This is a genomic window from Brachybacterium sp. B718/18, from assembly GCF_055454375.1.
On record NZ_JBVDDO010000002.1, the window covers coordinates 149288 to 206958 of the forward strand.

Annotated in this window: 46 protein-coding genes and 3 pseudogenes (1 of these 49 cut by a window edge); 30 read left to right on the forward strand and 19 right to left on the reverse strand. The window is 70.2% G+C overall.

All coding sequences use genetic code 11. The annotated features are described in order from the left end of the window. Together ACZCAH_RS04580 and ACZCAH_RS04585 are read right to left on the reverse strand one after the other, a co-directional pair. Nucleotides 1–334 (reverse strand): GNAT family N-acetyltransferase (locus tag ACZCAH_RS04580; RefSeq protein WP_464339943.1); only part of this gene is annotated, 334 nt, incomplete at its 3' end. A 55-nt stretch (nucleotides 335–389) separates the two neighbouring features. Continuing rightward, on the reverse strand, nucleotides 390–1490 hold the full coding sequence (locus ACZCAH_RS04585) for a 3-deoxy-7-phosphoheptulonate synthase (RefSeq protein WP_464339944.1): 1101 nt from the start codon (nucleotides 1488–1490) through the stop codon (nucleotides 390–392). A gap of 600 nt (nucleotides 1491–2090) precedes the next feature. Between ACZCAH_RS04585 and ACZCAH_RS04590 the strand changes: the two genes are divergently transcribed. Further along, complete coding sequence (locus ACZCAH_RS04590; protein WP_464339945.1) at nucleotides 2091–3800, forward strand: GH39 family glycosyl hydrolase; 1710 nt, start codon at nucleotides 2091–2093, stop codon at nucleotides 3798–3800. A 14-nt stretch (nucleotides 3801–3814) separates the two neighbouring features. Next, a complete protein-coding gene (locus tag ACZCAH_RS04595; protein ID WP_464339946.1) occupies nucleotides 3815–4120 on the forward strand; it encodes a hypothetical protein in 306 nt (101 codons plus the stop codon). Nucleotides 4121–4201: 81 nt separating this feature from the next. Here ACZCAH_RS04595 and ACZCAH_RS04600 read toward each other — a convergent pair. Further along, nucleotides 4202–4792: pseudogene (locus ACZCAH_RS04600) on the reverse strand (substrate-binding domain-containing protein); the annotation flags it as partial. 59 nt (nucleotides 4793–4851) lie between these two features. Here ACZCAH_RS04600 and ACZCAH_RS04605 point away from each other — a divergent pair. After that, entirely contained in the window at nucleotides 4852–5124 is a 273-nt protein-coding gene (locus ACZCAH_RS04605) for a hypothetical protein (protein WP_464340259.1), read from the forward strand. Nucleotides 5125–5214: 90 nt separating this feature from the next. On the opposite strand, the gene ACZCAH_RS04610 is transcribed toward ACZCAH_RS04605, so the two are convergent. The 7 genes from ACZCAH_RS04610 to ACZCAH_RS04640 form a co-directional block, all read right to left on the reverse strand. After that, the gene (locus ACZCAH_RS04610) at nucleotides 5215–5838 is read right to left on the reverse strand and encodes a hypothetical protein (RefSeq protein ID WP_464339947.1); all 624 of its coding nucleotides are present in this window, start codon (nucleotides 5836–5838) and stop codon (nucleotides 5215–5217) included. A gap of 17 nt (nucleotides 5839–5855) precedes the next feature. Next, on the reverse strand, nucleotides 5856–6455 hold the full coding sequence (locus ACZCAH_RS04615; protein WP_464339948.1) for a Panacea domain-containing protein: 600 nt from the start codon (nucleotides 6453–6455) through the stop codon (nucleotides 5856–5858). Nucleotides 6456–6719: 264 nt separating this feature from the next. Then, the gene (locus ACZCAH_RS04620; protein WP_464339949.1) at nucleotides 6720–7961 is read right to left on the reverse strand and encodes an alanine racemase; all 1242 of its coding nucleotides are present in this window, start codon (nucleotides 7959–7961) and stop codon (nucleotides 6720–6722) included. Further along, complete coding sequence (locus tag ACZCAH_RS04625) at nucleotides 7958–8602, reverse strand: bifunctional 4-hydroxy-2-oxoglutarate aldolase/2-dehydro-3-deoxy-phosphogluconate aldolase (protein WP_464339950.1); 645 nt, start codon at nucleotides 8600–8602, stop codon at nucleotides 7958–7960. The genes ACZCAH_RS04620 and ACZCAH_RS04625 overlap by 4 nt, the downstream gene beginning before the upstream one ends. Beyond that, nucleotides 8599–9513: a sugar kinase gene (locus ACZCAH_RS04630; protein ID WP_464339951.1), complete on the reverse strand. Its 915-nt coding sequence runs from the start codon at nucleotides 9511–9513 to the stop codon at nucleotides 8599–8601. Before ACZCAH_RS04630 ends, ACZCAH_RS04625 begins: the two co-directional genes overlap by 4 nt. Continuing rightward, nucleotides 9510–9899, reverse strand: coding sequence for a RidA family protein (locus ACZCAH_RS04635; RefSeq protein WP_464339952.1), 390 nt, complete (start codon nucleotides 9897–9899; stop codon nucleotides 9510–9512). The genes ACZCAH_RS04630 and ACZCAH_RS04635 overlap by 4 nt, the downstream gene beginning before the upstream one ends. After that, nucleotides 9896–11500: an N-acyl-D-amino-acid deacylase family protein gene (locus ACZCAH_RS04640; RefSeq protein ID WP_464339953.1), complete on the reverse strand. Its 1605-nt coding sequence runs from the start codon at nucleotides 11498–11500 to the stop codon at nucleotides 9896–9898. Before ACZCAH_RS04640 ends, ACZCAH_RS04635 begins: the two co-directional genes overlap by 4 nt. 177 nt (nucleotides 11501–11677) lie before the next feature. Between ACZCAH_RS04640 and ACZCAH_RS04645 the strand changes: the two genes are divergently transcribed. Next, on the forward strand, nucleotides 11678–14044 hold the full coding sequence (locus tag ACZCAH_RS04645) for a glycoside hydrolase family 3 protein (RefSeq protein WP_464339954.1): 2367 nt from the start codon (nucleotides 11678–11680) through the stop codon (nucleotides 14042–14044). Nucleotides 14045–14373: 329 nt separating this feature from the next. Here the strand turns inward: ACZCAH_RS04645 and ACZCAH_RS04650 are convergent, their stop codons facing one another. Beyond that, nucleotides 14374–15036 carry a CPBP family intramembrane glutamic endopeptidase gene (locus ACZCAH_RS04650; RefSeq protein WP_464339955.1) on the reverse strand — a complete coding sequence of 221 codons (663 nt, stop codon included), beginning with the start codon at nucleotides 15034–15036 and terminating at the stop codon, nucleotides 14374–14376. A gap of 308 nt (nucleotides 15037–15344) precedes the next feature. Between ACZCAH_RS04650 and ACZCAH_RS04655 the strand changes: the two genes are divergently transcribed. Then, entirely contained in the window at nucleotides 15345–15599 is a 255-nt protein-coding gene (locus ACZCAH_RS04655; protein ID WP_464339956.1) for a DUF2255 family protein, read from the forward strand. A 563-nt stretch (nucleotides 15600–16162) separates the two neighbouring features. Then, nucleotides 16163–17965 carry an extracellular solute-binding protein gene (locus ACZCAH_RS04660; protein WP_464339957.1) on the forward strand — a complete coding sequence of 601 codons (1803 nt, stop codon included), beginning with the start codon at nucleotides 16163–16165 and terminating at the stop codon, nucleotides 17963–17965. 39 nt (nucleotides 17966–18004) lie between these two features. On the opposite strand, the gene ACZCAH_RS04665 is transcribed toward ACZCAH_RS04660, so the two are convergent. Next, nucleotides 18005–19555, reverse strand: coding sequence for an alpha-L-fucosidase (locus tag ACZCAH_RS04665; protein WP_464339958.1), 1551 nt, complete (start codon nucleotides 19553–19555; stop codon nucleotides 18005–18007). A 168-nt stretch (nucleotides 19556–19723) separates the two neighbouring features. Between ACZCAH_RS04665 and ACZCAH_RS04670 the strand changes: the two genes are divergently transcribed. Continuing rightward, nucleotides 19724–20710, forward strand: coding sequence for a LacI family DNA-binding transcriptional regulator (locus ACZCAH_RS04670; RefSeq protein ID WP_464339959.1), 987 nt, complete (start codon nucleotides 19724–19726; stop codon nucleotides 20708–20710). A gap of 51 nt (nucleotides 20711–20761) precedes the next feature. Here the strand turns inward: ACZCAH_RS04670 and ACZCAH_RS04675 are convergent, their stop codons facing one another. Beyond that, entirely contained in the window at nucleotides 20762–21034 is a 273-nt protein-coding gene (locus ACZCAH_RS04675) for a hypothetical protein (protein ID WP_464339960.1), read from the reverse strand. A 67-nt stretch (nucleotides 21035–21101) separates the two neighbouring features. Here ACZCAH_RS04675 and ACZCAH_RS04680 point away from each other — a divergent pair, with 67 nt between their 5' ends. The 17 genes and pseudogenes from ACZCAH_RS04680 to ACZCAH_RS04760 all read left to right on the forward strand — a co-directional run bounded on the left by ACZCAH_RS04680 (nucleotide 21102) and on the right by ACZCAH_RS04760 (nucleotide 41131). Then, complete coding sequence (locus tag ACZCAH_RS04680) at nucleotides 21102–22115, forward strand: LacI family DNA-binding transcriptional regulator (protein ID WP_464339961.1); 1014 nt, start codon at nucleotides 21102–21104, stop codon at nucleotides 22113–22115. Beyond that, nucleotides 22115–23128 carry an ABC transporter permease gene (locus tag ACZCAH_RS04685; protein WP_464339962.1) on the forward strand — a complete coding sequence of 338 codons (1014 nt, stop codon included), beginning with the start codon at nucleotides 22115–22117 and terminating at the stop codon, nucleotides 23126–23128. The genes ACZCAH_RS04680 and ACZCAH_RS04685 overlap by 1 nt, the downstream gene beginning before the upstream one ends. Before the next feature lie 5 nt (nucleotides 23129–23133). Beyond that, on the forward strand, nucleotides 23134–24069 hold the full coding sequence (locus ACZCAH_RS04690) for a carbohydrate ABC transporter permease (protein ID WP_464339963.1): 936 nt from the start codon (nucleotides 23134–23136) through the stop codon (nucleotides 24067–24069). Nucleotides 24070–24146: 77 nt separating this feature from the next. After that, on the forward strand, nucleotides 24147–25733 hold the full coding sequence (locus tag ACZCAH_RS04695; protein WP_464339964.1) for an extracellular solute-binding protein: 1587 nt from the start codon (nucleotides 24147–24149) through the stop codon (nucleotides 25731–25733). A gap of 56 nt (nucleotides 25734–25789) precedes the next feature. After that, nucleotides 25790–27199, forward strand: a complete 1410-nt coding sequence (locus tag ACZCAH_RS04700) for a glycoside hydrolase family 32 protein (RefSeq protein ID WP_464339965.1) — start codon at nucleotides 25790–25792, stop codon at nucleotides 27197–27199. Then, complete coding sequence (locus tag ACZCAH_RS04705) at nucleotides 27196–28125, forward strand: carbohydrate kinase family protein (RefSeq protein ID WP_464339966.1); 930 nt, start codon at nucleotides 27196–27198, stop codon at nucleotides 28123–28125. Before ACZCAH_RS04700 ends, ACZCAH_RS04705 begins: the two co-directional genes overlap by 4 nt. Before the next feature lie 135 nt (nucleotides 28126–28260). Beyond that, complete coding sequence (locus tag ACZCAH_RS04710; RefSeq protein ID WP_464339967.1) at nucleotides 28261–28995, forward strand: GntR family transcriptional regulator; 735 nt, start codon at nucleotides 28261–28263, stop codon at nucleotides 28993–28995. A gap of 295 nt (nucleotides 28996–29290) precedes the next feature. Next, nucleotides 29291–31021, forward strand: a complete 1731-nt coding sequence (locus ACZCAH_RS04715; RefSeq protein ID WP_464339968.1) for a GH39 family glycosyl hydrolase — start codon at nucleotides 29291–29293, stop codon at nucleotides 31019–31021. Further along, on the forward strand, nucleotides 31018–31875 hold the full coding sequence (locus tag ACZCAH_RS04720) for an aldo/keto reductase (protein ID WP_464339969.1): 858 nt from the start codon (nucleotides 31018–31020) through the stop codon (nucleotides 31873–31875). The genes ACZCAH_RS04715 and ACZCAH_RS04720 overlap by 4 nt, the downstream gene beginning before the upstream one ends. Nucleotides 31876–31930: 55 nt before the next feature. Next, nucleotides 31931–32917 carry a carbohydrate ABC transporter permease gene (locus tag ACZCAH_RS04725; protein WP_464339970.1) on the forward strand — a complete coding sequence of 329 codons (987 nt, stop codon included), beginning with the start codon at nucleotides 31931–31933 and terminating at the stop codon, nucleotides 32915–32917. Further along, the gene (locus ACZCAH_RS04730) at nucleotides 32914–33813 is read left to right on the forward strand and encodes a carbohydrate ABC transporter permease (RefSeq protein ID WP_464339971.1); all 900 of its coding nucleotides are present in this window, start codon (nucleotides 32914–32916) and stop codon (nucleotides 33811–33813) included. The genes ACZCAH_RS04725 and ACZCAH_RS04730 overlap by 4 nt, the downstream gene beginning before the upstream one ends. 72 nt (nucleotides 33814–33885) lie before the next feature. After that, nucleotides 33886–35328 (forward strand): ABC transporter substrate-binding protein, encoded by a 1443-nt coding sequence (locus tag ACZCAH_RS04735; protein ID WP_464339972.1) that lies wholly within the window; start codon nucleotides 33886–33888, stop codon nucleotides 35326–35328. 81 nt (nucleotides 35329–35409) lie between these two features. After that, nucleotides 35410–35730 carry a nucleotide pyrophosphohydrolase gene (locus ACZCAH_RS04740; protein WP_464339973.1) on the forward strand — a complete coding sequence of 107 codons (321 nt, stop codon included), beginning with the start codon at nucleotides 35410–35412 and terminating at the stop codon, nucleotides 35728–35730. Then, nucleotides 35717–37447, forward strand: a complete 1731-nt coding sequence (locus ACZCAH_RS04745; RefSeq protein ID WP_464339974.1) for a DNA/RNA helicase domain-containing protein — start codon at nucleotides 35717–35719, stop codon at nucleotides 37445–37447. Before ACZCAH_RS04740 ends, ACZCAH_RS04745 begins: the two co-directional genes overlap by 14 nt. A 452-nt stretch (nucleotides 37448–37899) precedes the next feature. Further along, nucleotides 37900–38925, forward strand: a pseudogene (locus ACZCAH_RS04750) (zinc-ribbon domain-containing protein); the annotation flags it as partial. A 27-nt stretch (nucleotides 38926–38952) separates the two neighbouring features. Then, a complete protein-coding gene (locus tag ACZCAH_RS04755) occupies nucleotides 38953–39504 on the forward strand; it encodes an Lsr2 family DNA-binding protein (protein ID WP_464340260.1) in 552 nt (183 codons plus the stop codon). Nucleotides 39505–40081: 577 nt separating this feature from the next. Next, complete coding sequence (locus ACZCAH_RS04760; RefSeq protein ID WP_464339975.1) at nucleotides 40082–41131, forward strand: restriction endonuclease; 1050 nt, start codon at nucleotides 40082–40084, stop codon at nucleotides 41129–41131. Nucleotides 41132–41174: 43 nt separating this feature from the next. Here ACZCAH_RS04760 and ACZCAH_RS04765 read toward each other — a convergent pair. After that, nucleotides 41175–42499: pseudogene (locus ACZCAH_RS04765) on the reverse strand (sulfatase family protein). A 258-nt stretch (nucleotides 42500–42757) separates the two neighbouring features. Between ACZCAH_RS04765 and ACZCAH_RS04770 the strand changes: the two are divergent. Beyond that, on the forward strand, nucleotides 42758–43663 hold the full coding sequence (locus ACZCAH_RS04770) for a MurR/RpiR family transcriptional regulator (protein WP_464339976.1): 906 nt from the start codon (nucleotides 42758–42760) through the stop codon (nucleotides 43661–43663). Between the two features lie 54 nt (nucleotides 43664–43717). Beyond that, a complete protein-coding gene (locus ACZCAH_RS04775) occupies nucleotides 43718–45946 on the forward strand; it encodes an FAD-dependent oxidoreductase (RefSeq protein ID WP_464339977.1) in 2229 nt (742 codons plus the stop codon). Between the two features lie 25 nt (nucleotides 45947–45971). Here ACZCAH_RS04775 and ACZCAH_RS04780 read toward each other — a convergent pair whose 3' ends face one another. The 3 genes from ACZCAH_RS04780 to ACZCAH_RS04790 form a co-directional block, all read right to left on the reverse strand. Beyond that, nucleotides 45972–47900, reverse strand: coding sequence for a heparinase II/III family protein (locus ACZCAH_RS04780; RefSeq protein ID WP_464339978.1), 1929 nt, complete (start codon nucleotides 47898–47900; stop codon nucleotides 45972–45974). 15 nt (nucleotides 47901–47915) lie between these two features. Then, nucleotides 47916–48932: a hydroxyacid dehydrogenase gene (locus ACZCAH_RS04785; RefSeq protein WP_464339979.1), complete on the reverse strand. Its 1017-nt coding sequence runs from the start codon at nucleotides 48930–48932 to the stop codon at nucleotides 47916–47918. Between the two features lie 93 nt (nucleotides 48933–49025). After that, nucleotides 49026–50117, reverse strand: coding sequence for a LacI family DNA-binding transcriptional regulator (locus ACZCAH_RS04790; protein WP_464339980.1), 1092 nt, complete (start codon nucleotides 50115–50117; stop codon nucleotides 49026–49028). Between the two features lie 152 nt (nucleotides 50118–50269). Here ACZCAH_RS04790 and ACZCAH_RS04795 point away from each other — a divergent pair, with 152 nt between their 5' ends. The 4 genes from ACZCAH_RS04795 (at nucleotide 50270) to ACZCAH_RS04810 (ending at nucleotide 55609) form a co-directional block, all read left to right on the forward strand. Then, nucleotides 50270–51277: an ABC transporter permease gene (locus tag ACZCAH_RS04795; protein ID WP_464339981.1), complete on the forward strand. Its 1008-nt coding sequence runs from the start codon at nucleotides 50270–50272 to the stop codon at nucleotides 51275–51277. Beyond that, a complete protein-coding gene (locus tag ACZCAH_RS04800) occupies nucleotides 51274–52158 on the forward strand; it encodes a carbohydrate ABC transporter permease (protein ID WP_464339982.1) in 885 nt (294 codons plus the stop codon). Before ACZCAH_RS04795 ends, ACZCAH_RS04800 begins: the two co-directional genes overlap by 4 nt. Before the next feature lie 92 nt (nucleotides 52159–52250). Further along, nucleotides 52251–53951, forward strand: a complete 1701-nt coding sequence (locus ACZCAH_RS04805) for an extracellular solute-binding protein (protein ID WP_464339983.1) — start codon at nucleotides 52251–52253, stop codon at nucleotides 53949–53951. A 239-nt stretch (nucleotides 53952–54190) separates the two neighbouring features. Then, complete coding sequence (locus ACZCAH_RS04810) at nucleotides 54191–55609, forward strand: hypothetical protein (RefSeq protein WP_464339984.1); 1419 nt, start codon at nucleotides 54191–54193, stop codon at nucleotides 55607–55609. A 117-nt stretch (nucleotides 55610–55726) separates the two neighbouring features. Here ACZCAH_RS04810 and ACZCAH_RS04815 read toward each other — a convergent pair whose 3' ends face one another. Next, on the reverse strand, nucleotides 55727–57136 hold the full coding sequence (locus tag ACZCAH_RS04815; protein ID WP_464339985.1) for a sulfatase family protein: 1410 nt from the start codon (nucleotides 57134–57136) through the stop codon (nucleotides 55727–55729). Next, nucleotides 57133–57671 carry the 3' portion of a helix-turn-helix transcriptional regulator gene (locus tag ACZCAH_RS04820; RefSeq protein WP_464339986.1) on the reverse strand. 355 nt of this gene lie beyond the right edge of the window, so 539 of the gene's 894 nt are visible here — the last part of the coding sequence; its start codon lies off the right edge, out of view — the gene reads right to left on this strand; its stop codon occupies nucleotides 57133–57135. The genes ACZCAH_RS04815 and ACZCAH_RS04820 overlap by 4 nt, the downstream gene beginning before the upstream one ends.

Genomic DNA, 57671 nt, shown 5'->3' on the forward strand with positions numbered 1-57671 from the left:
GGCGGTGCGCCGGGCGGACGCGGTCCACGGACTCGTCCACCTCGTGGTGATCCCGCAGCCAGCGGACGACGTACGGGCACACGGGCACGATCCGGTGTCCCGCCGCGACGCTCGCGGTGAGCGCCTCGCGGGTGAGGACGCCGGCCAGACCCCGCCCGCCGAACGCCTCGTCGACCACCGTGTGATGGAAGATCCGCTGGTCCGCAGGGTTCTCCGGGTCTTCGGCGGACTCGGCGACGTCCGTGTAGAGGGAGAACCCGGCCTGGACGCCGTCGACGAGGAGGTCGAAGCGGTGGTGCTCGGGGTTGTCTCGGACGATCACGTCATCGCTCATGCGGGGTCCTCCTCCAGAGGGGCTGCCTGCACGGTAGGCAGAGCAGGGGCGGGCGTCAATCGATCGGCCGATGGCTGGCGGCCCGGAAGTATTCCCGGCGGCGACGGGCTCCGGCGGCGAGATCGCGCAGCACCCGCTCCGTCCGCTCCCAGCCCATGCAGGCGTCGGTCACCGAGCGGCCGCGGACCAGGCCCGTCGGACCCGCGGTGACGTCGAGGGACTGCGCGCCCGGGAGGAGGTTGCTCTCGAGCATGATCCCGGCGATCGCGGCGCCGTCGTGCGCGACCTGATCGGCGAGCATGGTCGCCACCTCCGCCTGGCGCACGTGGTCCTTGCCGCTGTTGCCGTGGGAGGCGTCGATGATCAAGCGGGCGGGCAGGCCGGCAGCGGCGAGCTGCTCCGCGGCGGCACGCACCGGTCCCGGACCCCAGTTCGCACCACCCCTCCCGCCGCGCAGGATCAGCGAGGTGTCCGGGTTGCCGGAGGTCGCGACGAGGCTCGCCCGCCCGTCGGCACCGATGCCGAGGAAGGTCTGCGGGGCGGACGCGGCGCGGATCGCGTCGAGCGCGACCTGGATGCCGCCGTCGGTGCCGTTCTTGAAACCGATCGGCATCGACAGCCCCGAGGCGAGCTGGCGATGGATCTGGGACTCCGTGGTGCGCGCGCCGATCGCGCCCCAGGAGACGAGATCGGCGATGTACTGCGGGCTGATCGGCTCGAGGAACTCGGTCGCGCAGGGCAGGCCGAGGGCGTCCACCTCCCGCAGGAAGGCGCGGGCCGTGCGCAGGCCGGTCTCGAGCTCGTGGGAGCCGTCGAGATGCGGGTCGTTGATCAGGCCCTTCCAGCCGACGGTGGTGCGCGGCTTCTCGAAGTACGTGCGCATCACCAGCAGCAGGTCGTCCTCGAGGACAGGCCGCAGCGCGGCGAGGCGGCGAGCGTACTCGAGGCCGGCCTCGGGGTCGTGGATCGAGCAGGGGCCGACGATCACGAGCAGCCTGTCGTCGTCGCCGCGGAGCACGTCCCGGATCCGGTCGCGGTGGGCGACCACGCCGGCGGGATCGGCGGGGAGCTCGGCGAGGAGCTGCTCCGGGGCGGGCAGCGGCGTGATCCGCTCGACGTGGCGGTCGACGGCGGCGGGGGTGGCGAGTGCGGTCATGGGTCCTGTCCTCTGAGGGGAGAGGCGGACCCGATGCTCAGAGCCCGCCGGGAAATGGCGACGGGCAGAGCATCTGCTCTGCCCGTGTCGGCTCTGGAGAGGGTTGGCGCTACGCGGCGGCCGGCCCCTCCGGAGCCGACATCGCATAGGTAAACCAACGGTTCTGCATGGAGGGGACTGTAGCGCATGCGGGGCGGGGGTGGGGTGGGTGGTCCGGGGGCGGGGGGTGGTCGGGTGGGGCGGTGACGACTACTGGCGTGTGGCGTGGGAGTACGGATATATCGCCGTAGTGAAACGCTACGCGCCAGTAACTGACCACCGGCCGCCGTCGCGACGCGGCAGACTCTCCTAGACAGCGCGGGCGGCGGGCGGGGGCGGCGAGCGACGGGCCGGGGGCGGTGGTCGGGTGGTCGGGTGGTCGGGTGGGGCGGTGACGACTACTGGCGTGTGGCGTGCGAGTACGGATATATCGCCGTAGTGAAACGCTACGCGCCAGTAACTGACCATGGGCCACCACCGCGACGCGGCAGACTCTCCTGGACAGCGTTTGCTGACCGCTCCTAGGCTCGTCGGACTCGACCCCAGAGAGGCACTGACGCCGTGAATCTGACCAGCGCGCCCGCGTTCCCGCCGCACGCTCCGAGCGATCCCGATGCCCCGCACGTCACCGCCGCGACCGTCGAGATCGATGCGTCCACCGAGGTCGGCCCGCTGACCCGGCTGTGGGAGAGCGTCGGCTACGACGAGATCAACTGGACCTACACCCCCACCGGCCGACACCTGCTGGGGCTGTTCGGGGATCTGACCAGCACGGGATTCCACATCCGCCCGCACTACGCCCTCTGCTCGGGGACCGGGTTCGGGCTGCCGCACTGGGGCAACGGCAACGTGTACCACGAGGACGCCGACGGGAACCCCTCCTACGACTTCACCATCCTGGACCAGACCTACGACGCGATCACCGAGGCGGGCCATCACGTCCTGGTCGAGATCGGCTTCACCCCGCGCGATCTGCTTCCCCCGGAGGCGGAGGAGCTCACCATCCCCTCCAGCCCCACCGCGTACTCCGCGTACGAGGCGGGGCAGTGGGCGTACCCGCCGAAGGACTACGACAAGTGGGGCGACCTCCTCGCAGCCCTCGCCGCCCACTGCCTCGAGCGGTACGGCGCGGCGGAGGTCGACACCTGGCTGTGGGAGCTGTGGAACGAGCCGGACATCTTCTACTGGCGCGGCACGCCGGAGCAGTTCCACGACCTCTACCGCGCGACCGTCGAAGGCATCCGCAGCGTGCTGCCGCACGCGAAGGTCGGCGGACCGGCCGTGACCGGCGGCGGCACCGACTTCCTCCGCGGCTTCCTCGCCTACACGGACGAGCAGGATCTGCCGCTGGACTTCGTCTCCTTCCACACCAAGGGTTCCAGCTTCACCCCTTGGCGCGTCTACGGCGCAACCGGCGCCGACGCGCCCGAGAAGCAGAACCCGTCCGCGCACAAGATGCTCCACGAGGTCCGCTCGATGCTCCGCGTCATGGCCGAGTTCCCCCGTTACCGGCAGCTCCCCGCGATCGTCGACGAGTGCGACGCCGGGGTGCCCGCGCACTTCTCGGTCTACGACAACGCGAACTTCCGGTTCCAGAACACCGAGTACTACCCGGTCTTCCAGGTCAAGCTCATGAAGAAGCTCCTGGACCTCAACGACCTCGAGGACGCGAACCTGCAGCAGGCCATGTCCTGGAGCTTCTACTTCGAAGGGGAACGGTACTTCGAAGGCACCCGTGCGTTCCTCACCGCCGACCGGATCGAGAAGCCGCTGCTGAACGCCTACCGGATGCTGTCCCGGCTGGGGCAAACGCGCGTGGCCGCCCGCAGCGACGCGTCCCACGGCGTCGAGCTGCTCGACGACGCGAACGGCCGGTCCATGCCCGAGGAGGTCGACGTCCTCGCCTCCCGCCACGAGGACGGACGCCTCACCGCCGCGATCTGGCGCCACACCGACGACCAGTACCAGACCGCGGAGACCCCGACGCCCGTCACGATCACGCTGCGCGGTCTCACCCCCGGAACCCATCGCCTCACCCACCACCGCATCGACCAGAACCACTCCAACAGCCACACCATCTGGCAGGACCTCGGCGCACCCCAGGTCCCCTCGGCCGAGCAGCTCAGCCAGATCCACGCCCGCGAAGGACTCGAGGAACTGGAGCCCGCACGCGAGGTGGAGGTCGCCGTCGACGGGACGCTCACCCTCGAGGTCGCGCTCCCCCTGCCGTCGGTCTCCCTCCTCGAGGTGGAGGCCGTCTCCGCGGCCTGACCACCCTGACGGGCGTGGGCGGACCGGGCGTGGTGGTCTACGCGCGGGCCGTCGGCTGGGGACACCGGGGCTTCGCCGCGACGGCGCAGCTGCAGTTCGTGGTGCTCAGCATCGCCTCCCTCGCCGCCAAGGGGAGCCTGCCGACACTGCCCGGGGCCGGCTGGGCAGGCCTCGCCCTCGCGCTCGTCGCCGGGCTGGCGGTCGGCACGCGGCTGTCGGAGCATCTCGACCCCGAACGGGGGATGCGGATCGTGACGGTGCTGGCGCTCGTCGGCGCCCTGCTTGCCCTGGGCCGGGGCATCGTGACGGCCGCCGGCTAGCCGAGCGCCGCCGTCGACTCGCGGATGACCAGCGTCGTCGCGAGCTGCACGTGGTGGGAGACGGGCCGGGCCGATGACGCTCACGTCACCCGGCACCGAGATCCCGTGATGGGTCAGCTCCCGCACCACCAGCAGCGCGCCCGGGTCGGTCACGCAGAAGAAGGCGGTCGGCGGATCGGGCAACGCGAGCATCGCCAGCGCCGCCTCCCCCGACCCTTCGATGCCGGTCTCCGCGACGAGCGCAGAGTCCTCGGGGATCCCGGCCGCCTCGAGCGCCGCCCGGTAGCCGCTGCGCCGCTCGCGGAAGCCGGCGTGGCTGGCGATGCCGCCGACGAAGCCGATCCGCCGATGCCCCAGCGCGATCAGGTGCTCGGTCGGTTGCTTCCCGCCCGACCAGGCGTTGGAGCCTACGCCGGGGACGCTCGCGTCGAGCTCGTTGGTGGGATCGATGGGGACGACGGGGAAGTCCAGCTCGGCGCACACCGCGGCGGAGCGCGGCGCGAAGCGGGTGGTCACGACGAGCATCCCCGTGTAGCCGCGGCGATGCAGTTCCCGGATCCGTTCCTCGGTGATCTCACGGCCGTAGCTGCTGCCCAGCGGGTTGATCAAGCAGATCGGCAACGTCGCCACCCGCCCGGAGCAGCTCGAGATCTCCGACGTGCCCACCAACATGGGCGTTCGGGCGCCCACCCTGCGCCTCCACGACGGCCTCTTCCACGTGATCGTCGGCGATCGAGCCGCGGGACGCCGACGGGATCCTCGTGACCTCGACGGACGCGGAGCGGGCGGTGACCGTGGCCGTCGACGGGTCCGCGGCCGTGCTCGCCGGCATGGCCAGCGCGCGCCCCTCCACGGAGGAGCGCTTCGCCGAGCCGACCTGGCGCACCTTCGACGGGCGCGTGCTCGCGGTGGTGCGGCCGGTCGAGCCGGGGAGCGCGACCGTGACGGTGAGCGCGCAGGGGCTCGAGGACGTCCGGATCGCACTCGAGGTGGTCGGCGCCTGATTCCCCGGCCCCACCCCGGGTTACGGCGCCTAAGGGAGCATGTTCGCCGCAGCATGCTCCCTCAGGCGCCGTGCTGGCCACGGGGGCGGCTCAGCGACGGCGCGGCGGGGGCGGCATGATGCCGCGGCGTGCCGTGCGGAGAGCCTGGAACATCGCCGCCGGCGTGATCACCTGCACCGACCCGCTGAGGCGGCCGGCACGGAAATCCCGGAGAAAACCACGGTCCCGCGTCACGCAGAACACCTCGGCCAAAGGGTTCTGGCCTTCGAGGTGCCGGCATGCCCCGAAGACGGTCCCGTCCTCGTGGTCGAGCGGCGGGTTGTCGACAGCGCCGATAACGGTCGTGAGGTTGCCACCGCGCGTGCGCGCGACGAGGTCGTCGATCAGTGCGTCGACGAAGCCCCAGGCAGCGTCCTCGCTCCACCCCAGGCCTCGATGACCGGTGTCGGGTGCTGGCTCGACGTCCTGTCGAGCCTTGTAGGCGACGGTGTCCCGAATATGTGTGCTGGTCCAGACCTCGAGCGTCCGGCCCGGTCCGAACCGCCCGCCGCGGCAGGCGGCGAGGAAACGGAGTGAGTCGATCTCGGCCCGCGGATGCGGAAACGGTTCCGGAGCGTGCGTGATCGCCGCCTCGTGGAAGGCGTCGGCGGTGAACGGCGACCCGAGCAACCGGGCCACGTCGAGGAAGACGTTGCAGTCGACGACGACGAGCACCCGACTCATCGTGGTCCTCAGGCGCTGTGTCGGTCCGGCAGCACGAAGAGGTTCGCGCCGCCCCAATCGTCCTCGGGCAGGTCGTCGATCGGCGTCGGTTCCGCGACCTGGATCCGACCGTTCGAGGTCGGCGCCTCGCCGTGAGGCAGGCCCAGGACCGCCAGCTCCGAGGCGGAGAACCCGCACAGCTCGTGCTCGGACCGGTAGTGCGCAGCGATGAGCCTGGTCTCGATGGGGGCATTCGACCGCTCCCCCTGAGGTGTCGTGCCCCTGGCGGAGAGCCAGGGCTCCTCCGCATGCGTCATCGCGCTGAGCTCCGAGCTGCTGCGGTGGCCGTACTCGGTGACCACCATGTCGAGGAGCGCGGACGTGAACGGCTCGAGACGAGGAGTGGCGATGAGCGCCCCATCGCGCCGCTCCGAGTCCTGCCGACTCCGCCAGATCGGCGGGAGGACGGGGCCGTTGGCCCACGCCTCGAACGAGATGGGGACGAGCGCCTCACCGGTGATGGCCAGATTCCACGCGTTCGCGTAGTACATGAGCTTCTGGAGCTTGGTCTTGTCGAGCACGCTGTCGAATCGTGCGATGAGGGCGTCTGCCAGGGCCTCCGTGTGCATCGGACGCTCACCGCCCCTCTCCATCGGGTGATCTGCTCGTCGCCCCAGGGTACGCGCGCCGGGGCGGGACGTCAGTGATCCGCCGCACGCGCGCGGCTCCGGAACAGGGCGCTGGTCGGGACGGGCCATGCCGGGAGCCTGCCCGACGTCGGGATGCGGTGCGCTCGACGAGTTCGCGCGGTGGACAAGCGGGCCATGGGGAGGAACGGTTCCCGCGCCGCCATGGCCCGGCCCGGCTCGCCCCGCCCCGGCCCGGCCCGCCGCTCAGAACAGCGTCTCGACCGCCTCGCGCACGATCCCGTCGGCGCCCGCCACGGGGATCAGGCGCCACTTGTCGAAGGCCGTGCAGGGATGCGAGAGGCCGAGCCGCACCACCTCGCCCACGGCGACCGGCGCCTCGCCCTGCCAGCGCAGGAAGGCGTGCTGGTCATTGAGGGCGGTGATCTCGGCGCGGGCCTCTTCCGGCAGGGGCCGCTCCGGGCCGCCCATCTCGTCGGCGACGCCGACGGGCACGGGCAGGCCCTCGTCGAAGGGCACATCCCGCTTGCCCACGTCGAGCAGGGCGAGGCCGGGCTCGGGCTGGGAGATCACCCGGGCGTGCGCCCACATCGCGGGGAGCAGCGCCTGCCCCGCGTCGAGGCCCCGGTCGCGGTCCAGCGGGGAGATGCCGCGGTAGAAGCCGCTGTCGTGGACGATGTACGCGCCGGAGCGGAGGATCGCCCGGGTGCCGGGGATGCCGGCGATCGCAGAGGCCACCAGATCCGGGTAGGCGCTGCCGCCCGCGGTGATCCACGCGGGGCCGTCCACGAGCGGCGCCACCCTCCCCACCAGGGCGGCGAGGCGCTCGCACCAGGTGCGCACGGCCCGCAGCGCCGTCTCGGAGCGATCGTGGCCGAGCGCCCCCTCGTAGCCGGCGACGCCGCGCAGCACGAGGCGGTCGGACGCGGCGACCCGTTCGGCGACGGCCAGGGCGAGGTCCTCCTCGCGGGCACCCGTGCGGCCCCCGTCGGCCCCCAGCTCGACGAGCACCCCGAGCCGCGCGCCCGCGGGGAGCGCCGCCTCCATCAGCTCGACCGCGGCCGGCGAGTCAGCCCAGCACACGACCTCCTGCTCCGGATGCTCGGGGAGGTGCGCGGCGAGGCGGCGCAGCAGCGCGGGGTCGAGGCAGTGGTTCGCGATCTGCACCGTGCCCACCCCGGCGCGGAGCGCCACGTCGGCCTGCCAGCCGGTCGCGACGGTGATGCCGGTGGCGCCCGCGGCGAGCTGCCGCGCCCACAGCGCGGGCGCCATGGTGGTCTTGCCATGGGGCTGCAGCTCAAGGCCGCGCTCCGCGCACCAGGCGGCCATGACCTGCAGGTTGTGCTCGATCGCGGGCTCGTCGAGGACCAGCAGCGGGGTGGAGAAGCCGGCGAGCGGCGCCTGGAGGTCGCGCACGTCGCGACCGATCAGCTCGACCGGGAAGGACTTGTCCTGCGCCGTGACCCGTCGGCCGCCCGCCGTGCTCATCGGGCGATGACTTCCGCGAGCCGGGCGAGCTCCGCGTCGCTCTCGAGCGCGCTGCCGACGGCGACCACCCGCACCCCGGCGTCGAGGAAGTCGGCGGCGTTGCGGGCGTTCATCCCTCCGGTGGCGACGAAGCGGACCTCGGGGAACGGGCCGCGCATCGCCGGGAACCAGCCGGTCCCGAGCAGCGAGGCGGGGAAGGCCTTCAGCCAGCGAAGGCCCGCAGTGTGGGCGCGCTGCACCTCGGTCGCGGTCGCGACACCGGGGAGGGAGGCGAGCCCTGCCTCCTCGCTCGCGCGGACCACCTCGAGGTCGAGGCCGGGGCTGACGGTGAAGCGCGCGCCGACCTCGGCCGCCGCCTCGACGGTCGCCATGTCGAGCACGGTCCCGGCGCCGACGTCCTTGCCGCGCTCGCGGCCCGCGGCGACGACGGCGGCGAGCGCCTCGCGGTCGGTGGGGGTCTGCAGCGGAACCTCGACGAGGTCGATGCCGAGGTCCCAGGCGGTGGTGGCGAGGGTGAGGCTGCGCTCGACCCCCATGCCGCGCAGGATCGCCATCAGCGGGGCGCCCGCGAAGGCCTGATCGAAATATTCGGTGGAGTCGACGAGGTCGGGCTGGAGGTCGGGGTCGGTCGTGTCCGTCATGAGGGGTCTCCTTCGTCGGGGGCGTCGGGGGTGGGGATGTCCTGGGTGCTGGAGAGGGCGCGGGCGGCGCGGGCGTGGCCGCGGGTGAGGCGGCCGAAGGCGTCCTCGCCGCGGAGCAGACCGTCGAACCAGCCGGCGGCGAAGGCGTCGCCGGCGCCGACGGCCTCGACCACCTCGATCTTCGGCGTGGGCACGGCGGTGCGGCCGTCGGCGGTGAACTCGACCGCCTCGACGTCCGCGTCCTTCACCACGAGGTGCGGGACGGCGGGGAACAGCGCGCGGATCTCGTCGGGCGTGGCGGCGCCCCACAGGGTCTCCGCCTCGTCGCGCCCCACGAGCACCACGTCGGCCGCGAGCGCGACCTCGCGGATCGTCGCGGCGGCCTCGTCCACGCTCGCCCAGAGGGCGGGGCGGTGGTTGACGTCGAGGCTGACCAGGGCGCCGGCGGCGCGGGCGGCGGCGATCGCGGCGGGCACCAGGGCGCGGCAGCTCGCCGAGAGCGCCGGGGTGATGCCGGTCAGGTGCACGATCCGCACGTCCTCGAGGTCGAGGGCGGCGAGATCCGCGGGGCCGAGGCGCGAGGCGGCGGATCCCGCCCGGTAGTAGAGGACGCCCTGGCCGGGGTCCTTGAGATACAGCCCCGTCGGCGCCGATGGATCCCGGCGCACGCGCGAGACGTCCACGCCGTGCGCGGCGATCTCGTCCCGCACCCGGTCGCCGAGGGCGTCGGCCCCGAGCGCGCTGAACCAGGCGGCGCGGTGCCCGGTGGCGGCGAGGTGGCAGGCGACGTTCGACTCGGCGCCGCCCATCGACAGCCGGAACTCGCCCGCGGTGCGCAGCGGCTCCGGCCGGGCGGGGACCACGAGCGCCATGGTCTCGCCGATCGCCAGCAGATCGACGCTCCGGGTCACGGCGCGACCCGGGCGACGACGTCGATCTCCACCAGGATCCCTGCGAGCTGCGAGCCGACGGTGGTGCGCACCGGGAAGGGCTCGGTGAAGAACTCGCGGTAGGCGTCGTTGAACTCGGCGAAGTCCGCGAGGTCGGCGAGGTGCACGGTGGTCTTCAGGACCTGGTCGAGGGTGGCGCCGTGCTCGGCGAGGACGGCCTGGATGTTGCGCAGCACCTGCCGGGTCTGCTCGCCGACGGAGTCCGCGATCGCGTTGCCGTTCGCCGGGTCCTGCGGGCCGAAGCCAGCGGTGAACAGCAGGTCGCCGCTGACGATGCCCTGGCTGTAGGGGCCGGCGGGCTGCGGGGCGCGGTCGGTGACGATGGCCTGCTTGGCGGGGGTGGTCATGGGTGCTCCTTCGGTCGGGGTTCTCGGTGGTCAGGGGTGGCGCGGAGTCCGCCGCCGGGGAGGGCCCCGGTGAGGCGGCCGCCGGTGAGGACGGGGGTGCCGCCGACGAGGACGTCGTCGATGCCCTCGGCCAGGGCGAGCGGCGCGTCGTAGGTGGCGGCCTCGCGCACGGCATCCGGGTCGACGAGTGCGAGGTCGGCGATCGCGCCGGGGCGGATCCGGCCGCGGTCGCCGAGGTGGAAGAGGTCCGCGGCGGCCGTGGAGAGATGCTGGACCGCCTCGGGCCAGTCGAGGTCCCCGCGATCGCGGGCGTAGGTGGCGAGATAGGCGGCTAAGGTGCCGCGGGCGCGGGGGTGCGGATGGGCGCCGACGAAGATCCCGTCGGACCCGCCGAGGTGCGCGGGGTGCGCGATGAGCGCGCCGAGGTCGGCGACGGGCCGCTGGTCCTGCACGGCCATGACCACATTGACGTCGAGCCGGGCGGCGAGCAGCAGGTCGAGCGCGGCGTCGACCGCATCGGTGCCGTGGCGGCGAGCGATCTCGGCGAGGGTCAGGCCGGGGGCGTGCGCATGCTCGGGGGCGCTCGTGTGCGCCACGGTGATCAGCTCGGGCCAGCCGGGGCCGAGGCTCGGGTTCCGCGCGACCTGTGGGAACCACTCCTCGCGGAGGGTTTCGCGCCCGGCCGGGAGTCGCAGTATCGCGAGGGTCTCCTCGACATGGGCGGTGTTCAGCGCGGGCGGCAGCATCGTCATCGCCAGCAGTGAGCAGCCCCGCGTGTAGGGGTAGGCGTCGAAGGTGGTCGGCACGCCCTGCTCCTGCGACCAGGCCAGGAGTCGCTCGGCTTCGGCGGCGGGCGTGTGGAAGTGGGAGAGGTGCACGGGCACCCCGGCGGCGCGGCCGATCGCGACCGCCTCCTCCACCCCCACCTGCGCGTTCGCTTCGTAGCCGCCGCGCATGTGGGTCACGTACGGCAGACCGCGGGTCGCGAGCGGGGCGGCGAGCGCCGCGATCTCGTCGGCATCCGCGAAGAGGCCCGGCACGTAGTCGAGCCCGGTCGAGAGGCCGACGGCGCCGTCGGCGAGACCCTCGGCGACGAGGGCGGCCATGGCGGCGCGCTCCTCGGGCGTCGCGGGTCGGTCGGTGCGACCCATGACCTCGTGGCGCACCGTCCCGGCGGGCACGAGGTACGCGACGGACAGCGGGATCCGGCCGTCGTAGCTCGCCAGCAGATCCGCGACGCGGGGGCCGCGGTAGGTGGGATGGCGGCCGTTGATCGGGGCGAAGTACTCGGAGGCGTAGGCGCCGTCGCCGGGAGCGAAGGAGACGCCGTCCTGTCCGCCGATCACGGTGGTCACGCCCTGGCGGAGGAGCGCGAGCTGCACCTCGGGCTCGAACACGGTCGCGTCGGCGTGGGAGTGCGCGTCGACGAAGCCCGGGACGATCAATCGGCCGTCCGCCTCGAGCACGTCGGCGTCCGGCGGGACGGGGAGGTCGGGGCCGACCGCGGTGATCCGGCCCGCGTCGACCTGCACGTCCGCGCGGCAGGGCTCGTGCCCGTCACCGGGCACGACGCGGCCGCCGCGGAGGAGCAGGGTGGGCATCGCGGGGATCTCCTCGGGGCGGACGACGGTGTCTGGGTGGTGGGAGTGCTCCCACCGTAACCGCGGGCCGGGGTGCGGCGCGGGGGTGACCGCCTGGCGGTCGACCTGATGTACTCGGGGCCGCGGCGGCGAATCGACGGCGCTGCTCTCCGGCGCGATGAAGGGCTGACCCCGACGATGATCGACACTCCCCCGCTCTCCCGACTGGCCAAGGTCGGGCAGGTCAACCAGCGGCTCAAGGGCTGGGAGGCGGTGAGATGGGTCGACGGGGCGCCGCGAGTCACCGACGTGCTGCGCGCGGAGGTGGACCGCTTCGGCGGGATCGGGGCGCTGTACGGGGTGCTGCGCGCGGACCCGTGGTCGGCCGTGCGCTGGGGCACCGGCATCCCGCCGGAGCGCAGCGCCGAGGCGTACGCCGCCGTGCAGGACTACGTGATGCGGTACGGCGAGGGCGTGCCGGTGCTCTTCGTCGAGGAGGCGCCCCACGGACTGATGGCGCTCGGCGGGAACACCCTCCCGGTGAACCTCGCGCTCGGTGCCGGATTCGACCCGGACCTCGCCCGCGAGCTCGGAGAGGCCGTCGCGGCGGAGGCCCGCGAGCGCGGTACTCATCTGCTGCTCGTCTCCGGCCTCGACGTGCTGCGGGATCCGCGATGGGGCCGGGCCGAGGAGTGCTTCAGCGAGGACCCGGCGATCGCCGCCCTGCTGGTCGAGGCGACGGTGCAGGGCATGCAGGGCGCCGGCCCCGGGGAGGCGATCGACGCCGAGCACGTGGCGGTCGTCGCCAAGCATCTCGCCGGGCAGGGGGCCGGGACGGGTGGGCGCAACGGCTCCGGCGCACCGATCGGGCCCCGTGAGCTGGGCGAGATCCACCTGCGCCCGGCCTTCGCCGCCGCCCGCGCCGGGGTCGCCGGCTTCATGTCCGCCTACAACGACCTCGACGGGGTGCCGTGCACCGGCAGCCGCGACCTGCTCACCGGCACCCTCCGCGAGGACTGGGGCTGGGAGGGCGTGGTCATGTCCGACGGCGGGGCGATCGACCGCCTCACCGCCTCCACCGCCGGGCGGCTCGAGGACGCCGCCGCCCTCGCGCTCGGCGCGGGCGTGGACCTGAGCCTGTGGGACCAGTCCTTCGCACGCCTCGAGGCAGCGCTCGACGAGGGTCTCGTCGAGGAGTCCGCACTGGACCGCGCGGTGGACCGCGTGCTCGCGCTCAAGCGGCGGATCGGGCTCCTCGACGGAGGCGGGTTGGCCGACGGGCCGGCCACCGACCCCGCATTGGCCGCCTGGCCCTCCGCGCGGTCCCGGGCGACGGTCGCGCTGGCCGAGCGGGCCGCCGCGCAGAGCGTGATCGTCCTCAGCGGCGCGGAGCACCTGCCGCTGCGCGCGGCGACGGTAGCCGTCGTCGGCCCGAACGCCGACGACGAGAACGCGCTGCTGGGCGACTACACGCCGCCCCGTTCTCCCGAGGAGAGCGGCGTCGTCACCGTGCGCGCGGCCCTCGCGGAGCACCTGGGTGCGGACGCGGTGGCGCACGCACGCGGCAGCGATCTGCGCGGTCCGCGCGGCGCCGAGGCGCTCGACGAGGTCGCGCGGGCGGCGGCGGATGCCGAGGCGAGCGTGGTCGTGCTCGGCGGCACCAGTCGGCGCTCCTACGAGGACGAGTTCGCCGACAACGGCGCGGCCGACGGTCCCGCCGCCGACACCACGAACGGCGAGGGCGTGGACCTCGCCCAGGTCGCCCTGCCGGAGGCGCAGCTGGACGTGGTCCGCACGGCGCGCACCGCCGGGCGGCCGGTGATCGCGGTGGTCATCGACGGCCGGCCGCGCGCGCTCACCGAGCTGATGGAGCTCGCCGACGCGGTGCTCTTCGTGCCCTTCCCGGGGCCGTCCGGCGGGCACGCCGTGGCCCGGGCGCTGTTCGGCTCGGGGGTCCGCGGGCTGCTCCCCGCGACGCTGCCGGTGGCGGACGGCGTGCTTCCCGTCGCCCACGACCAGCGGCTCGAGACCGCGCGCGGCTACCTCGACCACCGCCACGTGCGCGGCCCGCTGCTCGGCGCGGGGCTGCCGGAGGGGGTCCAGCCGGTGGTGACCTCGGGGGATGCCTCGATCGCGGCGGAGGCCCTGGCCGGCGGCGGCACGGTGGACGTGGTGGTCCGGGTGGGGAACGACGCCGACGAGAGCGTCTCCGTGCCGGTGATCCTCTACGGCCGACGGCACGAGCAGGGGATCCTGCCGCGGGGCCGGACCGTCCTCGCGGTACGGCGCGTCGAGGTGCCCGCGGGCGGGGGCGAGGTGAGCCTCGCCCTGGGCCTCGATGCCCTCGGCTCCTGGGCGAGCGGTCGACCGCGCGCGCTGCCGGTCCGGGTGCAGGTGTGGGCGGAGCCGGTCCTGGAGCCGCCGGCCGACGCCCCGGCGGTGACGGTCATCGACCGACGTGCTGGTCGTCGCCGAGGCCGGCTCGCAGTCGACCACGGCGAAGAACGCCGCACGGTGGGAGAAGCCCGTGCTGACGGCGGAGGAGTTCTGGAGTGGGTGGGATGAACCGCAGCGACGAGGCGAGGCCTGGCGTGGAGGATTCGGAGGGCGACGACCGTTTTCTGGTCATCCGGGGACGGAGATGGCGACGCACGGACCCGGCGCTGGAGGCCGACGTGGTCCGGGCGCTGAAGAGCCATCTGGGCAGAGCCCGCTCCCAGGTCGGGCGCGCCGGCCGCGACGACGACCCGGCGAGCGTCCGCTCAGCTCGAGACCGCGTCCAGCTCGCGAAGGAAGGCCTCGGAGAGCGGGGCCCCGCATGGTGGGAGCGCCCCGAGGACGAGCGCCGCCGTCAGGCCGCGGATCGACTTGCTCGGCTCGAGCAGCTGGACGCCTCAGCCCACGACGCCGACACGGACGATGACGGCGGGGAACAGTCCCACCATGGTGAGCGTCCAAAGGGCGTGGACGAAGAGCGCCCCGGCGAGTGAGCCAGAGGTCTCGCGGGCCCACATCGCCACCGGTCCGAGCAGGAGGGCCATCACCGCGAGAGCTGGGCTGCCGGTGCACAGCGTGACGAGGGCGTACACCGCGGTGGGGACCACCCAGCGGGCCGGGCCGGTGAGCAGCCGAGGCAGCGCGCCGCGGAAGAACACCTCTTCAGCGGCGCCCGCCACCAGCGCGACCGCGAGCACACCCCACCGCCCGTCGGTCGCTGCGGCGACGGGACGTGCCACCCACGGGGCGGTGGTCGGGATTTCGGCCAGGACCAGACCGCCTGCCAGCGAGGCCGCGGCCAGGCAGACGCCTGCGGCGGCCACCGCGACCTGCGGTGCGCGCCCCGGGGCTCGGCCGGCGAGATCCGTAGGTGCCAGCCGCATGATCAGCAGTCCGCCGACAGTCCAGGTCAGGGCGATTCCCAGTGCCCAGCCCGCGACGGTCCCCGGCCCCTCGCCCTCGGCGCGCAGCGACGCGGCCAGGAGCGGCGCAGCCACCACGACAGCGAGGCCGACCACCCACCACGCGCCGGGACGGGAGGCGGGACGATCGGGGCTCATGCGCGTAGCGTACGAGGCCGCTCGCCGCGACAGGGCGAGTCGGGTCGTGCTCGAGAGGGCGCTCCGGCCGACGGCGCCGCGGAGCGCGCGCCCGGCAGGTCGACGCCCGGGCCCGAGCCCTCGTCCGCGAGCTCGAAGACGAGATCTGGCGGATGTACGGGCGGTGCATGGACATGGAGCGGGAGGTGCGGCGGCGCAGGGTGCCCTGTCGGGGCCTGGTTCCCGGGCGGCCGGATCGAGGTTCTCGCACCTCGCCCTCATCACGCCCGGCGAGGGCGTGCGCAACGAATGGCTCGAGCCGGTGACCGATGAGGAGTACGGCGCGCTGCCGGCCGGCGAGGACGACGCCTGAGCAGCTGCAGGCCATCGACGAGTCCGACACCCTCCACATCGCTCCCTACCGCGCCGACGGCACCACCCCGGGCACGCTGACCCGGATCTGGTCCGTCGTGGTCGACGACGGGGGCTACGTCCGCGCCGACAACGCCACCTCCTCGCGCTGGTACCGCTCCGGGCAGGAGCAGCGCGCGGGACGGATCAGCGAGATCACCGGCCTCGAGTGAGCGGACCTGGCGCCCTGGCCCTCGGTGGCGGGACGGGGTACCTCGACATGTCAGACTCCGGCCCTACGCTCCCGCCATGATCATGATCCTCGGCGAGGAGCCGGAGCCGCCGTACACGGAGCCCCGGGGGACGTGCCCCGAGTGCGGGTCGTCCCGTGTGAGGCACCACCTGCTCGGCGCCCCGGACCCGCGCACGGAGCCGCCGGCTCCCGACTGGGTCGACTGGCACGGCTGCCTTCCGCCGTTCGGGGACCGGTCCTGCGAGGCGTGCGACGCCCTCTGGTCCGTGGACTGAACACCCGGGGCTCTCCGCCCTCGAGCACATCGGTCGGCCCGGAAGCCCTCGCCGAACAAAAAACGTAACGATTCGCGAAATCCGTTGACCCAGACATCGGACCTATGTCACTCTCACGGAACACGTCAGCGAAGAGGTGCTCGGACGGGGTTCCCGCCCCTCCGAGGTGTTCGCCATCTGCCGACGCCGCCGACGCTGCCGACGACGACCAGCGAACCCGGCTGCGGAGGCCTGCCGTTCACGAGTCAGCCCCCGGTCAGGAGATCCGATGCCCTCCCACGAATCCGCAGCACATCCGACGACACAGTCCGAGACGTCGACCCCGCCCCCGGGCGCCCCGCACAGGATCGGGCGACGCAGCCTGCTGCTGGGGCTCGGCGTCCTGCCCGCCACGATCTCGCTGGCTGGTTGTTCCGGCGGTGCGGGCGGGACCGACTCCGACGTGGCCTTGGTCGAGTACGAGCAGGGGTCCTCAGCGCTGAAGGTCGAGCTGGGCCCGGAGATCGACGGGGTGCCGTACCCGGAGGGGTACGTCGGCCCTCGCGCCCGGGAGCTCGAGCCCTTCGGAGACGGCTCCACCACCTTCACCGTGCTCACGCGCAGCGAGAACGGTCTCGACCTCGCCACCAACGGCCACTCCGACTACCTCGAGGAGAAGACGGGGGTGCACATCGAGTACTCGACCGTCCCCCAGGGTGAGGAGGGCTCCCCGAAGGTCAACGCCATCATCTCCAGCGGCGACCTCCCCGACGCGTTCATGCTGGGACCGGAATGGATGGGCGGGTTCACCAAGGCCCAGCTCTACGCCTACGGCGAGCAGGGCCTCTTCCAGCCTCTGGATCAGCTCATCGACGAGTACGCGCCCGAGCTGCAGCAGCTCTTCGAGCAGAACCCGGACCTGCGCGCCGCGTGGACCGCCCCGAACGGGGCGATGTACGCGATCCCGGCGGTCAACCAGTGCTACCACTGCGCCTCCTCGGACACCCGCACCTGGGTCCACACCCCCTCGATGGAGGCGGCCGGCTGGTCTGAGCACCCGAAGTCCCTCGAGGAGTTCGAGCAGATGCTCCGCGACATGAAGGCGAAGGATCCAGAGCTGCGCCCCTTCAGTGGCGACTCCGGGATGCTGCCCTTCGGACTGATCGCCGCGGCCTTCATGGACTTCGGCATCCAGCGCATCCGCCGCGATGGCGAGACGATCGTTTACACCCCGCTGGACGAGCCCTTCCGCCAGGTGATGGAGGTGGTCGCGCGCCTCACCGCCGATGGCCTGATCGACCGCAACACCTTCTCGCAGAACAACGACCAGCTCAAGCGCCTCACGATGAACGAGGAGAAGTCTCTGGTGGGCGTGCTCCAGGCACCCCACCACTGGGCCTTCGCCAACATCGACTTCGGCGATGGGAATGACCGCTGGAAGGAGTTCGTGCCGCTGACGCCCTTCACGGGCCCGGGAGGGAAGGCGCCGATCGTGCCGTGGAACGAGTCCCACGGCGACGCCGTCGGCCTCGTCATCTCGAGCACCTGCGACGATCCTGCGACTCTCGTGCGCTGGGCGGATGCGCAGCTCGGGCTGCTCCCGTCGCTCGATCGCAGCATGGGGGCCCAGGGCGTGTTCTGGGACTGGGCCGACGGGACGCAGCTCGGGATCGACGGTCGGACGGCGCTGTACGCCAAGGTGCCCGCCGAGGAGGACAAGCCCGACAACGCTGCATGGCCCGAGTTCAGCCCGCACAACTCGAGCCTCGACGTGCGCCACGGCGAAGCCGTCGACGAGAGCACGTCGATCGAGCCCGCCCTGTTCCGCGCCGGACAGCTCTACGAGCCGTTCCGCTCGCCGATCGAGAGCATCTACGCCAATCCCTTCTTCACCTCCGCACAGTCCGCGGAGATCGGCGAGCTGCGCACCAACCTCGACTCGACCTACGCGCAGCTGACCACGCAGATGGCGCTGGGCGACCTGGATCCGACGAACGACTCCCACTGGGAGCAGTACGTCACGGCGTTCACCAACGCCGGGGTGGAGCGCTACCTCGAGGTGCTCACGGAGGCAGACGCCGCGCGTCGCTGAGCCGCCCCGCCGCACACCGAAGGAAGCGCCGCGGCGGGATCAGCCGTGGAGGTGGTCGGTGCGCTCGGGCACGGTCTCGGGCTCGAGGCGGATCTTCACGACCGGGCCCACCGGGGAGCCGGTCCCGGGGCCGACGGCGACCTCCAGCGCCTCCGCGGTGCGCTCCACGTGGAGCGGATCGTGGCCGCCGAGGAGTGTCACGGAGCGGATCTCCTGCGGCAGGAGTCGCAGGCCGGACCCGAAGGAGCGGATGCGCAGCACGCCGTCCTCGGGATGAGCGAGGGCGATCGCATAGACGTAGTCGCCGGTCACGTCGTGGCGAGTGGTGAAGCGGACGTCGGCGGCGGTGTGATGCACCGCGGCGCCGTCCACGAAGGAGCCGGCCACTGATCGGGTGGGGCCCTCCTCGGCGACGATCCACGGGCGCGTCCCGAAGATCGCCTCCCCGTGACCGGTGAGCCAGTCGCCGATCTCCTCGAGCATCTGCTGCTCCTCGGGGGCGATGGTGCCGTCGGGCCGGGGGCCGATGTTCAGCAGCAGGTTGCCGTTCTTGGAGACGGTGTCGGCCAGCTCGACGACCAGCTCGGTGACGGTCTTGTACTCGTGGCCCTCGATCCAGCACCAGGAGGAGCGGGAGACCGAGGTGTCGTTCTGCCAGGGCACCGGGCGGATCCCGCCCATGGTGCCGCGCTCGATGTCGTAGACGGCGCTGCCCTCGGCGAAGGCCTCCCACTTGTAATTGATGACCACCTCCCGCCCCCATTCGGCGGCGCGGTTGTAGTAGTACGCGGCGAGCCTGCGCAGGTAGGGCTCGAAGGCGGGCTGCTCGATCCACCAGTCGAACCAGAGCACCTGCGGGCGGTAGCGGTCGATGATCTCGACGGTGCGCAGCAGCCAGTCCTCCAGGTGGCGCTCGTTCGGAGCGGTCTCCTCCCGCTGCGCCGGACCGTAGAAGTCCTGGAACCGCGGATCGCGCACGTCGGAGTCGAAGCGGGTGCCGCCGTTCATGAAGAACCAGTGCTCGGCGCGGTGGGAGGAGGCGCCACGGGTCATCGAGGCGTCGTCGACGGCGGCGAGCAGGTCGCCGAGGACGTCCCGGCGGGGCCCCATCTGCGCCGCGCTCCATCGGGAGCGGGCCGTGTCGTACATCGCGAAGCCGTCGTGGTGCTCGGCGACGGGCACGACGTACTGGGCGCCCGCCCGACGGAACAGCGCCGCCCAGGCGCCTGGGTCGTAGTGCTCCATGGTGAAGGAGGGGATGAAGTCCTTGTAGCCGAACTCGGCATGCGGGCCGTAGGTCTCCAGGTGGTGGGAGTGCTCCCGGGTGCCCTCGAGATACATGGTGCGCGAGTACCACTCGCTGCCGAAGGCGGGGACCGAGTAGACCCCCCAGTGCAGGAAGATCCCGAACTTCGCGTCCGCGTACCAGCGGGGCACCTCGTAGGCGCGCAGGGAGTCCCAGTCCGCGCTGTACGGACCGCGGCCGATCACCTCGTCCACCTCCGCGAGCGCGGCGGTGCTGTCGGAGGTGTCGACCGCCGGCGGGAGGGAGTCGGGGTCGAGACGGGGCAGGCCGTGCGATGCGGTCATGGGGTCCTCTTCCGGGGAGGTCGGCGCGTCGGTGTACGGTGCTCGGCGCCGCTGCGGCGCCGTCGCGGGGCCACCGAGGGTCCACTGAGTGGGCGAATCGTTTCGTCTCACCGACGGTAGGATGGCCGGAACTGCTCGTCAACCCTTTCCTGGAGCACGGGAGATCCGATGACCTCGTACAAGGACATCCGGGCCGAGACCGGCCTGGCCCTCTCCACGATCTCGAAGTACTTCAACGGCCTGCCCGTGCGCCCAGAGAACAGGTCGGCGATCGAGGCGGCCGCGGCCCGGCTCGACTACCGGCCCAACACCCTCGCCAGCGCCCTGCGCTCACAGCGCTCGCGCACCGTCGGCGTGCTTCTGCCCGCGCTCGACAACAGCTTCCACCTCGCGCTCATCGCGGGGGTCGAGGCGGCGCTGCGTCCCGCCGGGCTGAGCGTCATCGTCTCCTCGAGCCCAAACGCCTCCACCGGCGCGACGGAGCTCCTGCGCGGTCGCCAGGTCGACGGGATCGTCGCCGTCGCCTCGCCGCACGATCTTGAGGCCCTGCGCCGGGCCGCGTCGGAGATCCCCGTCGTGCTGATCGACTGGGAGGCGGACGTCCCCGGGAGCGACGGGGTCTTCCTCGCCAATCGCGAGGCCGGCCGGATCGCCGCCCGCCACCTGCTGGATCACGGCCATCGCGCGCTGGCCGTGGTGGGCGGGGACCGGAGCATCTCCACCACGAACGACCGCACCGAGGGCTTCCTTCGCGAGGCGGCCGACGCCGGCGCCGCGGTGGCGCCGGAGCTCGTGACCAGCGGGCCGCTCACCATCGAGCAGGGCCGACGCGCGATGGGCGAGATCCTCCTGCGCCGCGATCGGCCCACCGCCGTCTTCTCCTCGAACTACGAGCTCACCCTCGGCTCCGTGATCGCCATGAACGAGTCCGGACTGCGGATCGGCGAGGACATCTCGCTGATCGGATTCGACGGAACGGATCTGGCGCGCGCCCTGCAGCCCGCCCTGACCCACGTCGAGCAGCCCGAGCACGAGATCGCGGCGCACGCCGCGGCCCGACTCCGCGCACGACTCGACGGGGGTCCGAGCGCGGGTCCGGAGCGGGTGCTGCTCATGCCGCGCCTGATCACGGGCGGGTCGGTCCGCCGACGGTAGGTGCGTCAGCGGCCGGGAGGTGCGCTCCGTGACGAGGAGGAAGGCCCGGCATCACCGCAGCTCGATCGCGTCGATCAGGTAGGCGGGCACCGTGGTGCTGCCACCGATCTGCGTGTCGTAGGTGACGCTCCCGCCGATCGTGACCCACATCTGCACCTCGTCGTCGGCGACGAAGGGGTCGAGGATCGGGGAGTCGGACTCGCCGTCGCCCGCGAAGCCGACGGTGTTGTGCTCGTACTCGTCCACTCGTCCTGCGGCGCGTGGGCGACCGAGATCCGCACCGCGCTTGACAGGAGGGGCTCCGTGATCCACGATCTGCGTCATACGAATAACGCCAGCGTGGACGTGACCGGCCCGAGGCGACGATTGACGAGAACCGGAGGTGCGAGAGATGGCGCAACGCCCGACCATGAAAGACGTCGCCGCAGCCGCCGGCGTCTCCCAGGCCGTGGTGTCCATCGTCCTCAGCGGGTCGTACGTAGGGCGCGCCTCGGAGACTACGGCGCAGCGCGTGCGGGACGCCGCGTCGGACCTCGATTACCGCCCCAACCTCCAGGCGAAGAGCCTGAAGACAGGCGTGGCCGAGATCATCGGGCTGCTGGGCGACGAGGTCGCCACCGCGCCGTTCTCGGGAATGCTCATCAAGGGCGCCCAGGACCGCGCCTGGCAGGACGACCACATGCTCATGACCATCGACACGGGTGGCGACGACGCCCTCGAGAGTGCAGCGATCGGGACGATGCTCTCGCACCGCGTGCGCGGAGTCATTTACACCGCCATGTATCACCGCGAGGTGGAGATCCCGGCAGCAGCACTCAGCACGCGGGCGGTATGCCTGAACGCCCGGGAGCGGGACAACAGGGTCCCGAGCGTCACGCCGGACGAGGTCACCGGTGGATACGAGGCAACGAAGGTCCTGCTCGATGCCGGGCACACCCGGATCGCGATGATCAACATCCATGACGTCCTGCCCGCGGCGCGCGGACGGCGCGAGGGGTACGAGCGAGCCCTGCGCGAGGCCGGCATCGATCCGGACCCGGCCCTCGCCTACCGGGGCGAAGGAGTGCAGCGCTCCGGGTTCGAGGCCTCCCGGCACCTGATGAGCCTCGAAGAGCCCCCGACAGCCATCTTCTGCGGCAACGACCGCAGCGCTCTCGGCGCGTACCAAGCCCTTGCCGAGCTCGGTCTGCGGATCCCCGAGGACGTCTCGATCGTGGGCTTCGACGACCAGGATCTGCTGCGCGACTTCTTCCATCCGCCGCTGACCACCGTTCGCCTGCCCTTCGCCGAAATGGGCGATCGTGCGGCAGCTCTCGTGCTCGATGCAGACGCTCCGGCGGAGGTCCACCTGATCCACTGTCCGGTCATCCATCGCCAGTCCGTTGCCCCACCGAAAGGACGATGATGTCTCCTTCACCCGCTGTCGACGTGGTCGACAACGCGCACCCGGTCACCGCTGACCACGGTGCCGAAGTCGCCGCGTCGACGACCGAAGCACCTTCCCCGCGCGCGAAACGGCGACTCCCGGTCCGCATTTTTCACGCCTGGCAGTTATACGTATTACTGACGCCATCGCTGATCTACCTCTTCGTCTTCAAGTACTGGCCGATGTACGGAGCCCAGATCGCTTTCCGCGATTACAACCCGGTCGACGGCTTCTTCTGGAGCCCGTGGGTGGGACTGGACCACTTCGTCTCCTTCGTGAATTCGTTCCAGTTCGAACGCCTCGTCGCGAACACCCTGACGATCAACACCGTCGGGCTGCTGGTGGCCTTCCCCGTCCCCATCATCCTCGCGCTGATCGTGAACCAGCTGCCCAGCGAACGGTTCAAGCGGTTCACGCAGACCGTCCTCTACGCCCCCTCGTTCATCTCGGTCGTGGTCGTCGTGGGCATGATCCACCTGCTTTTCTCACCCAGCTCCGGCATGGTCAACCATGCGATCTCGCTCCTGGGCGGAGATCCGATCTACTTCATGGGCAGCCCCGAGTGGTTCCGACCCCTCTACATCGGCTCGGACATCTGGCAGAACGCCGGCTTCTCGATGATCATCTACCTCGCAGCGCTGACGGCGATCGACCCCTCACTGCACGAGGCCGCCCGCATGGACGGCGCGAACCGCTTCCAGCGGATCCGGCACATCGATATCCCGGGGATCCTCCCGGTGATCACGATTCTGTTCATCCTCGCAGTGGGGAACATCTTCAACCTCGGCTTCGAGAAGGTCTATCTCATGCAGACCGACCTCAATCTCCCCACCTCCGAGGTCATCAACACCTATGTCTACAAGACCGGCCTGCAGAACGCCCAGTTCAGCTATTCCGCAGCTATCGGGCTGTTCAACTCCGTCCTCAACCTCCTTCTCCTCCTGACCTTCAACTGGGTCGCGAAGAAGGCCAACCAATCGAGCCTGTGGTGACGAAAATGTCGAGCATTCCGACCTCCGCCAGGATCCCGCTGCACCGGGAGCCTCTCCACCGCCGACTGGCCGACCCGCTGTTCGGACTGGTCACCTACGGCCTGATCGGCCTGTCGATCTTCGCGATCGTCTATCCGCTCTACTTCATCGTGATCGCCTCGATCTCCGACCCGAACCTGGTCCAGCAGGGCAAAGTCGTCTTCTTCCCGCGAGGCATCACCTTCGATGGGTATCTGACGATCTTCAGCACGTCCACGATCGTTCGCGGCTTCGCGAACTCCGTGCTCTACACGGTGGTCGGCACCGCGCTCAGCGTGACGATGATCCTCACCGGCGCCTACGCGCTGAGTCGGAAGGACATGCCCGGTCGCAACCTGTTCATGGTCCTCTTCGTCATCACGATGTTCTTCGACGGCGGCATGATCGCCCGATATCTCGTGGTCAAGGATCTGGGAATGCTCAACACGATGTGGGCGGTGGTGCTGCCCGGTGCCGTCGGCGTCTGGAACCTGATCATCGCGCGCACATTCCTCGAGCAGAACCTCTCCCCGGAGCTGCGCGAAGCCGCGCAGCTCGACGGAGCATCCGACTTCCGCTTCTTCTTCGGCATCGCGATACCGCTGTCGAAGCCGCTCATCGTCCTGATGGTGATGATCCATCTGGTCGCGAACTGGAATGCGTTCTTCGACGCGATGATCTACCTGAACGACGAGTCGAAGTATCCACTGCAGCTGATCTTGCGCAATGTCCTCATCCAGTCCCAGGCCTCCTCCTCCGGAATGGACATGGCCTCGATGGAGAGCACCGCCGCAGCTCAACGAATGGGTGAACTGCTGAAGTACTCGATGATCGTCGTCTCCACGATTCCCCTGCTCATCGCCTTCCCGTTCCTCCAGCGCCACTTCGTCAAGGGCGCGACGCTCGGCGCCCTGAAGAGCTGACCCGTCGCCGCCTGCCTCGCTCCGCTTCTCCCGCTCCGTCCCACCCACAATGCACACCGTTACAAAGGAGTTCCGTCATGCTTTCTCGTCGTCGATTCACCCTCTCAGCCACCGCCCTCGGAGTCACGATGCTGGGCGTCGCTGGCTGTTCCCGCCCCTCGGAGCGCACCACCGATGACCTCTCCTCCGAGGTCGGACTGACCGACTCGGGCCTGCCGATCGTGACGGAGGAGCTGACTCTCTCCTTCGGCGGCGCGAAGTCTCCGCTTGCGCCGGACTACGAGTCGATGGAGCTGGTCCAGACCTGGAGCGCTGACTCCGGGATCGAGATCACCTGGAACAACGAGCCCGACGAGGTCTGGGGCGAGAAGAAGAACCTGCTGCTGGCCAGCGGCGAGCTCCCTGACGCTCTCTTCAACACCGGGCTCTCCGATGCCGAGGTCGCCAAGTACGGGGCCAATGGCACCCTGATCGCTCTGGAGGACCTGATCGAGGAGCACGCCCCCACCCTGGCGGGGATCCTCGCAGAGCGTCCGGACATCAAGGCCGCCATCACCGCATCCGACGGCCACATCTACACCCTTCCGTCCGTTGAGGAGATGGGGCTGGTCGAGTTCCCCCGCATGCTGTTCATCAACACGGACTGGCTCGCGGAGCACGATCTGGAGTTGCCCACGACTGTCGAGGAGTACCACCAGGCGCTGCTGGTCTTCAAGGAGAACGGGCCGGAGGGCGCCATCCCGCTCTCCTTCCTCGGAATCGGAGACATCGCCGACCTGATCGCAGCGATCGGAGGCCAGGCCGACAACCCTGACCACCGCATCGTCGAGGACGGGAAGGTCGTGTTCACGGCGAACACCGACGGGTTCCGCGACGCGATCGCGGAGCTGCACACCTGGTACGGCGAGGGCCTCATCGACCAGGAGGCCTTCTCTCAGGACTACGTCAAGTTCGTCGCCAAGGGCAAGGCGGAGCCGCAGTCCCTGGGTTCGTTCTACTTCTGGGAGATCCCTGAGGTGGTCGGCCCCGAGCGTGCGGGAAACTACGCGATCGTCCCGATCTTCCCGGGCCCGGATGGTGTCCAGCGTGCCTGCGTCGCCAACAACCAGGAGATCAACCGCGGCGCCTTCGCGATCACTCGCACCAACCAGTACGCTGCGGCGACTCTGCGCTGGGCGGACATGCTCTTCGATCCGGCGATGAGCGCACAGGCAAACTGGGGACCGATCGGGGTCTCGCAGCATATCAACGAGGACGGTCTGCTCGAGCAGATCCCCGTCGGCGAGGGCGAGACCGAGCAGGAGCGTCGTGTGAAGGTCGCCCCGGGCGGCCCCAAGATCATCACGGCGCAGGATTTCGAGACAGTCGTGCTGGCCGAGCCCCGCGCCGCCGAGCGCCAGGCCCAGATCGCCGAGTTCTACGAGCCCCACCGCGCCAACGAGAAGTACCCGCCGGTGATGCTCTCGGTCGATGAGCTGAATCGGATCAGCACCATCGAGACCGACATCAGCACCCTGGTCACCGAGAAGATCGCCACCTGGATCGTGCGGGGCGGCATCGAGGAGGAGTGGGACGCCTACGTCAACCAGCTGGAGACGATCGGCCTGCCCGAGGTGATCGAGGTCTACCAGGCCGCCTACGACCGCTTCACCGCGAACTCCTGACGCCCCCGACGCCTCGGAGCCACGACTCCTGCCCTACCCGCCTCCCGAGAGAGATCATGAACTCGACTTCATCGCCCGTCGCGCTCACCGACATCCACCGCCCCAGGTTCCATCTCACCGCGGAGGACACCTGGATGAACGACCCCAACGGCCTCATCCGGCACAACGGCATGTGGCACGCGTTCTTCCAGAACAATCCTCTCGGGAGCACGTGGGGCAACATGTCCTGGGGTCACGCGATGTCGCGCGACCTGGCGACCTGGACCAACCTGCCCGTCGCACTGCCCTTCTCCAAGACGGAGATGATCTTCTCCGGAAGCATCGTCCACGATCACGAGAACACCTCCGGCCTCGGCACCCCCGGGGGAGAGGGCCCGCTCGTCGCGTTCTACACCAGCGCCTTCACGCAGACCCATCCCACGACGCCGGGCATACAGGCCCAGTCGATCGCCTTCTCCCAGGACGACGGCGCCACCTGGACCTTCTATCCGGACAATCCCGTTCTCACTCGTGATTCCGAGAACTTCCGCGACCCGAAGGTGTTCTTCCACCGGGAGAGCGGCCGCTGGATCATGGTCGCGGTCGAGGCCCTCGACCACAGCGTCCATTTCCATGCCTCTGATGATCTGCTGGCCTGGGAGCCCATCTCCGTGTTCACCCACCCAGGTCTCGATGGCGGCATCTGGGAGTGCCCCGATCTGCTGCGCGTGCCGAGCCCTGACGGCGGGGAGGACTCATGGGTCCTCGTGCTGAGCACCAATCCCGGCGGCCCGGCCGGCGGCTCCGGCACCTACAGTCTGATCGGGCGCTTCGACGGTCGCCGCTTCACGGCCGAGACGACGCCGCAGCCGCTGGACCTCGGCCCGGACTGCTATGCGGCGGTCTCCTTCTCCGGTGTCGAGGGGGATCCGGTGCTCCTGGGCTGGATGAACAACTGGGCCTACGCGGAGCAGACCCCGACGGCTCCGTGGCGCTCCTCGATGACTCTCCCCCGCACGCTCCACCTCGAGCGGGCGGCCGACGGCACGCTCCAGGTGATCCAGCACCTGGTCATCCCCGAGGAGATCCGGACTCTCGATCTCGAGGTGCCGGCAGCCTCCACGGTGCTGGCGGAGCTCGATGCGGAGGAGCCGTTCCGGCTGCGCGGAGAGCTGCCCACCGCCTCCGCGCACCGGCTGGTGCTGCGTTTCGGCGACGGCGGGCGTGATCGCGATCTGGTGCTCGCCATCGACTCCGAGGGGCAGGTCTCCTTGGATCGCAGCAGCGCGCATGAGGAGCCGTTCGCCCCCGAGCACACGCACTCCCAGCCCTACGCTTCGGCACGGGCCGGGGCCACGGTCGCCTTCGATCTCGTCGTCGACCGCTCGTGCGTGGACCTCGAGCTCGACGGTGGCCGCGCCCTGATCTCCCAGCAGATCTTCCCAGGTGCTCGCACGGTCACCGTTCTCACCGAACCCGCGGCATGAGCGAGCCCACCGCTCTGGTCATCGGGGAGGCTCTGACCGACATCGTCCACGAGGCGGACGGCACGGTGCGGTCTCGGCCCGGGGGCAGTCCCGCGAACGTCGCCGTGGGTCTCGCGCGGCTCGGAGTCCCCACCGCGCTGCTTACCCGCCTGGGCACCGACGTGAACGGCGACGCTCTGCGCGAGCACCTCGAGCAGTCGGGCGTGAGGCTGCGCGAGGCCGGCACTGAGCCGCCGGAGAGGACGTCGACCGCTGAGGCGCAGATCGGTCCGGATGGCGCGGCGACCTACCGCTTCGACATCGAATGGGACCCCGGGGAGATTCGGCTCGACCCGGTGCGCCTCGTCCACACCGGTTCGCTGGCGACGGCGATCGAGCCGGGTGCCGCCGCGGTAGAGGCAGCACTCGCCGCTGCACACCCGGGCACGCTCCTCAGCTTCGACCCGAACGTCCGGCCGTCGCTCGGCCTGCCTGTGGCCGGCATCCGCAGCCGGGTGGAGCGCATCGCCGGCCTGGCGCATGTCGTGAAGATGAGCGATGAGGACCTCGAGTGGCTGTATCCCGCCGAGCGCGTCGTCGATGTCGCAGACCGCATGCACGCGTCGGGGGTGGCGCTGTTCGTCGTGACCCGTGGTGCCCTGGGCTGCACGCTCAGCACCGCCCACTGGACCGCCGAGATCCCGGCGCTGCCGGTCACCGTCGCCGACACCATCGGGGCGGGCGATGCGTTCATGTCGGGCCTGCTCTTCGCGATCCTCACCGCGGCTGCAGATCTGGAGCTCCGCAACGGCGCCGTCCCTCAGCGTGCCGCAGAGGCCTGGGCCGAGACCGCGCTGCGGAGTGCCGCGATCACCGTGGGGAGACTCGGGGCGCAGCCGCCGTTCCTCGAGGAACTGGTCGGGAGCTCAGCGCAGATCCTGCATTAGTCGGTCGACTCGACGATTGAGATGGTGGCCGCGCCTCCGCGCCGGGCATCACCGACGCGAAGCCCACGTCGAACCCAGCACTACACTCATCCGCAGTTCCCACCCCAGCCGTCCGATCCGGAGGAGGATGCCTCGATGTCGACGCCCAGACTCCTGGTCGGCGTGGAGACCCCTCCCGCCCTGTCGACGGTGATCGCCGATCGGCTGCGGGAGATGATCACCTCCGGTGCGCTCGCCCCCGGGGAGCGGCTGAAGGAGGTCGAGCTCGCGGAGTCGATGTCCGTGAGCCGCGGCCCCGTGCGGGAGGCCATCTCGGAGCTGACCCGGGAGGGTCTGGCCGAGTCGCAGCGCCATCGCGGGGCACGGGTGATCACCCTCGACTACGGGGACATCGAGGAGATCTACTCGATGCGGCTGGCGATCGAGCGTCTCGCGATGGAGCGCTGCGCCGAGCGGATCACCCCGGGCGTGCTCGCGCAGATGGACGAGGTCATCGAGAGGATGCGCCGGATCCCCTCCGACGCCCCGGACAACGAGCACGTGAGCCTCGACCTCGAGTTCCACGACCTGGTGTACGCCGCGGCGCAGCATGACCGGCTCCGGCGCGCCTGGGTGACGCTGCGCAGCCAGGTCTCGATGTTCCTCAACGCCCGCACAGACCGCACCGACTTCCGCGCGAAGCTCCACGTCGAGCACCAGGAGATGCGGGACGTGCTGGCCACCGGCGATCCCGTCGCCGCTGTCGGCTCGATCGAGAAGCACATCGGCTGGACCCTGCGCCAGATCCGGAAGATGCGCGATCTCGAGCACGACCCCGCGGAGACCCCGCCGCTCTCCGGGCCGGGACCCGAGGGCAAGTCCGGGCTCTGACCGGCACGCCCGGTCTCCTCCCCCGCGCTCCGAAGCATCCCGGCCGCAGCTCACCTCTCGTAGATTGTTGACAACCTGCAATCTGTCTTCCTATGCTCGCTGCACACCAAGAGGCGCGACCAGTACGCCTCCGCGGACCGGCACAGGAGCCGGGACGCACCGCGATCGTCCTCCGGATGAGCAGATCGCTCGTCGGCGACGAGAGTGCCACCGCATCACCGCTCCGGGCACGGACGCCCGGCGTGACTCCCCCACTTCGCAGCCACCGCGAGCCCCTCGAAAGGCAGTGACCCGCGTGTCCACGACCGCCCAGCCCACCCATGCGAACCTCACCAGTGCCCGTGCCTTCCCGCCGTTCGCCCCGAGTGATCCGGACGCCCCGCACGTCGACGCCGCGAGGGTCGAGATCGATGCGGCGAGCGAGCTCGGACCGCTGACCCGGCTGTGGGAGAGCGTGGGCTATGACGAGATCAACTGGACCTACACCCCGACCGGCCGGCACCTACTGAACACCTTCGGCGGCATGACCGAGACGGGGTTCCACATCCGCCCCCACTACGCGCTCTGCTCGGGGACCGGGTTCGGGCTGCCGCACTGGGGCAACGGGAACGTCTACCACGAGGACGCCGACGGCACTCCGTTCTACGACTTCACGATCCTCGACCAGGCCTACGACGCGATCGTCGAGGCCGGCCACCACGTCCTCGTCGAGATCGGCTTCACCCCGCGCGACCTCCTCCCCCCGGAGGCGGAGGAGCTGACGATCCCCTCGAGTCCGACCGCCTATTCGGCGTATGAGGCGGGGCAGTGGGCGTACCCGCCGAAGGACTACGACAAGTGGCGCGACCTCCTCGCCGCGACCGCCGCCCACTGCCTCGAGCGGTACGGGGCGGGGGAGGTCGACACCTGGCTGTGGGAGCTGTGGAACGAGCCGGACATCTTCTACTGGCGCGGCACCCCCGAACAGTTCCATGACCTCTACCGCGCCACCGTCGAGGGGATCCGCAGCGTCCTCCCGCAGGCGAAGGTCGGCGGCCCGGCTGTGACCGGTGGTGGCACGGAATTCCTCCGCGGCTTCCTCACCTACACGAACGAGCAGGACCTGCCGCTGGACTTCGTCTCCTTCCACACCAAGGGCTCCAGCTTCACCCCCTGGCGCGTCTACGGCATCACGGGTGGCGAAGCCCCGGAGAAGCAGAACCCCTCGGCGCACAAGATGCTCCACGAGGTCCGCTCCATGCTCCGCGTCATGGCCGAGTTCCCGGCCTATCGCCAGCTGCCGGCGATCGTCGACGAATGCGACGCCGGCGTGCCGGCGCACTTCTCGGTCTATGACAACGCGAACTTCCGCTTCCAGAACACCGAGTACTACCCCGTCTTCCAGGTCAAGCTCATGAAGAAGCTCCTCGACCTGAACACCCTCGAGGACGCGAACCTCCAGCAGGCCATGTCCTGGAGCTTCTACTTCGAGGGCGAGCGGTACTTCGAGGGCACCCGCGCCTTCCTCACCGCCGACCGCGTCGAGAAGCCGCTGCTGAACGCGTACCGGATGCTGTCCCACTTCGGCCCCACGCGGATCGCGGCGACCAGCGACGCAGCACACGGCGTCGAGCTGCTCGACGACGCGAACGGCCGGTCCATGCCGGAGGAGGTCGACGTGCTCGCCTCCCGCCACGAGGACGGCCGGATCACCGCCGCGATCTGGCGCCACACCGACGACCAGTACCAGACCGCCGACGCCCCCACCCCCGTCACCCTCACCCTGCGCGGCCTCACCCCCGGCAGCCACCGCCTCACCCACCACCGCATCGACGAGGACCACTCCAACAGCCACACCGTGTGGCAGGACCTCGGCTCCCCCCAGGTCCCCTCGGCCGACCAGCTCGCCCGGATCCATGCCCGCGAAGGCCTCGAGGAGCTCGAGCCCCCGCGCGAGATCACCGTCGGCCACGACGGGGTGCTCACCCTCGAGGTCGACCTCCCGCTGCCGTCGGTCTCCCTGCTGGAGCTGGAGCAGCTCCGATGAGCCCCTCCCCCGCCGCCCCGTACCGGCACCGCACCGAGATCGCCCCGGGCGTCGACATCCCCCAGCTCGGGCTGGGCGTCTTCCAGATCCCGCCGGATCAGGTGCAGCGCGTGGTCGAGGAGGCGCTCGAGGTGGGCTACCGCCACATCGACACCGCCGCGGCCTACAACAACGAGGCCGGCGTCGGCGCCGCGCTCCGCGCCTCCGGGATCCCCCGCGAGGACGTCGTGATCACCACCAAGCTCCGCAACGGTGAGCAGGGATACGACCAGGCGCTCCGCGCCTGCGCCGACTCCCTGGAGCGGCTGGGGCTGGACCACCTCGACCTCTACCTCATCCACTGGCCGAACCCCGCCGCGGGACTGTGGCCCGAGACCTGGCGGGCCTTCGAGCGCCTGCACGCGGAGGGGACGGTGCGCGCCGTCGGCGTCTCCAACTTCCTCCCCGAGCACCTGCAGGAGCTGGCCCGCACCGCCTCGATGCTCCCGGCGGTGAACCAGATCGAGCTGCACCCCACCCATGCCCGGCGGGACCTCCGTGCGCTGCAGGCGGAGCTGGGCATCGCAGTGGAGAGCTACTCGCCGCTCGGGCAGGGGGCGGACCTCTCCCTCCCGGAGATCACCCGGATCGCCGCCGACCACCAGGTCACGCCCGCGCAGGTGGTGCTGCGCTGGCACCTGCAGAACGGCTTCGTGGTGATCCCGAAGACCACCTCCCGCGCCCGCCTGGTCGAGAACCTCGACCTCGACGGGTTCGCGCTCACCGAGGAGGAGACGGCTCGGATCGACGCCCTCGACGCCGGGCAGCGCATCGGGGGCGACCCGTCCACCTTCTCGATCAGCCAGATCCGCTGACCTCCCGCGCGGTGCAGCGATGTCCTCTCATCTAGCCCCGGAAGGAGGGCCTCCGATGACCAGTCCCCCGGTGCTCACCCGAGCGACGACCGATCCGGCACCCGCGGCGCGCCCCGTCCCCGAGCCCCGCCGTCGGCCGGCCCGGAGAGCACGGCTGCGCCGTCGGAACCTGTGGATCTACGCCTTCCTGCTGCCGACCTTCGTGCTGTACGGGATGTACACGCTCTACCCCATGCTCGCGAGCTACTGGTACTCGCTCGTGGAGTGGAACGGCTTCACCTCCGACCAGCGGTTCGTGGGCCTGGCCAACTACCGCGCGGTGCTCGCCGATCCGATGTTCTGGTCGGCGGTGCGGATAACCCTGGTGTTCATGCTGATCGTGGCGCCGCTGCGGGTGTTCGGAGCGTTCTTCCTCGCGATCGTGCTGAACTCCCCCAAGCTGCCGTTCTCCGCGTTCTTCCGCACCATGTACTTCCTGCCCGTGGTGACCACCACCGCGATCGTCGGCGTCGTGATGCGCTTCGTGCTGGACCCGGCGAGCGGGCCGCTCTCGGCGATCGCCCGGCTGCTGGGGCTGGGGAGCATCGACCTGCTCGGATCCTCGAGCACCGCCCTGGTCACCGCGGCGCTGGTGTACGTCTGGAAGTTCTTCGGGATCACCCTGATCTACTGGCTCGCCGCGCTGCAGACCGTCCCCCGGGACCTCTACGAGGCGGCGCGCATCGACGGGGCGAGCGCGGTGCAGACCTTCCGGCACATCACGCTCCCGCTCCTGATCCCGTTCCTGCTGATCATCTCGGTGCTGACCGTCGAGGACTGCTTCCACGCCTTCGACCTCATGCAGACGATGACCGCCGGTGGCCCGTTCTTCAGCACCGAGATCATCGAGATCTACATCTACCGGTTCGCCTTCGCGGCCACCATCCCCCAGCTGGGCTTCGCCTCCGCCGCCGCGGTCCTCTTCGGGCTGATGGTGCTCGTGGTGGTCGGCGTTCAGCTGTGGGTCACGATGCTCGCCCGACGCTCTGGAGCCCGCGCATGACCGCCTCGACCCGCCCCTCCGCCGTCGCACGGCCGACGCCGCGAGTCCCCGTTCCCCGTCGGCCGCGCTGGCGGCGCCGGCTGCCCTGGTGGCTGGTCGTCGGCGTCCTCGGACTGATCGCCCTGCTGTGGATCTACCCCTTCCTGTGGATGCTCTCGGCCTCGTTCAAGTCCCCGGCGGAGATCTTCGCCGGCGGGCTGGGCCTGATCCCCGAGCAGATGCGGTGGGAGAACTACGCGCGGGCGTGGACCGACGGGAACTTCCAGCGCTATCTCCTCAACACGGTGATCGTCACCGTCGGCACGGTGGTGATCGTGGTGGTCCGCTGCGCCCTCGCCGGCTACGTGCTGGGCAGGTACCGATTCCCGGGGTCGCGGCTGATCCTCGGGATCCTGGTGGCGACGCTGTTCGTCCCCACCGGGTACACGATCATCCCGATCGTGAAGCTCTCGATGGAGCTCGGGCTGCTGGACCAGCTCTCCGGCATGATCCTCGCCCTCTCCGGCGGGGCGAACGTGGCGGCGATCCTGATCTACGCCGGCTACTTCCGGGGCCTCCCGGCGGAGCTCGAGGAGGCGGCCGTGGTGGACGGCGCCGGGTTCCTGCGCACCTTCACCCAGGTGATGCTGCCGCTGTCGATGCCGGTGACCGCCACCGTCGCGGTCCTGACGTTCCTCTTCACCTGGAACGCCTTCTTCCTGCCGCTGGTGTTCTCCTTCAGCAACCCGGCGCTGCGCACCGTCAGCGTCGGCATGCAGGCCTTCGTCGGGGAGAACTCCACGGACTGGCCCGGCATGGCCGCCGCCGGCGTGATCTCCCTGATCCCGATCGTCGCGCTGTTCGCCTTCATGCAGCGCTACTTCGTCGAGGGCATCGCCGGCTCCGTGAAGTCCTGAGCCGGGCCCTTCATCGCACGACCCCGCAGTCCCCGCTCGACCCATGCATCACGTTCTCAAGGAGGAGTTCCCATGCATCACCCCCGCACCCGACTCTCCCGTCGGCACGCCCTCGCCGGACTCGGGGCCGCCGGTCTCGCCTCCCTCGCCGCCGCGTGCGGCGGCCCCAGCGCCCCGCCGTCGGCCGGTGGTGGCGGCGGGGCGAACGGCGCACTGCGCTGGTGGGATCACTTCGGCGGCCTGCAGGACCTCCACGCCCGCTGGGCGGAGGAGCAGGGCGAGAAGCTCGGCGTGACGATCGAGCACACCTACAACGAGCCGGGCGCCGCGACCGAGGCGCTGCAGCTCGCGAACCAGTCCGACAACCTGCCGGATGTGTACACCGCGCTGGTGGGTCTGCCGCTGCCGGCGCTCGTGGAGGCCGGCTGGGTCCACGAGATCACCGTCTCCGACGAGGTGAAGGCGCGCCTGCCCGAGGGCGCCTTCGTCGAGGGCCTGACCCAGCTCGACGGCAAGATCTATGGGATGCCGACGTTCAGCGAGAAGCAGTACGTGGGCCTGGCCTGGTACAACACCGACGTGGCGGAGGCCGTCGGCTTCGAGCCGCCGACGAGCTACGACGAGCTGATCGCCGCGCTGCAGGCCATCGCCGACCACGGCGAGTTCACCCCGATGACGATGGCGCTCGGTGCGGCGGGGCGCATGCGGGAGCAGATCGACGACCTCGCCCAGGCCGGCGGCTTCCCCGGATACCAGGGCCTCCGCTACGACACCGGTGAGTACGAGTACCACCACGACGCGTACGTGACGGCGATCGAGCTGTACAAGGAGATCCACGACAAGGGGTTCCTGCTCCCCGGCAGCGCCGGGTTCCAGATCCCCGACGCCCGCGGGCGGTGGGCCGCCGGCGGCATCGGCTTCCACATGGACGGCCCCTACTCCCCCGGCGGCGTGCGCTCCCTGAACCCGGACATGCTGCCGACGATGGGGCTCGCCGGGATGCCGACGCCCGAGGGTCAGCCCGTGGTCGCCTCCCGCGGTGCGCGCGGGGCCGACTGGGTGATGGCCGGGTCGACGCAGATGGCGGAGCAGGCGTCGCTGCTCATCGAGTCGTTCACGCAGGAGGACTACCAGCGCGAGCTCGCGACCGGCATGGACCAGCCGCCGATCCTGCTCGACGTGGTCGCCGACGCCGACGTCATCGCGCCCTACAAGCAGATGGTCGAGAACTTCTCCACCCAGGTGTTCCGGGCGCCCCAGGCGATCGTCCGCAACGTCGAGGTCGCGCAGGTCGACGCCCGCCGGACGCCCGTCACCCCCGAGCTGGGCGACGTGATCCAGGGATACCTCGGCGGCGAGATCACCGACCTGAAGCAGGCGCTCATCGACCTCTCCGACGCCAACTCGACCGCGCTCGACCAGGCGATCGAGGCGGCCGCCGCGGAGGGCGCGACCGTGGCCCGCACGGACTGGGAGTTCCCGGACTGGGTCGCGGGCGAGGACTACGCGTACTGAGGTGGGGGCGGGCCGGCGCGTGGGCGGCGGGGCGCCTCGCTTCCGGAGCCGCGTCGGGCGTCTCGTTGCTACGGTGAGCCCATGACCAGCGAATCCGTCATGGACACCCTCCGCGCGTTCGCCGCCGAGCGCGAATGGCAGCAGTTCCACACGCCGGAGAATCTCGCCAAGTCCATCTCGATCGAGGCCGCGGAGCTGCTCGAGTGCTTCCAGTGGAGCGCGGAGGCGGATCTCGAGGACGTGACCGGCGAGCTGGCCGACGTCCTCACCTATGCGCTCACCCTCGCGGACCACCTCGGCCTGGACCCGGAGCAGATCGTGCTGGACAAGCTCGAGCGCACGCGGGAGAAGTACCCCGTCGAGAAGGCGAAGGGACGGAGCACGAAGTATGACCGGCTTTGAGATCGAGGAGCTCCCCTTCACCGCGGAGTCGGTGCGCGAGACCCGGGAGCGCCTTCCCCGCTTCTCCAACTGGCCCGTCGTCTACCTCATCGAGGACGGCCACGACATCTACGTCGGCGAGACCGGCAGCGCCGACCGCCGCATGGCGCAGCACCTCAAGTCGGCGCAGAAGCAGCACCTCCGCGAGGTGCGGATCGTGTTCGACGACCGCTTCAACGGCTCCGCCTGCCTGGACCTCGAATCGCTCCTGATCCGGCTGCTCGACGGCGACGGGAAGTACGACCTCCTGAACCGCAACGAGGGCATCACCAACCAGGACTACTACCAGCGCAGCGAGTACAACGAGACCTTCAAGGAGATCTTCGAGGAACTCCGCTCCCGCGGCTACTTCGAGCGCACGATCCCCCAGATCGAGAACTCCGACCTCTTTAAGCTCTCGCCCTACAAGTCGCTGAACACCGAGCAGGGCGTGGCCGTCCTCGACATCATGGAAGGCCTCGCCCAGGACCTCGCACACCCCGATCGACGGACCATCGCGGCGATCCAGGGCGACCCCGGCACCGGCAAGACGATCGTCGGGATCTACCTCATCAAGCTCATGCGGGACCTCGCCCAGTTCGATCCGACGGATGAGGTCGAGGGCGACTCGATGTTCTCCGATCTGTTCGTCGAGGGAACGCGGGAGCGGTTCACGGATCTGCGGATCGGCCTGGTCGTCCCCCAGAAGTCGCTGCGGAAGTCGATCAGCAGGGTGTTCCGCAAGGTCCCGGCACTGCGGGACGCGCAGGTCCTCACGCCCTACGACGTCGCCGACGCCGACGAGGACTTCGACGTGATCGTCGTGGACGAGGCGCATCGGCTCACCCAGCGCGGCGCCCAGGCGCACGGCACGCTCACGAAGCGGTTCGGCGAGACGACGCGGCGGCTCTTCGGCGCAGACGATCTCGCGATCAACCAGCTGGACTGGATCCGTCGGCGCGCTCGGCACACGATCCTGCTGCTGGACACCGCGCAGAGCGTCCGCCCGATCGACATCGAGCCCGAGGTGTTCGAGCGCGTCCTCGCGGAGACCCGCGAGCAGAAGCGGCTGTACCCGCTGGACACCCAGATGCGGGTGAAGGGCGGCAAGGCCTACCTCGAGTTCGCCCGTGCCCTGGTCACCGACGATCCGCCGACGACGATCCCGGACCTCGACGACTACGAGTTCGAGCTCTTCGAGGACCTCGGCGCGATGCACCAGCGGATCCGGGAACGGGATGCCGAGCACGGTCTCGCCCGGCTCGTCGCCGGCTACGCCTGGAAGTGGCGCAGCAAGGGGAAGACCGGGCTGCACGACATCGAGCTCGACGGCGTCGCGCTCGACTGGAACCGATCCGACGTCGACTGGATCGCGTCGAAGACCTCCCTCGAGGAGGTCGGCTCGATCCATACCGTCCAGGGCTACGACCTCGACTACGCCGGAGTCATCATCGGCGGCGATCTGCGCATCGATGCGGAGACCGGCCGTCTCGTCGCCGACCGCGCCAACTACTTCGACGCCAAGGGCAAGGCGAACAACACCATGCGCGGCCGGACCACCTCCGACGAGGACCTGCTGCGGTACATAAAGAATGTGTACCGCGTGCTGCTGACCCGGGGGATGAGGGGGACGTATGTGTATGTGGTGGATCCGCTGCTGCGGGAGCGGGTCTATCTCCTACTGAATGGCTTAGAGTGATCCAGTGGCCACGAGCTTTTACTCGGTTGCATACAAATCCAACGCTCCATGCGCCCATAAGAATTATGGCGTAGACACCCTTACCTATATGAATCTTTGTCAATCATGGAGCGCATTGAGGTCCTACTGTGAAGCCTATGCAGTGCGATGAACCGCGATGTGAAGCATCCGCCGCCTGGGGAGCGAAGACGAAGGCCGCATGGTGCCAAGAGCACGCCGCGGAGAGGTTCCGTGAATGCGGCCTTGACCCTCTCGAGGAAATCCAAAAAGCAGCAACCTTCACCCTGACTCGCTGCCGTTCGTGCAACTGCCAGGCCCACTACAAGCTCGAGTACGCTCTCTCCACACACGCGGCAGGAGAGATGACCTGTCGGGCATGTTATTGGCGGAGCTGGGCCGCCTCGAGCGTGAGCTGGGGTGTCCGGGAGGAGGTATCCCTCGACAGCGTCCGCATGCTGGCCGAGAGAAAGGACTACGAGTACCTCGGCGCACTCACCACTCCCCCGCTGGAGAACGATCCCCACCATGTGCGATGCTTGCACTGTGGGCGCCTCTCCGCGGAGAGGCCCGGCGATATCGCGTGGGGGTGTTCGTGTCAGCGTCGCACCCGTCGACAATCCTCCTCATCGACATCCAAGACGCTGTTGAAGTCCTCGGACCACCCTGCGCTGCAGTGGTGGGACCACGAGGCCAGCGACCCCGCCTCCCTTGCCACGGCGACACTCCGTGCAAGCCGGGAGGCGCACTGGCTGTGCCCCACCTGCGGCCACCGCTTCACCGAGAAGGTCCTTCGTATGACCTCGGGCGCGCCACATTGCCCCGAGTGCGATAAGCGCGAGCGCGCCGAGTGGCAGCGCCAGATGGACCGGTACCGCTCCATGCGGGTATCTGATGTCCCTGAGCTGGTCGAGGCATGGGACGAGGACGTTGATCCAGCACTCGTCGGCCTGACGGACAACTTTCCCCTTCGACGGTTTACCTGCCCCAACGGACATCACCCCCGCCTAGTGCCTCTGACGTACATGAGGTACGGGTGCAATGTCTGCCGGGCCGCGGAGACGCGCGCGATGCAAGCACAGGCTCAGGAGTCCCCCTCGACGCCCATGCGTCTTGATCCGGAGATAGCGTCGCAGTGGCATCCGACCGCTAACGCCGGGTGGGACATCCGCTCGGTGTCGCCACGGTCAAAGCGCTTGTTCACGTGGCGGTGTGCGGAGTGCGGTCATGAATGGCTCGCCTCGCCGAAGGACAGGTCTTACGCAGCCTCCCTCCGCTGTCCGCAGTGCCGTTCGATCTTCGACTCGCTCGCCTACCACCATCCTGAATTGGCCGCCGAGTGGTCGCCGGACAACCCCCGCTCTGCATGGCAGGTGCGTCCTACCGCTGCAGGCTTCACCCCGACCTGGGTGTGCAGTACGGAGCCAACGCACGTCTTCTCGATGAGTCTTGCGTCGCGAACTCAAGGAGGGAGCTGCCCGGAATGCAGTGAGCACGGAAAGTCTCGCGTGGAGCTCGATCACCATCGAGCCGCCCAGGGCCGGTTCGGTCATGCCGCCTCCGGGAAACGAGTCTCCACCGGGCAGGGGCAGAGCAAGCGGGGCTGGCACGTCGATATCACCGTGCAACTGTCACGCGAGGAGTTGCTCCTGATCGAGTACGACGGCGCGTACTGGCATCGCGGCAAGCAGGAGATCGACCTCCGCAAGACGCAGAGCCTGCTTGGGGAAGGGCACCGGGTGGTACGGCTTCGTGAGCATCCGCTGGAGTCGCTACCGATCGAGGACAACGATCGATATCTCGAGCTCACTGTCTACGCGGCCGCACCGGATCCCGAACACGTGATGGACCAGATCTCGGCATGGAGCGAGGTCACCACGACTCCGCCACCCGCCAAGCCTGCTGGACCCGCCACGTCACCTCCCATGGCGTCAACTGAGTCTCCGCCAAGCCCTGCCGCTGTGCGCGCCTGGGCTCGCGAGAACGGGTACGACGTCGGCGACCGCGGCCGCCTCAGCTCACGACTCCTCGCCGACTACCAGGCCGCGCATTCCTCCTAGCGGCAGGCCGAGGGGGCTCCAGGCAGAGCAGTCCCTCCTCTCCTGCCGGCGGAAGCATCAGACGGTTGTCGTGGTTATCCGAGATCATGAGGAAGGTTGCCCCTAAGGGGTCTAGGACGAGGAGCGCCGTGGGACTGCTGAACTGCATATTCGGGCGGCGTAGGAACGGGACTGATGCTGCGCGCGTCGAAGCCACCCCCACACTCTCGATCCACAGAGGTTGGCCTGCGCCCGAGCGCCGTCCGCCCTTTCACCGTGATGGACCTCCCAAGAACCAGGTCGCCCGGGGGCGCAGTCCTGCCCTGATCGCTCGCGAGAACGAGATCTCCAACGCACGGCCACGCGTGCATCGCGCGCACTAGGGTCGGAGAGGTCACCGAGCGGGCACGTTTGGTCGAGGTCAGGATCGATGGCGTCGTTGACCGGGCGGAGGTCGGGGGAATGGCGGGCGTGCACGGCCTCGCCCGCCTTTACCACCATCAGAGGACCGTCGCCGTAGGCGCTTCGTGACTTCAAAGTCGACGCGCGCTCGCCGAACGGCGCGAAACCCGTGGCCCTGCGCAGTTACAGTGCAGGAATGGCGAGCACAGCGTGGGTGATCCGGTCCGGCCGATACGGCGAGCGCGACGAGTGGGCGCTGGAGAACAGCTGCTCCGGCGGCGGCTGGCGGGAGGTCCCGGATCTCACCCACGCCTCCACTCGTGAGGACGTCCAGCGGATCGTCGACGAGGTCTACGCCCGGGACTCCGCGGGCGCCCGCACCAACTCCGTTGCCCAGTTGTGGGCGCTCCGGGGACGGATCGAGGTCGGCGACCTCCTGGCGATGCCGATGAAGACCACCCGAGAGATCGCGCTCGGCCGCGTGACCAGCCCGTACATGTATCTCTCCGAGAACGAACCTGGGTACCGCCATGTCGTCGGCGTCGAGTGGATCCGCCAAGTGCCGCGCTCCGCGCTGAAGCAGGACCTCCTCTACACCCTCGGCAGCGCGCTCACGATCTTCTCCCCCAGTCGTAACAACGCCGCCGCCCGACTCGAGCACGTTCTCGCGACGGGAACGGATGAGGGGTCGGTGACGCTCGCCTCCCCGCCGAGTTCCCCTGCAGTTCCGACGCAGCCCTCGGGCGCCGACGTGGTCGACGAGCCGGAGTCTCAGCCGGACATCGCCGTCATCGCCCTGGACCAGATCAGCAGTCGCATCGCCGAGGAGTTCTCCGGGCACTCCTTCGCCCATCTGGTCGCCGAGCTCCTGCGTGCGGAGGGCTTCGAGGCGGAGGAAGCCCCGCCCGGCGCCGACGGGGGCATCGACATCACCGCCGGTCGGGGCCTGCTCGGGCTCGAGTCCCCGAAGCTGATCGTGCAGGTGAAGACTCCGCAGATCGGTTCCGAGGTCGTCGCCCAGCTGAACGGTCTCGTCCATACCCATGGAGCCGACTTCGGTCTCCTCGCCACCTGGGCCGGCCTCACCAAGCCCGCGCGCGACGCGGTGAAGCATCAGCGCTTCCGCGTGAAGGTCTGGGACTCGACCGACATCGTCGAGGCCGTGCTGCGCAACTACGAGAAGCTGCCAGAGGAGATCACCGAGCGTCTGCCGCTGCGCCGGGTGTGGATGCTGAAGGACGCCTGACCAGGCCTCATCGGCACGGCATCGACGCGGCAACCTGTCGAGATCAGCTCCCCCGCGCCGCCTCCAGCTCCGCCGACCACCCCTCCGCAGCCGCCCGGTACCCCTCGAGATCCCGCTCGAGTTCGGCCACGACCTCCGGCTCACGCCCGTCGATGTCGACGCTCTCCCCCGGATCCGCCTCGAGGTCGAACAGCGCCCGCTCCAGCACCGCCGGCGGGTCCATCCCCTCGTACGGCCCGAGCACCAGCTTGTACCTCCCGCGGCGCACCGCGTACTGCCCCTGGTAGGACCAGCAGACGGGCCGCTCCCCCGGGTCGGTCCCATCGCGCAGCGCGTCGAGCAGCGAGATCCCGTCGGCGTCCGGCAGCGTCGGCGCGACCCCGTCGGCGGCGTGCAGCACCGTCGGGACCACGTCCATCATCAGACCGACCAGGTCCCGCTCCTCCCCCGTCGGCAGGCCGGACGGCCACGACATGATGCACGGCACCCGGATCCCGCCCTCGAAGACGCTTCCCTTCGAGCCGCGCAGCCCGCCCGTCGAGCCGCCCTCGTAGGAGATCTCCTCGCCGCCGAGCCAGTTGCGGCTCTCGCGGGAGGGGCCGTTGTCCGAGGAGAACAGGACGAGGGTGTCGTCGCGGGTGCCGCTGGCCTCGAGCGCCTCGAGATGTCGCCGATCGCATCGTCCATTGCCGCGATCATCGCGGCGGTCTCGCGCCGGCCCGGTGGGAGGTGCGCGACGCGGTCCATGTGCTCGGCCGGGGCGTGCATCGGATAGTGCGGGGTGTTGAAGGGGACACGGCAGAAGAACGGCCCCTCGGGTGCGGTGCGGGTGATGAACTCGGCCGCGCGATCGCCGAGGACTGTCGTGACGTACTCGCCGTTGCGCCACACCTCCTCGTCGTCCTCCCAGAGGTCGTGCACCGGGTCGTGGCCGCCCCAGTAGAAGATGTGCGAGTAGTAGTCGACGCAGCCGGCGCGGAAGCCGAAGGTCTCGTCGAAGCCGTAGTGCGCCGGGGCGTAGTCGGCGTCCGCGCCGAGGTGCCACTTCCCGAACAGGCCGGTGCGGTAGCCGCGCTCCGTGAGGAGGCTGGCGAGCGTCGGCTGGGGCGCGAGGCCCGCGGTGCGGCGGGAGCCGCCGAGGATCGTCTCGATGCCGGCGTGCGCCGGATACTTCCCCGTGAGCAGCGCGGCGCGGGAGGGTGAGCAGACCGGCGAGTTCGAGTACCACTGCGTGAGCCTCACGCCGTCGCGGGCGAGCGCGTCGAGGTGCGGGGTGGGGATGTCCTCGGCGCCGAAGCAGCCGAGGTCGCCCCAGCCGAGGTCGTCGGCGTAGAGGATCAGGACGTTAGGGCGGCGATGGTCGGTCATGGGTGCTCCTTCGCGGTGCCTGCGGTGCTGCCGGTCACGAGGCGGCACTGTCGGAGGGAGAACAGCGGGATCGTCCGCCGGGCGACGATCCGCACACGGTGCTGGAGGACGATACCCGGCAGCGTGGAAGCATCTCGCGGAACGTGCACATGTTTTACCACTAAGGTTGACGCGACCTTCCGAATCGGTGAATCTTGTACACAGCACCGGTTCGACCGAGTGCGCACCGCCGCCCCGCCTCACGATCTCGGAGAGACGATGACACCTGACTCCCCCGCCCCGGTTCAGCCCGTCCTCTCCGCCCTGCGCGAGATCCGTGGCGAGCTCCACCCCACGATGGCTCGCGTCGCGGACACGATCCTCGACGATCCCGGCGCTGCCGGTTCCGCGAGCATCACGGCCCTCGCCGAGGCCGCACGGGCGGCGCCCGCCTCGGTGTCCAGGCTCGCCGCGCGACTGGGCTACTCGGGGTTCCCCGCGCTGCGCTCGGCGATCGCGGTGGAGAACGGGCGCTCGGCGCAGTCGGGCTGGGAACGGGACATCGGCGGGGCGATCACCCCGCACGACTCCCCTGCCGAGGTGCTCGACATCCTCGCCGGAACGGCGGCACGGGCGCTGCGCGAGGCGGTGGCCGCCATCGACGTGGACCGCATCGAGGAGGCGGCCACGGTGGTCGCGGGCGCCGAACGAGTCCACCTCTACGGCGAATGGGGCGACTCGATCGCTCTGCGCGAGCTCCATCTGCGACTGCAGCGCATCGGCGTCGCGGCTTGGTTCCTCGAGGGCGGGCCCGTCACCCTCCGCGCGATGTCCAACACCTTGACCCCCCGCGATGCCGTTCTGGTGCTGAACCGTTCCGGGGAGGACGAGTCCAGCGCCCAGCTGCTGCACGATGCCCGAACAGCTGGGGCCACCACCATCGCGATCCACGGAGCACCTGGCTCTCCGGTCGACGACGGCGCCGACATCAGCGTGTTCACCGGGATCCGCAACGGCGAGGTGTGGACCCAGTACTACTCCGGTCGCGTCAGCGACACCCTCGTCACCAGCCTGCTGTGGGTGCTCGTGGCTCAGCGGCGATCGGCCGATGACTCCATGCGGTACCTCGACGACGGGGCGTTCGTGGCCCCGACCTCCCACGATCGACCGTCGCGCCGCACCTGACGCTCCCGGCATCCCCGCCCCCGACCGACACCCCCTGCTCGAAAGGTTCACTCCGTGATCGACCAGACCCTCCATACCGACATCGCCGTCCTGGGAGGCGGCCTCGCCGGGATCTGCGCCGCGATCGCCGCGGCCCGCCGCGGCCGCCGGGTGGTGCTCGCCCAGAACCGACCGGTCCTGGGCGGGAACTCCTCGAGCGAAGTGCGGGTGTGGGTGTGCGGCGCGACCGCCCACGGCATACACCTGTTCGCCCGCGAGACGGGGATCATGGGCGAGCTGTTCGTGGAGAACCAGTTCCGCAACCCGGAGGGCAACCCGTACTACTGGGACCTGCTGCTGCTGGAGAAGGTCCGCGCCGAACAGAACATCACCCTGCTGCTGAACACGGACGTCACCGAGGTGGAGGCCGAGGGACCCGACGATGCCCGGGTGATCCGGCGCGTGCGGGGCTGGATGAGCGGCTCGGAACGCCGGATCACGATCGAGGCGCCCACCTTCCTGGACTGCACGGGCGACGGGCTGGTGGGGCACCTCGCCGGAGCCGAGTACATGACGGGCCGGGAGCCACGAGCGGAGTTCAGGGAGTCGTGGGCTCCGGAGGTGCCTGATCAGAACATGCTGGGCAGCACGATCCTGTTCTACTCGAAGGACACGGGTGAGCCCTCGAAGTTCGTGCCCCCCGCCTTCGCGGTGGACCTCGCGGCCGCCGGGATCCCCGAGCATCGCGTGATCCGCCAGGACATGAAGGGCTGTGCCTTCTGGTGGATCGAGTGGGGAGGCGAGCTGGACGTCGTGCACGACAACGAGCGAATCCGCGACGAGCTGCAGGGCGTCTGCTACGGGATCTGGGATCACCTCAAGAACTCCGGCCAGTTCGACGCCGACACCCTCACCCTCGAGTGGGTGGGAGCGGTCCCCGGCAAGCGCGAGTACCGCCGCTTCGTCGGCGAGCATGTCCTCACTCAGCAGGACGTGCTGGGACAGGTGGAGTTCGAGGACCGCGTCGCCTTCGGGGGCTGGTCGATCGATCTGCACCCCTCCGGCGGCGTGTACGCGACGGAGCCCGGCTCGAAGCACTGGCATCCGGACGGGAACTACCACGTGCCGCTGCGCTGCCTGTTCTCGAAGAACGTCACGAACCTGTGGATGGCGGGGCGGAACATCTCCGCCAGCCACGTCGCCTTCGGGTCCACCCGGGTGATGGCCACCTGCGCCCTGCTCGGAGAAGCCGCCGGGATCGGTGCGGCCCTCTCCCAGGAGCTGGACACCACCCCCTCCTCGCTGGCCCGGGACCACATCGACCAGCTGCGCCACGCGATGGTGCGGGCCGACGCCGCGGTGCTCGGCGCGCGCGCCGACGACCCCGCCGATCTCGCTCTGAGGGCCACGGTGACGGCGTCCTCCACGCTGACCACGCTGGCGTCGGAGCGGAGCACGGGGCGAGTGCCGCTGGTCGACGATCTGGCACTGGTGCTGCCGGTGGATCCGCGGCTGGACGGGGTGGAGGTGCTCGTCGACGCCGCCGAGGCCACCACTCTGCGTGCCACCCTGCACGCCACGTCGGCGCCGCAGAACTACCTGCCCGCGGACCAGGTCGACGAGGTGGGAGTGGACGTCCCGGCCGGCCGTTCCTGGCTGCCGCTGCCCGTGCGCTGGGCGCCCGGCACCGCGAGCAACGCCGTGATGGTGCTCCACGCGAACCCGCAGCTCTCCGTGCACCGTGGCGCGGAGGTCCTCCCGGGCACCGTGACCCTCATCCACCGCGAGATGCCCGAGGACGAGCGGTACACCGAGCAGTGGCGCGCCTGGAAGGAGACCCTCCACGGCCACGGGATCTGCATGCGCGCGGCGACGCCGACGGAGGCGTTCCGCCCGGACCAGGTGCGCGGCGGCTTCCTCCGTCCCTACGGCGGTCCGAACATGTGGGTCTCGGCGGCCGTCAGCGAGGACCCGCAGCCGTGGATCGCGCTGAGCTGGTCCGCGCCCGTGGAGATCGGACTGCTCGAGGTGATCTTCGACGACGACGTGAACGAGGACCTGATCAACCTCCATCACCACCGCAACGCCGCGGAGGTCATGCCCACCCTCGTGCGGGACGCGCGGGTGGAGATGCACGACGGCGACACGTGGAGAGAGGTCGCCCGGATTGCAGGGAACCGGGTGAGGCGGTGGACCGTTCCGATGCGTGATCGCGTGCTTACCGATCGGGTCAGGGTCACGGTCGAGGACACGAACGGGGCTCCGACGGCACGGATCGTGGCGGTGCGGGCGTACGAGAGCTGAGGCTCCGAGGGCGCCGACGCGGCGCTCAGCTGTCGTCGACGCCGGATCTCTCGAGCACGATGGTCGAGGATCCTCGAGCAGCAGGGGCACGCTCCGTGAGCAGGAGGCGATGCACCTCCGGCCCCCAGGCCGCCCGCAGCTTCTCGTCGTCGATCGCGAGAGGCTCGTGCCGCAGGGCGAGACGCCGCGCGTCGAAGCGGAGACGAGCGGTGCCCAGGCGCACCGCGCCCGCCCCGTCGTCCTCCGGTTTCTGCGCCGTCATGAGCACGAGGGTCATGCGACGCGGCGACTCGAAGATCCAGTCGTCCTGGATCGTGACGGTGCCGGCCTCGCGATCCAGGAACGCCTCCCGCCAGGACGACACCAAGCCGGCCCGGGCCGGATACGCCCCGGCGAGGTCCGCCCTCAGGCCGGAGCGTTGCGGGGACTCGAGGAGAGTCGTGCCGCGGGCGGCCCGATCGGGACCCCACTCCTGCTCGACGCCCTCGGGCAGGGGGCAGGAATGGTAGGCGCTGCGCATCGTCCAGATCGAGTAGCGGGTGCCTTCCTCGAAGGTCTCCCGGCGATACGTCTCGACCCCCACGTCGATGAGCACCGGACGGCCGTCCAGGGAGGCGATCACCCCGCCCACGTCGTTGTGGTTGTGGGAGACGTCGTTGTGCCCTCCCTTCGCCGCGAGGAACCAGCCGTCCGTCGCCCCGTCGCGCTCACGCATCACGGCGATCTCGGTGCCCGGCGCGTACCAGCACCGGGGCATCCCCGGTGCGGCCGGACCCGACAGCCACCCGGGATCCCTTAGCTCCTGCAGCACACGCAGGTACTGCGGAGCGAGCTGTTCGGGGAGGTGGAAGGGATGCTGCCGGCCCATCCAGCGGGCGTGGTGCACCACCTCCTGATCGTCGACCCTCGCCCCGAACCGGGCCAGCAGATGCCAGTTCGCGTTCGGCGGCAGCAGGGCGGAGCCGTCGGAGTAGTTCACCTGACGATGCGCATCGATCTGCATCCGCTGAGGGAAGCGGCTCATGGCCGGGATCGGCTTGACAGTGATCCCGTCCAGAGCTCCGCCGGTCACCTCCCGCAGCACCTCCAGCGCCTCGAAGAGCGTGGCACCGGCCCACCACCAGTAGGTCGCCCCCTCATCACAGGAGCCATCCGCGGCGTACCCGGCGCAGAAGCGGTCCAGGATCGCCACCGCGCGCTCGAGATCCGCGGCGAGGAGCTCCGGATCCGTCTCCACCACCGCCGCGCACACCAGGACGTTCGAGACGATCCACGGCGCCCAGTTGTTCGGCACCTCCTCGAGGCCATGCCAGAAGTAGGTCTCCCGTCGCCAGGGCTCGAGCACGCGCCGCCGGATCTCGTGATGCACTCTGGCCCGGAGCCCGGGGTACCCCGTCTCGAGATGGTCCCCCGCGAACGAGTCCACCGCCGCGAGCATGCCTCCCACGTATCCGTCCGAGAGGTCGAGGATGTCGCGCCCCGGTCGGGGCAGCGGCGGTCGCTCCCCCGACTCGGGGAGGGCGTAGTGGGAGGGCAGGCACCAGGCGCTCAGCTCGCACAGTCGCCAGATCGCGTCCGCACAGTGCTGCGACCACTCCTCGTTCCCGGTCACGCCGAGTGCCAGCGCCGAACCGCCCACAGCTCCGAGCAGCCCACGCTGTGCCTGCTCGTACGGGGTGCGCTCTCCCGTGACTGCATAGTGGTTCCACAGGCTCAGGCTCGGCACCTGCTGGTCGGACCGCTCCATGAAGGCGCGGGCTCCGTCGAGCACCGCGGCGCGATCCTGCGGAGAGATGTGCTCCCAGGCTCGTCGGTCGTCGACGGACGGGGCGGCGCACCACCCCTGCGGGCGCACCGCAGTACGCACCTCGGGAGTGAGCAGTGCGGTCAGCGTCGAGGCATCGGCGCGCGAGGTGCCAGGAGTCTGCGCTGCGGTCGGTGAGCTCCGGTGCATGGTCGATGTGCTCTTTCAGGCGCGCAGCGCGAAGGTCTGCTGATCGATAGGGTGGGCGAAGGCGCCGCGTGTGGCGAAGGTGATGGTCTCCTCCACCGCGTGGGCGGAGAGTCGGCCCAGCTCGGTGCCGATCGATCCGGCGATGTGCGGCGTGAGGAAGGTGTTCGGCGTGGCCCGCAGACGGCTCCGCGCCGGCAGGGGCTCCTCGGCGGCGACGTCGAGGAGGGCCACCAGGTCACCGCGCTCCAGGCGATCCGCGAGGGCTTCCTGATCCAGCAGGTCCCCACGGGCGGTGTTGATCAGCGTGGCCCCGGGGCGCAGGTCGGCGATGAGTCGACGGTCGATCATGCCGTGCGTGCTGGGCAGGGACGGCGCGTGGAGGGAGACGATGTCACTGCGGCTGATGAGCTCCGACAGCTCCACCGCCTCGGCCCCGAGCTCCGCGGCTTCGAGCGGATCGAGGGTCGGGTCGTACAGGAGCACCTCGAGCTCGAGCCGGTGGAGTCGCTCGATCACGAGGCGTCCGATGGTGGAGGCGCCGACGATGCCCACGGTGCGCCCGCGGATGCCCACCGCGGGCCAAGCGGACTCGAGGTCGACCTCGGGCAGTCCCGCACGCACCCTGTCCGCCGCCCAGAACGCGCGCTTGGCCCCCAGGATGATGAGGGCGAGCGTGTACTCGGCGACGGGGACGGCGTTCGCCGTGGCCGCAGAGCTGACGGCGATCCCGCGCTCGTAGACGACGGGGTCGACGATCGGGCGCACGGTTCCCGCCGAGTGCGCGATCGCCCGCAGAGCCGGCGCCTGCTCGAGGAGGTGGCCATCGATCATCGGCGTGCCCCACCCGGTGATCAGCACCTCGGCCCGGGCGAGCAGTTCACGATCCGCCCTGGCCGTGAGGTCGAGCGGCCTGTCGGCGATCAGGTCGAGCGCCGGCTCGGACTCGAGCCGTCGCAGGTCGACCTGCGCGAACACGCGGCGGAAGCTCGGCTCGGGCAGCAGGAATGCTGCGCTCGTCCTCGGTCGGGTCATCGTCGGCCTCCTCAGGCTCGTCAGCGATCACATCCCAGCCGTCGGGCCGACCACCTGTCAACGACGATCGTTCACTCGCACATTTATCGAACATCACCGCGGTGGCGCGGTGGAGCTGCGCACGGTCAGAGACGGGCTGAGGGTCACGTGGCGGCTCGAGGCCACCGTCCCGGTCGCCGCGAGCCGTTCGAAGGCCATCGTCACGGCGAGCGCTCCGAGGTCCCGACCCGGCCGGCTCACGGCCGTGAGCGGCACTTCGGCGAGCTCGGCGACCTGGTCGTCGTACGCGACAATCGACAGGTCGCCGGGTACCGCGATCCCCTGCGCGACGGCCACGCTCGTGAGGTCGACCGCGAGATGGTCGGAGTGCACGACGAGCGCGGTGATCCCGTTCGCCAGCGCCTCCTCGAGCAGGATCCGCAGCCGCTCCCCCATGTCCGGGTCCTCGCCCACCTCGACGATCTCCGTCGACGCCGGGAGGTTCAGGTGGCGGATCGCCCGCTCGAGCCCCTGATGGAGGAAGGGGGTAGTGGGCGTGACATAGGCGATCCCACGCAGGTGCCGGTGGCCGAGGTCCACGAGGTGCTTCACCGCCAGGACCATGCCGGCGGCGTGATCGGTGCGCACGGACTCTAGCTCGTGGCCGACCGGGGCCTCCTCGACCGACCGCTCGACCAGCACCACGGGAATGCTCAGCCCGGCCAGGCGAGCCAGCACCTCGAAGGAGTCCGCCACCGTCGTCGTGACGAGCAGGGCATCGACCCCTCCCGCCACCAGTCGCTCGATCTGCTCGTTCTCCCGCTCCCGTTGATAGCGGGAGACTCCGAGGACGATACGTCCGCCCAGCTCGCGCGCCCGGGCGACGGCACTCTCGACGATCGGCGGGAAGTGATACGTGGGGTCCGGGCTCACCTGGCCGAGGGTGAACAGCGGAGCCGACGGCCTGCCCTGCTCCTCCGTCGAACGCGCCGCGGGCCGGTGCCGACCGGCACCGTGGGCCCCGGCATCCACGGCTTCCGCCCCGCCGTGCAAGCGCCGCAGCCGCCCCGCGTCGGCGAGCTCGCGGAGGTCGCGGCGCACCGTCATGGGCGAGACACCCGTCCGCTGCGCGAAATCCGCCGCCGAGAGACTGCCGTGCAGCCGCAGCTCGGCGAGGATCCTCTGCTGCCGTTCGTGGACATCCATGGCCCCTCCGAATGTTCGTTCTCTGTTCGAATGATCAGAACTGCTTGACGGTGATCATGCCACCTGTCGATGCTGAGCACGCCGTCAGGAGCTCGCGAGGACGCGGGCACACCCCGCCGACCGCCCTCCCGTCCACGTGCAAAGGAGCCACCGTGAACGTCACCACCCCCACCCGCTCGGCGCCTCGTGCGACGCGCGCCTCGACGGCTCCCGCCGGACGGGGCACGGAAACCGCGCCGCCACCACGTCGCACCGCCTTCCGCTCTCGCGTGCGCCGCGACTATCCCCTCGCCCTCATGGTCCTGCCCGCGGTGATCCTGCTGCTCCTCTTCGTCTACGTCCCGCTGGCCGGGAACGTCATCGCCTTCATGGAGTACCAGCCCTACATCCCGATCACCCAGAGCCCCTGGGTCGGGCTGCGGAACTTCACGATCCTGTTCGAGGATCCGGCGTTCTGGTCTGCGGTCGTGAACACTCTGGAGATCACCGCGATCCAGCTGGTCCTGTTCTTCCCGGTCCCGATCGCGCTCGCTCTGCTCATCCACTCCCTCGCCTGGCCCTGGATGCGGGCGACGCTCCAGTCGGTGCTCTACCTGCCGCACTTCCTGTCGTGGGTCATCGTCGTGGGCTTCTTCCAGCAGAGCCTCGGCGCCGGCGGCGTGCTGAACACGTGGCTGCGCCAGCTCGACCTCGAGACGGTCAACATCATGGCGAACCCGGACACGTTCGTGCTGCTCATCTCCTCCCAGGTGGTCTGGAAGGACGCGGGGTGGGGCGCGATCATCTTCCTGGCCGCTCTCTCGGCGATCGACGACTCGCTCTATGAAGCCGCGGCGATCGACGGCGCAGGAGTCTGGGGACGCTTCTGGCACGTCACCCTCCCGGGCATCCGGCCGATCATCGTGCTGCTGCTCATCCTGCGGCTCGGCGACGCTCTCAACGTGGGCTTCGAGCAGATCCTCCTCCAGCGCAACGCCGTCGGGCCCGGAGCCGGAGAGGTGATCGACACCTACGTGTACTTCCACGGCGTGCTCGACGCGAACTGGTCCACCGGCATCGCCGCCGGCCTCATGAAGGGCCTGGTCGGTCTGGTCCTGATCCTCGCGGCCAACAAGGTCGCCCACATGCTCGGCGAGCAGGGAGTGTACGCGAAGTCATGAGCACCATCATCCGCCCCGCCTGGGCCGGGAAGCCCGCCCCGCTGGCCCTGGCCCTCAAGGCCCTCGCGATCGTCCTGATCCTGGCCGTGATCCTGTTCCCGTTCCTCGTCGTGGTCTCGACGAGCCTCTCCACCGCCGAGGACGTCACCGCGGCGGGCGGCTACGTGGTGTGGCCGCGCTCGCTGAGCCTCGAGGCGTACCGGCAGGTGCTCAGCGGCGGGATCGTCACCCGCGCCCTGCTCATCACGGCGGGCGTCACCGCGGTCGGCACAGCTCTGTCCGTGGTGGTCACCGTCCTGGCCGCCTGGGGCCTCAGCCGCCGCACCTTCTTCCAGGGCCCCGTGCTCATGACCGTGATGCTCACGTTCCTGTTCGCCCCCAGCATGATCCCCCTGTACCTGGTGGTGAAGGAGCTGGGGCTCCTCAACAGCCTCTGGTCGCTCATCCTCCCCGGTGCCTTCAGCGTCTTCAACATGGTGGTCGTCCGAGGATTCATGATGGGGATCCCGCAAGAGCTCGTCGACTCCGCGAAGATCGACGGAGCGGGCGAGCTGCGCATCCTCGCCCGGATCATCGTCCCGCTCTCCCGGGCCGTGATCGCCGTCGTCGCCCTGTTCTATGCCGTCGGGTACTGGAACGCCTTCTTCAACGCGATGCTCTACATCGACGACACCTCCAAGTGGACCCTCCAGCTGGTCCTCCGCTCCTACGTGCTGCAGGGGTCGTCCCTGGTGGGCACGTCGACGGACTCCGTCGCCCCTCCCCCGCAGTCGGTGCAGATGGCGGTGGTGATGATCGCGATCATCCCGATCCTGATGGTCTACCCGTTCGTGCAGCGCCACCTCACCAAGGGCGTCCTGACCGGCGCCGTCAAGGGCTGACCTCGCCCTCCCCGTCCCGGTGCCGCCGGAGTCGATCCGGTCACCGCGCTCGTGCGTCCCTCCGCTTGTCCATCACTCACGAAGGAGTTCCCATGTCCCGTTCGTCCACCCCCTCGACGCCCCAGCCCGCTGTCCGGGTCATCGACCGACCTGGCCTCACCCGTCGCCGGCTGCTCTCCGGTGCCGGCGCGGGCGTGCTCGGCCTCGCCGGAGCAGGGGCGCTGGCCTCCTGCGGCGGCGGAGCCGGCGGAGGAGGCTCCGCCGCGGAGATCAGCACCGATCTGGCAGAGCTTCCCACCTACACCCCGATCACAGACGGACCCGCTCCGGACCTGCCGGGCACGGATGTCGTCCAGCCGGCGTACTTCTCCGCGCCGCAGGCCGCAGAGCTGTGGACCGCCGTCTCCGAGGCGCAGCTGCCGCAGCCCACGGATCCCGTCTCGGCGTTCATCATCTCCTACTCGACCCCGCCGCCCAGCACGAATCCGTTCCTGGACGAGGTGAACTCCCGGCTCGGAACCACCCTGGATCTGAGGATCACATCCTCGGAGACCTTCACCCAGAAGTTCGCCACAGTGGTCGCGGGCGGCGACGTCCCCGACATGGTCGAGTTCATCGCCTTCGACCTGCCGGCGAACTACCCCCAGCTGCTCGACGCCCAGTTCGCCGATCTCACCCCGTTCCTGTCCGGGGACGCGATCTCCGAGTTCCCGAACCTCGCAAACGTCCCCTCCGTCTCCTGGGAGAGCTGCCGGATCAACGGCAGGATCTTCGGAACCCCCGTCCACCGCCCGGCCTTCGGATCGATCATGGTCTCGCGGCCCGATCTGTTCGAGGAGGTTCTGGGAGAAGAGCCCGCCCCGACCTCCAAGGACGAGTTCACCGCGATGCTCACGGAGGTCACCGACCCGCGAGCCGGGCGCTTCGCGATGACCGGGCAGAGCGCCGGATCCGCCGTCGAGTGGGGCTGGGACTTCCTCGGGGCCATGTTCGGAGTCCCGAACCAGTGGGGGCTCGTGGACGGCGAGCTCATCCACCGCTACGAGACCGAGGCGTTCTTCGAGACCCTCGAGTACATCAAGGAGCTGTGGGAGCTCGGCGTGTACCACCCCGACACCCCCTCGACCTCCGGCTCCCAGGCGAAGGCGTATCTCGCCGCGGGCACCGCGCTGCTCCACCAGGACGGCATCTCGGCGCTGCTCGACAAGACGTCCCCCGAGACTCCGTACGACGCGATCGTCCCCTTCGCGGCGGACGGCGGTCCGGGGATCATGTACCAGGGCAGCTCGCTGTTCTCGTTCACGGCGCTGAAGAAGGCCGATGACGCCCGACTGGTCGAGCAGCTGAAGATCCTGAACTACCTCGCCGCGCCCTTCGGCTCCGAGGAGAACTTCTTCCTCACCTACGGGAGCGAGGGGGAGCACCACACGCGCGCAGCCGACGGGTCCGTCTCCCTGACCGAGGACGGCACGGCCCAGATCGGCCCGTCCGCCGTCAGCTACCTCTCCGCCCCGCCGCAGGTGCTGTTCTCCGCCGTGCCCCTCGAGGACCGGCTCACCCGCGACCACACCTGGCAGACCGCCACCGAGGACATGCTGCTCAAGAGCGCGGTGGCGGGCCTGTACTCCCCCACCTCCTCGAAGGCGAACTCGGCGTCCGGCGACGTCCTCACCGCCGCCACCGAATACGTGCTGGGCCGGGACTCGCTCGACGCCGTCCACACCACCGTCGACTCCTGGAGGTCCTCCTTCGGCGACACCATCCGCGCCGAGTACACCGAACAGCTCAGCTGATCCCATCCCCCGATCTCGATGAGGAGACGATCATGAACCGCTCTGCATTCCACGACCCCGCACATCCCACCCCCGCCGCCACCAGTTCCGTTCCGAGACCCGGTCGTCGTGCCGTCCTGGGGACCGCAGCGCTGGCGGCTGCCGGTGCAGCCGGTCTCCCGGCCGCCACCGCTCAGGGCCAGGCTCCCGGCGAGCTCCCCGACGAGGGTCGACCCACGGCCGGACAGGACGCTCTCACCGTGAGGCCGACGGCAGACACCACCACGGTGCTGCGCAACCCCCTCACCGGCTGGGTGCTGTACGGCACGGGCAGCCCCGCGGACACCTACTGGACCGACTACGACGCCCTCGTCGTCCCCGGTCGCGAGGAGACCGTGCGCGTCGCCGACTACGCGCACACGCTGTACTTCCGCCTTTCCTGGACCGTGCTGAACCCGGAAGAGGGCGTCTACGGCTGGGACGTGCACGAGGGCCTGCGCACCATGATCGACGGGGCCGAGCAGAGGGGGATGCGGCTCGCCTTCCGTGTCGTGGTGGACAGCCGTGACAAGTCCAGCGACTTCACCCCGTCGTATGTGCGGGAGGCGGGTGCCCAGGGCTACGAGACCCAGACCGGCTCCGCGACCGTGTGGTCCCCGTACCCGGACGATCCGATCTTCCAGGAGAAGTACGCGGCATTCGTCAGAGCTCTGGGCGAGCGCTTCGACAGACCGGCCGAGGTCGATTTCGTCGACGGGTACGGTCTGGGCAAGTGGGGCGAGGGGCACTCGATGCGCTACCTGGACGACGCGAACCGCGAGGCGGTCTTCCACTGGAGCGTCGATCTGTACTCCGAGGCCTTCCGCAAGGTGCCTCTGGCCATCAACTACCACCGCATGATCGGGGGCCCGAAGGACTGGGGCGACCCGGATCCGGGGAGCGCCGCCCTCCTCGAGTACGCGATCGACAAGGGCTACATGCTCCGGCACGACGCCTTCGGCATGACCACCTACTACGGCCAGTGGGAACGGGACTTCGCCGCCCGGTGGGCCGGGAGGCTCCCGATCATGTTCGAAGGGGGGTGGGTGACGAAGTCCCACAGCTTCTCCGACGACCCGCGCGGGTACGAGACCGTCGAGGACGTGCGCCGTGGCGAGTACGACGATGCGATCGAAGCGCACGTGAACACCATGGACTTCCGCATCGGGGAGACCACGTCGTGGTTCGAGGACGTCCCCGAGCTCGTCGACGACTTCATCGCCCGGGGCGGGTACCGGCTCCAGCCGGTGGAGGTCACGGTCCCCGAACGGATCCCGCGGCAGCGGCGCCACACCCTCACCCATTCCTGGACCAATCTCGGCTGGGGCCTCTTCCCCGGGGATCTCCCCCAATGGAAGGGGAAGTACCAGGTGGCCTTCGCACTGCTGGATCCGGACGCCGACCATCGGGTCGTGCAGCTCTTCGTTGATCCGTCGGCCGACCCCTCACGCTGGGCGGAGGGCGAGGTGCACGACCATTCGTTCGACGTGACGGTGAGCGGGCCGCGACGGGACGGACTCCTCTGGGGCATCGCCATCGTCGACACCACCGCCGGGAACACCCCCGGCATCGCACTCGCCGCGTCCGGTGAGCACTCGCCCGACGGGTGGCTGCTCCTGGGGACCTGCAGCGTGGGCTGACAACGCGCGAGGAGGCGCCGTCGAGGGCGATCCTCGACGGCACCTCGTCGCGGCGACGGGCGGCATCCCCGTCGGCATCACGCCGGCAACCAGGCCCGTGTCACCACCCGAGCACCCTCACCCGGCACCCTGCCCCGCCCGCACCTCCTCCTGCCACGCCGCGAACCGCGCCCGCATCTGCTCCCGCAGCGCCTCGTCCTCCACCTGCCCGGCCGCTCCGAGCTCGTCGGCGAGCCCGCCGTCGAAGCGCACGAGGCTCTCTCCCTCGCCGATGTCGGTGTGCTCGACGCGGAGGATCGCCTCGCGCATCGGGGCGGAGTCCTCGGTGAGCCGGCGCCACTTGGCCTCCGGCGTCACGAGGGCCTGCTGGAAGCCGGTGTCGAAGTACAGCGCCTGGTGCCCGTCGGACCCGCCGCCGAGCACTGCGCGGAGGTCCTGCCCGTCGTAGTCCGGCACGCCCTCCGGCGCACCCGCGGCCGCGACGAACGTCGGCATCAGATCGAGCGAGGAGACCAGCGCCTCGCTGCTCGTCCCCGGCTCCCCGAGCCCGGGCCAGCGGACGATGTACGGGACCCGCACCCCGCCCTCGTAGAGGGTGTACTTCGTCCCGTCGAGCGGACCGTTGTCGCCGTAGTTGCAGGTCGAGCCGCCGTTGTCGGTCAGGTAGACCACCACGGTGTTCTCCCCGGATCCCGAGGCCTCGACCGCATCGAGCATCCGTCCGATGTGCCGGTCCATCAGCTCGAGCTGCGCGAGATAGTAGGCGCGGCCCTCGGGGAAGTTCGGGGAGATCGCGCCGTCGTACCAGTCCACGTACTCCTCGACGGAGGGGTCGAAGTCCTGGTGCTCCGGCAGGCCGTGACGGTCGAGCTCCTCCGGCGGGAGCTGCCAGGTGAAGTTGTGGACGGCGTTGAACGCGACCATGCAGAAGAACGGGTCGCCGCTCTCCTCGGAGCGCTGCATGAAGTCGATCGCCCGGTCGGCGAACAGCTCGGTGAGATGCGTGTCCGTGTCCACCGGCTCCCCGCTCTCGAAGAGCGGATGCGTGCCGTGCCGGCGCGCCACCTCCGGCTCCTCCGCCGCCACAGCGGCCGAGTGCTGCAGGTAGTGGAGCCGCCCCATGCTCTGCGCGGCGAGACCGTACAGCGACTCGTCGAAGCCGTGCCGCTCGGGGCAGGAGCGCGACCCGGGGGTGTCCGGTCCGTAGTGGATCTTCCCGAAGTAGCCGGTGCGGTAGCCGGCGCGGCGCAGCGTCTCCGGCCCCACCTCGACCTCCTTCGGCGGGAAGGCCGAGGTGTCGAACCAGTGCGCTCCCCACCTGGCCTGGTACTGGCCCGCGATCAGGCCCGCCCGGGACGGCGAGCAAATCGGCGCGGAGACGTAGCCGCGCGTGAAGGTCACGCCCGAGGCGCGCAGGCGCTCGAGGTTCGGGGTGTGCACCCCCTCGGGCGTCGGCTCGGCGGCGAGGTCGCCGTAGCCGTGGTCATCCGAGATGATCAGCAGGATGTTCGGGCGGGTCGTGGTCATGCGATGGCTCCTGGGAGGGGTGGGCGGCGCGTCGGTGCGGGCTCGGGTGGACGAGTCCCCCCGCCCACCACCGCCAGCAGCTCGAGCGCCCCGGCGCGCTCCGTGCCGAGCGCCGGGGTGAACCAGAGCAGCCGCTGCCGGCCGTCCTCGCTGACGAGGTTCAGGCAGGTCACCTCGATCGTGCCGAGATCGGGGTGGATGATCCGCTTGCGCTCCTGGCGGCGCACGGCCACATGGTGCTCGGCCCAGAGCGCCCGGAACTCGGCGGAGCCCGGGAGCAGGTCCTCGAGCAGGCCGCGCACCTCCGCGTCCCGGGGACCGCGGGCGGCGGCCGCGGCGCGGAGGTCGGCGACGAGGCTGCGGGACTGGTGGTCGTGGTCCTCGACGGGGTAGATCCCCCGCGCCTCCTCCTCGAGGAACCAGCGGTGGATGAAGCTCGCGCGCCTGGGCCGCAGCCCGGACTGGTCGCCGAGCAGCGCGACCGCGAGCGGGTTCTGCACGAGCGGCTCGTGGAGGTCGGTGATCACCTGCGCCG

Bases quoted from the DNA above. Each gene is read 5' to 3' on its own strand.
- ACZCAH_RS04675 (WP_464339960.1), bottom strand. From the start codon at position 21,034: ATGACGCAGATCGTGGATCACGGAGCCCCTCCTGTCAAGCGCGGTGCG.
- ACZCAH_RS04670 (WP_464339959.1), top strand. From the start codon at position 19,724: ATGACCTCGTACAAGGACATCCGGGCCGAGACCGGCCTGGCCCTCTCC.
- ACZCAH_RS04720 (WP_464339969.1), top strand. From the start codon at position 31,018: ATGAGCCCCTCCCCCGCCGCCCCGTACCGGCACCGCACCGAGATCGCC.
- ACZCAH_RS04760 (WP_464339975.1), top strand. From the start codon at position 40,082: ATGGCGAGCACAGCGTGGGTGATCCGGTCCGGCCGATACGGCGAGCGC.
- ACZCAH_RS04735 (WP_464339972.1), top strand. From the start codon at position 33,886: ATGCATCACCCCCGCACCCGACTCTCCCGTCGGCACGCCCTCGCCGGA.
- ACZCAH_RS04800 (WP_464339982.1), top strand. From the start codon at position 51,274: ATGAGCACCATCATCCGCCCCGCCTGGGCCGGGAAGCCCGCCCCGCTG.
- ACZCAH_RS04625 (WP_464339950.1), bottom strand. From the start codon at position 8,602: ATGACGGACACGACCGACCCCGACCTCCAGCCCGACCTCGTCGACTCC.
- ACZCAH_RS04785 (WP_464339979.1), bottom strand. From the start codon at position 48,932: ATGACCCGACCGAGGACGAGCGCAGCATTCCTGCTGCCCGAGCCGAGC.
- ACZCAH_RS04660 (WP_464339957.1), top strand. From the start codon at position 16,163: ATGCCCTCCCACGAATCCGCAGCACATCCGACGACACAGTCCGAGACG.
- ACZCAH_RS04680 (WP_464339961.1), top strand. From the start codon at position 21,102: ATGGCGCAACGCCCGACCATGAAAGACGTCGCCGCAGCCGCCGGCGTC.
- ACZCAH_RS04815 (WP_464339985.1), bottom strand. From the start codon at position 57,136: ATGACCACGACCCGCCCGAACATCCTGCTGATCATCTCGGATGACCAC.
- ACZCAH_RS04620 (WP_464339949.1), bottom strand. From the start codon at position 7,961: ATGAGCACGGCGGGCGGCCGACGGGTCACGGCGCAGGACAAGTCCTTC.
- ACZCAH_RS04790 (WP_464339980.1), bottom strand. From the start codon at position 50,117: ATGGATGTCCACGAACGGCAGCAGAGGATCCTCGCCGAGCTGCGGCTG.
- ACZCAH_RS04710 (WP_464339967.1), top strand. From the start codon at position 28,261: ATGTCGACGCCCAGACTCCTGGTCGGCGTGGAGACCCCTCCCGCCCTG.
- ACZCAH_RS04745 (WP_464339974.1), top strand. From the start codon at position 35,717: ATGACCGGCTTTGAGATCGAGGAGCTCCCCTTCACCGCGGAGTCGGTG.
- ACZCAH_RS04700 (WP_464339965.1), top strand. From the start codon at position 25,790: ATGAACTCGACTTCATCGCCCGTCGCGCTCACCGACATCCACCGCCCC.
- ACZCAH_RS04690 (WP_464339963.1), top strand. From the start codon at position 23,134: ATGTCGAGCATTCCGACCTCCGCCAGGATCCCGCTGCACCGGGAGCCT.
- ACZCAH_RS04770 (WP_464339976.1), top strand. From the start codon at position 42,758: ATGACACCTGACTCCCCCGCCCCGGTTCAGCCCGTCCTCTCCGCCCTG.
- ACZCAH_RS04585 (WP_464339944.1), bottom strand. From the start codon at position 1,490: ATGACCGCACTCGCCACCCCCGCCGCCGTCGACCGCCACGTCGAGCGG.
- ACZCAH_RS04635 (WP_464339952.1), bottom strand. From the start codon at position 9,899: ATGACCACCCCCGCCAAGCAGGCCATCGTCACCGACCGCGCCCCGCAG.
- ACZCAH_RS04740 (WP_464339973.1), top strand. From the start codon at position 35,410: ATGACCAGCGAATCCGTCATGGACACCCTCCGCGCGTTCGCCGCCGAG.
- ACZCAH_RS04665 (WP_464339958.1), bottom strand. From the start codon at position 19,555: ATGACCGCATCGCACGGCCTGCCCCGTCTCGACCCCGACTCCCTCCCG.
- ACZCAH_RS04645 (WP_464339954.1), top strand. From the start codon at position 11,678: ATGATCGACACTCCCCCGCTCTCCCGACTGGCCAAGGTCGGGCAGGTC.
- ACZCAH_RS04650 (WP_464339955.1), bottom strand. From the start codon at position 15,036: ATGAGCCCCGATCGTCCCGCCTCCCGTCCCGGCGCGTGGTGGGTGGTC.
- ACZCAH_RS04695 (WP_464339964.1), top strand. From the start codon at position 24,147: ATGCTTTCTCGTCGTCGATTCACCCTCTCAGCCACCGCCCTCGGAGTC.
- ACZCAH_RS04615 (WP_464339948.1), bottom strand. From the start codon at position 6,455: ATGCACACGGAGGCCCTGGCAGACGCCCTCATCGCACGATTCGACAGC.
- ACZCAH_RS04780 (WP_464339978.1), bottom strand. From the start codon at position 47,900: ATGCACCGGAGCTCACCGACCGCAGCGCAGACTCCTGGCACCTCGCGC.
- ACZCAH_RS04655 (WP_464339956.1), top strand. From the start codon at position 15,345: ATGAGGAGTACGGCGCGCTGCCGGCCGGCGAGGACGACGCCTGAGCAG.
- ACZCAH_RS04640 (WP_464339953.1), bottom strand. From the start codon at position 11,500: ATGCCCACCCTGCTCCTCCGCGGCGGCCGCGTCGTGCCCGGTGACGGG.
- ACZCAH_RS04705 (WP_464339966.1), top strand. From the start codon at position 27,196: ATGAGCGAGCCCACCGCTCTGGTCATCGGGGAGGCTCTGACCGACATC.
- ACZCAH_RS04730 (WP_464339971.1), top strand. From the start codon at position 32,914: ATGACCGCCTCGACCCGCCCCTCCGCCGTCGCACGGCCGACGCCGCGA.
- ACZCAH_RS04805 (WP_464339983.1), top strand. From the start codon at position 52,251: ATGTCCCGTTCGTCCACCCCCTCGACGCCCCAGCCCGCTGTCCGGGTC.
- ACZCAH_RS04725 (WP_464339970.1), top strand. From the start codon at position 31,931: ATGACCAGTCCCCCGGTGCTCACCCGAGCGACGACCGATCCGGCACCC.
- ACZCAH_RS04685 (WP_464339962.1), top strand. From the start codon at position 22,115: ATGTCTCCTTCACCCGCTGTCGACGTGGTCGACAACGCGCACCCGGTC.